Origin of the sequence: Niallia sp. Sow4_A1 (assembly GCF_052116745.1) — a bacterium.
GTDB classification, from domain to species: domain Bacteria; phylum Bacillota; class Bacilli; order Bacillales; family Cytobacillaceae; genus Niallia; species Niallia hominis.
The window spans coordinates 1-52256 of sequence record NZ_JBQKKM010000038.1 but is presented as its reverse complement, the minus strand read 5'-3'; the positions used below and the strand labels follow the sequence as shown (position 1 = coordinate 52256).

Below are 52256 nucleotides of genomic sequence, written 5' to 3'. Positions count from 1 at the left end.
TGGTCCTTTTTTAGTGGATTTGGACGGGTTACCACCTGACTTATCCATTATAAAGGACTTTTTCTATGCATAAAATAATAAAAGTGAACATTTCGAGTATTTTTAATAGTGAAATTAAATTAATGCAACACTAGTGAAATAATATAAATAAATATAAAACAGCTATCCCCTGAAAAAAATTAGGAGGTAAATATGAATAAAAAAATCCTATATTTAATTATTTCATTATTAATTTTATGCACTTTTTCTTTAGTTTTTTTAAAAATTAGCAATTCCAAAGCTAACCAAAGTGAAGAAGAAGACTTTAACTTCTCATCCGTAAAAGGTATACTTATTTATTCTTTTTGGGATAGCTATATCTTTGCAAATAAAAATGAGGAAGTAAAAATCCAGATTCCCGTATATGATTTTGATTCAGAGCTAAAATCCTCTAATATTAAATTAGAAAACTTTCATATTGGAGAAGTAAAAGATTTAGAGCTAACCCCTAAAAATAAATTCAAAGACTTTGACCAATATATTCTTGATATTACTCTAATTCCTGAAAAAGAGGGTCAACATAATTTAGATGATTTAAGATTAACAATTACTACAGAAGAAAATGAATATAACCAAACTTTAGGAAAGTGGAACTTTGAAATACAAGAAGAACAACTAAACAATAGTTTTCTTGAAATTAAGGGTGGGACTTTGTTAGAGAATTGGACAGATAATTATAACAATAATTTTGAATATTCAACTAACCTTCATAATATAAGCGACTCAAGTATCCTAATTAAAGATATAGAAATAAATAATCCTAGAATAAATATAGTAACTGGAATTTCACAGGATGTTTTATACAAAATGAAAGAGAACAGATTTACTATAAATCTAAATATTAACCAAACTAAAGGTAATGCCGTTATTAGACCAAAACTAGTATACAGTATAGATAACAAAGAAATGTTCATGCCACTAAATCAAGCCATCTATGCTTCAACTGTCCCTTATTCCGAGCTAGTGGAAATTTTACAAGAAAACGGAATGTTAAATAAAGAAAAATAGATAAAAAAGCACTTCCTAGATGATACATTTAGTATCTTACCAAGAGGTGCAGATGTTTGATTATGCATTGTTTGAATTTAGACTTACTTTTCTTTTTAAGATATTTACTAAATCATTGAATCATTCTTATACTAATTCGAAAGGTGACCCAAATAAGACATCCCCAATCTTTTCTTTTAATTTTAAAGGAAAGATTACGTTTGGTTTTGTCTATTTAGCGAGTCACCTTTCTACATTAAAGCTCTAATTCTCCCATTCTTAGAAGCTCTACAACAGCCTGTGAACGCCCCTTCACGCCCAGCTTCTGCATAGCATTAGAAATATGATTTCGAACTGTTTTTTCGCTTATGAATAAATCACTGGCGATTTCCTTAGTCGTTTTGTCTTGGACTAGCAGTTCAAATACTTCTCTTTCTCTTTTGGTTAATAATGGCTTGTGAGTAAATTCATTCTCCTTCAAGTAGTGTAACCCTCCTTGCCTTTGCCAGCTATGAACTTTGGGATGGGTATAGTTATAGTCTGAATATATTATGTAAAATGACACCTTGGAGTGACTGGATTTATGGAAATTGGGAAAGGTTTTTGCCTTTTTAATTTTTTCTTTTCCATTCCATCTTTTTATTATGTATTTAGAAAAGAATTCCATTGTATAATTAGTATATATTTCCGTATTTAAACCAAGGAGGCAATGAATGAAAAAAGCATATCAGTTCGTAATTTCCGTTATAGTCATTTTTATTCTAAGTGCTTCCATCTAGGCTACAAACAGTTTTTCCAATAATAAGGAACAAGTGAAAAGAGCTGTTGAAAATCATCTTTACAATATAAGACATTACAAGCAAAAGGCTATAAAAAAAATCGAGGTTCACTACGCCATGTTTGGATTTCATGCGATTGTCATTTTCCATGATGAAAAAGATGTTGCTTATACTTATATGTATAATCTGAAAATAAAAGGGTTTATCAGCATTCTTTCAATAAGCTTAATGGAGATGCAATCTCCAGCATTATGGCCAAACATTCCGAGGAAAAGGAGTCATAATAAACTTCCTAAAAAATTAATGGTATAATGGAAAGAAAATTGCACTTGTAAATCTCTAAGTTTTGGTGATAATAATGGATTTAAACATTGAATTCTTGACTAAATTACATCAGGAGCTACTTCAGGATACATATTTTGATTATGAAGGAGAAGGTACTAGTTGTATTGACTTCGTTACCATAATGGGAGCCTTATTTTATTTTGAACACCAATCAAAAAAAGCAAAGAAGGATAATAAATTAATTATTCCAGTATTCCATGCAATCCTTTGGGAAGAAAACAGACCACTACTAGAAAAACTAATAGCTTGGATATTGGATGAACCTCTTCATCTTCAATTCCAACCAATCGATACTGATCTTCTTTCACCTTCGTTTTTACTGCCTAATCAGCATGATGTAACCTTGTTTTTAGATGATTTAGATTCCATCATTGGTGTTGCGCAAAATGCAAAGTCTTCTACTGCCTCCGATTATATTAGACTAGTAAATAAGGAAAATGAAAAATCAAAGCAAGGGAAACTAGCCTCCTTCCTGAGGAGTAAAGGAACAGATTCTACTGAGATTATTACCTTAAATTCAGCGATTTCCAAGAAAATTAGAAAGCAACAATCATCAGTTAGCCTCTGTCTACTCGTTTCGATTGCTGCTGTAAAAACATTTTTCAACGGTGGGAAGTATGTATATGTTTATCAACTGAGTAAAATGAATCCAGATCCTTCAAATGGTTTTAATATATGGAAAAAATCAATGCATCCGAATACATTTAAACATTTAAATGATATTTATGCTGGTTTGGATCTTCATTTGCAAATTCAAACTCCTATACTTTTGAAATCTGTTCAGTCTCTCATGCTTGATTTGCCTAAAGAGTATAAAATCCAAATTAAGAACACGATAAGCTGTGTACGAATGAGTAGAAATGGAGCTATTCTTCCGTGTGGAATATGTCTTTCTTGCCTGCAAAGAAAAATAGCTTTATCCTCATGCAATAGCGAAGTGTATGATACGTTCTATCACTATGATTATGAGCAAAAAATATCAGATATAGAAAACGACGGAGATCGGACAATTTTTTTGGAAAGTATTCAACAAATGGAAAGTATCTGCTCTTATTTGGAAAACAAATTACCTACGCTATCTTTAGAAGAACAATATATAGCAAAGGAATTTGCCAATGCTTATTATCAATATATGACAAAGTATCAAACGTAAAGAAGAGGCTGGGACAAAACTAAATAACTAATCTTTAAAGACGAACAATCTTTAATTTAACTCTTAAATAAAGCTACTTTATCTATGTTTTTAAATCTAGATAAGTGTAAAAACTAAGTCGTTCCATTGCGCTACAGACGCTCGATGCGCCGGGGAGGAAGCTAAGCCTCCTCGCTGCGCTGCGGGGTCTCAGCCTTTCCTCTATTTCCCGCAGGAGTCGAGCGTCCTCCGCTCCATTCCACTTCGTTTTTAAACCTTTTTCTAAAAAACAAACACGAACTATAATGCAATCTAATTACATTAAAGTTCGTGTTTGTTGTTGGTTGAAATACTTTTGTCCCAGCCTCTTTGATTAATGATCACTACCAAAGAAATCCTTAAACGCTTGAAAAGTTGCTTCACGGTTTAATGCTGCAATCGATGTAGTCAATGGAATTCCTTTTGGACAAGACTGCACACAGTTTTGTGAGTTACCACAATTAGCTAGTCCACCATCTCCCATAATTTCTTGCAATCTCTCTTCTTTATTCATTTCTCCAGTTGGATGAGAATTGAAAAGACGAACTTGAGAAAGTGGCGCTGGTCCAATGAAATCTGATTTGCTATTTACGTTTGGACATGCCTCTAAGCAAACTCCGCAAGTCATACATTTCGATAACTCATATGCCCATTGTCGTTTTTTTTCTGGCATTCTTGGGCCTGGTCCAAGATCATACGTACCATCAATCGGGATCCATGCTTTTACTTTCTTCAAGCTATCAAACATTCGGCTGCGATCCACTTGAAGATCACGGACGACTGGGAATGTTCTCATTGGTTCTAAACGAACCGGCTGTTCCAATTGATCAATTAGCGCCGTACAGGATTGGCGTGGTTTTCCATTAATAACCATTGAACAAGCTCCGCAAACTTCTTCTAAACAGTTCATATCCCAAGCTACTGGAGATGTTTTTTTCCCGTCGCTTGTGACAGGATTTCTGCGAATCTCCATTAATGCAGAAATTATATTCATATTAGGACGATACGGCAAAGTAAATTCTTCTACATAAGATGGTGAATTAGGGTCATCTTGTCTTTCAATTTGTAACGTTACTGTTTTTTGCTCCCCCATTTTATTTCACTCCCTCTTTTTGCTTTGAATAATCTCTTTTTCTCGGTTTGATTAAGGAGGTATCCACTTCTTGATAATGGAAATCTGGCGCCTTGTTTCCACCAACAAATTTAGCCATTGTTGTTTTTAAGAAATCTTCATCATTTCTTTCCGGGAATTCCGGCTTATAATGTGCTCCACGGCTCTCATTTCGGTTGTATGCACCAAGGGTAATCACACGTGCTAGCTGAAGCATATTCTCTAATTGACGAGTAAATACGCCTCCTTGATTCGACCATTTTGCCGTGTCATTAATATTAACATTTTTATAACGCTCTAATAGCTCTTGAATCTTATCATCTGTTGCAAGCAACTTATCGTTGTAACGAACAACTGTCACATTGTCAGTCATCCATTCTCCTAATTCCTTATGAAGAACATAGGCATTTTCTGTTCCATCCATTTTCATGATATCCTGCCATTTGGATTCTTCTTGTTTCATAGCTGAATCATATAGAGCAGATGATAAATCTTCTGCGCTTTTGCTTAATCCACTGATATATTTAACCGCATTTGGACCTACTACCATGCCGCCATAAATTGCCGAAAGTAAGCTATTTGCTCCCAAACGGTTGGCTCCATGCTGAGAATAATCACATTCTCCTGCAGCAAATAGGCCTGGGATATTCGTCATTTGATCATAATCCACCCATAATCCACCCATGGAGTAATGAACTGCAGGGAAAATTTTCATCGGAAGCTTACGTGGATCTTCGCCAGTGAATTTTTCGTAAATCTCGATAATGCCGCCTAGCTTAATATCAAGCTCTTTTGGATTTTTATGAGATAGATCTAAATACACCATGTTTTCCCCATTGATGCCGAGCTTTTGATCGACACAAACATGGAAAATTTCGCGGGTTGCGATATCCCTTGGCACAAGGTTTCCATAAGCTGGATACTTCTCTTCTAAGAAATACCATGGTTTCCCATCTTTATACGTCCAGATACGGCCGCCTTCCCCACGAGCTGATTCACTCATTAAACGGAGTTTATCATCACCTGGAATTGCAGTTGGATGAATTTGGATAAATTCACCATTTGCATAATAAGCTCCTTGCTGATAAACAACAGATGCTGCTGAACCAGTATTGATAATGGAGTTCGTAGATTTTCCGAAAATAATTCCAGGACCTCCTGTTGCCATAATAACAGCATCTGCAGGGAAGGATTTAATCTCCATTGTCTTTAAATCTTGGGCTTTAATTCCTCTGCATACCCCTTCATCATCTGTGATAATTCCAAGGAATTCCCAACCTTCATACTTTACCACAAGCCCATCGACTTCATAACGTCTTACTTGTTCATCTAATGCATAAAGTAACTGTTGTCCAGTTGTTGCTCCGGCAAAGGCTGTTCGATGATATTGAGTTCCTCCAAAACGACGGAAGTCAAGTAATCCTTCTGGTGTCCGGTTAAACATAACACCCATTCTATCCATCAAATGGATAATTCCTGGCGCAGCTTCAGCCATTGCTTTAACTGGCGGTTGGTTTGCTAAGAAGTCCCCACCGTACACTGTATCGTCAAAATGTTCCCAAGGAGAATCTCCTTCCCCCTTCGTATTTACCGCTCCATTTATTCCACCTTGAGCACAAACGGAATGTGATCTTTTTACAGGCACAAGGGAAAACAGTTCTAAAGGAGTCCCTGTTTCTGCTACTTTGATTGCTGCCATTAATCCTGCCAAGCCACCGCCAACGATGATAACTTTCCCTTTCTTCATAACAAACGTTCACTCCCTCATCTATTGCTCTATTAATCTACTATTATTAAACAAATGCAAAAATTGCTCGTACACCTACAATTGTTAATGCAACAAAAATTCCTAGTGTTACATATGTATTAATTCGTTGCGATTTAGGAGAAACCGTAATACCCCAACTAACACAGAAGGACCATAATCCATTAGAGAAGTGGAAAATTGTTGAGATAACTCCTACTAAATAGAATACTAACATCCATGGATTAGCTAAATTTTCACTCATCATCTCATAATTTACTTCTTGCCCTAATTGTGCAGCCACTCTTGTTTCCCATACATGCCAAACGATAAATATTAATGTGATAATCCCTGTCACCCTTTGGATATAGAACATCCAATTTCGAAAGTATCCATAATTTTTTGTATTATTTTTGGCTGTAAACGCAATATAGATTCCATAAATTGCATGATACAATATCGGTAAAAATATTACAAAAATTTCAAGAAAATACCGAAAAGGCAAATGCTCCATAAATCCAGCTGCCTTATTAAAAGATTCTGGACCGTTAGTTGCAAAATGATTGACAACTAAATGTTGGATTAAAAATACCCCTACGGGAATTACCCCTAATAAAGAGTGAAGCCTTCTGAATAAAAACTCTCGATTTGCTGCCATAAAATTCCCCCCTAATTGATGACATACTCCCTTTGCCCATAAAGCGATAACATACCCAAAAATTCTTACAATTTAGTGACAATTTAATTGTACTCTTAAAAAAAATTGCGGTCAAGAAAACGGATACATTAAATAAATTTTCTTTCGCTTTTTTTCTATCTATATGTGAAAAAAAGTAAAAATTTCCTCCTTTCTATTATTCGAATAAATTTAATATGCAAATCAAATAATAGAATCAACAACAAAGCCATTTAGAAAATATTTTTAATACAAATTTTGATTAAGGCAACCTAATATTTTGATATTGGTTTGGGGACTGCAACTTCTTGTTTAGCCTGTTTTTTCTCCCCTTTCCTCCTTTCTTACAGGAATTTGATTCCCTGCTGTTCGCAACTTTTATGAAAAAGTTATAACCTACTAAATGAGCTTTCAAGAGTGTTTGGCATTGCTAAATTAAAAAATCATTCTCTTTTCTTATGATTTTTTTTCGTTTATACAGTATACTATTTAGACAATATATTTTATTCTATTTTATTGGAATCCATACTTTTTTACATCATTAATTATTGTATGGAATAATCCTTCATGACTTAATATGATGACTTTTTAAGGAGATTACTTCTTCTAAGTAAGTGAATATAATAGAATGGTAGAAAGAGGAGAGCATATTGAGTAATTTAACATCCGTAGAAGAAAAAAAACAGGTGGAAGCTGCTGATCCGCTTACTGTTCCCGCATATGGATATGAATTAATTCGAGAAATACTTATCCCAGAATTATTAGGCCGTGAAACCCCTGATCTTTTATATTGGGCAGGTAAACGTATTGCTCGCTTATTTCCTTTACAGGCAATAGAAGAAGCTTATGCTTTTTTTCAAAAAGTCGGATGGGGTAATTTAGAAGTCGTGAAACAAACCAAAAATGAAATTACCTATCATTTATCCAGCGAACTCATTGAAAAAAGATTAAAGGAAAAAGGGAAATGCACATTTCAACTAGAAGCAGGATATTTAGCTCAGCAATATGAGCAGACAAAAAATGTTATTACTGAAGCCTTTGAAGACCCAAAAAGAAAAAATCATAAAGTTACCATTACTGTTCGATGGGATAGTAAAGATTCAGTAGTGGAATAATGAGATGACTCCGTATGACGTAAGGAATTTTCTATCAGCTCCTTACGTCATATGGAGTTTTTTAAATGGTGAATGCATTTATTTTTTCTTGGAGTTCGACTGCTACATCTGATAATGAGCTGGCTGCTGCTTTTATTTCTTGCATTGCAGCTAATTGTTCTTCGGTTGAGCTTGCCATTTCCTCAGAATAAGCTGCATTCTCGCTTGAAATGGTTAATAATTCATTTGCTGATATACTTACCATTTGTACTTGCTCTGCTATTTGATTAGACAGATTAGCAACTTCCGTCATCTGTGGTGAAATGTTTTTTACACGATGAATAATGCCACTAAAGGCTTCAAAAGTTTGCTCGGATGCCAGTATTCCCTTTTGAACACTTTTTGTAACTGTTTCCATCCCGTCAACAGTTGTTTTTGTATTCGTCAAGATGTTAGTAATAATATCGGCAATTTCTTGCGCAGATTGTTCTGACTGCTTGGCAAGTTTTCCAACTTCTGTCGCAACTACGGCAAATCCTTTTCCATGCTCACCTGCTCTTGCAGCTTCTATTGCTGCATTTAAGGCAAGCAAATTTGTTTGGTTAGCTATTCCACTAATAGTCTCTACAATAGATTCTATTCTTTGCGAGTGTTCTTGTAAGGAATGAATTTGCTGATTCGATGCTTCAACGGAATGATATATTTCATTCATCTGGCTCAGCGTATTGTTTACCGTATTCTCTCCTTCTTGTGCCTGAATGACTGTCTCATTTGTCAATGTGGAAACAATTTTTGCATTTTCGGCAACTTTATTAACATGATTCTCTATTTCCTTTAATGCATTAGAATTTTCCATTAAATTATCCTTCTGTATTTCGGCCTTACTTGAAACTTCCTCCAATGCTCCAGCTACATATTCAGATGCAGATGCTGTTTGATCAGAGCTTGCAAGCAATTGCTCAGACGAAGCGGCAATATGTTCCGATTTTTCGTTTACATCTTTAATGATACTATGTAGATTTTTTGCCATATTTTTAAACGCGTGAGCTACTTGGCCTATTTCATCCTCTCTATAAATGTCTACTTTCTCTGTTAAGTTCCCCTCACTCATTTTTATTGCTGTTTCCTTCAAGTTATTTAATGGTCTAATAAAGGAATTAATGAGCAAGAATACAAAGAATCCGCTTACTAATAACGACACTACAATTACTAGAACAGTTTGATACAAAATAGGAAAAGTCATATCATTAATTTCTGACTTATCTACAACACCAGTGATTTTCCAGCCTACTGTTTCATTCGTTATATATTGCAGAATATAGTTATTTTCTCCATCGGCTAGATCGATGCTTCCCTCATTTTTGTCGAACATTTGATTAAACACTGTCTGTTCAGCAGCTGTACCGGCTTCTTCCTTTGGATGTACAATATATTTTTTATCTTGATTTAAAATGATGATATAGCCTTTATCACCTATTTTTACATCTGAAACCAAGCTTTTTATTCGCTCTAAGCTAACTTCCATTCCTACTACACCTTTTTTATCCTCCGTCTGTTTAGAAACAGCCACAACTAAACTGCCTGTAGCAATCGAAGTATAGGGACTAGAAACGTAAACAACCCCCTCTTTCTCCATCCCGTTTGTGTACCATGCATCTTTCCTTGGATCATAGCCTTTTCCTTGAATACTATTCGGAGATTGGATGAGTGTTCCTTCTTTAGAACCAAAGAAAACGCTCTCAATTTCTGGATTCATTTCCATGTATTTATCAAATTCTGTCTTTACCGTCGAATAACTTTCTTCTGATTCATCAAAATTAACTTTTTCCGAATAAATCACCGTTTGATAGATACTGGTGCCTAATGTATTCCTAATAATATTGTCGACTATTTTTACGTTTTCAGACGAAGTATTTAAAAATTGATTTTCCATTTGATTTCTCGCTTTTATATATGAAAACGTGCTAATAATTAAACTTGGAATAATTAATATTAGTGCAAAAGAAATAATCATTTTGGTTTTCAACTTCATTTTAAATCTTGTTTTGCTCTTCTCCTTAGTTCTTTTTACCCTATTCCAACTCATTTTCTTCATAGCAGAACCTCCTTTATAGTAAAATATTCCTCTTTTTATATCTTACCATATATATTAAGCGTTTTCATAACAAAATTTTCTATTTTCCATTTTTGAAAATCAAACTAAAAAGCCGCTCCCTAATCCAAGCTTTTGGAAAGAAGCGGCTTTTTGTTTTTATGCATTCACTGGAATTTTACTTAATTCAAACGCATCATGCAATGTTTCTACTGCTTTAACCATATTCTCTTTTTCGATAACAGTGGAAACTTTAATTTCTGATGTGCTCACCATTTTAATAACAATTTCTTCAGCTGATAATACTTTAAACATATCTGCTGCAACACCTGGATTGGAAATCATTCCAGAACCAACAATAGATACCTTGGCTAAGCCTTGTTCAGAAGTAACTTTATCATATCCTAGTACACTCTTATTTTCTTCTAATACTTTTAAGGTTTCTTCTAAATCACTATCTTTAATGGAAAATGATAGGTTTGTCAGCTGATCATTAGTAAGACTTTGGATAATAATATCTACATTTATATGATGAGATGCAAGTGTTGTGAAAATAGTAGAAAGACTTGTTAACGGATTTTTTAATCCAAATACCGTAACACTCGTAATATTATCTTCAAACGCAACTCCACGTACGACTAAATTTTGTTCCATTGAAACTTCCTCCTCGATGATTGTTCCTTCTTCTTGTTCCATACTGGAGCGGACCACTAATGGAACCTGATAGTTTTTTGCATATTCTACCGCTCTTGGATGCAGAACCCCTGCCCCTAAATTCGCTAATTCTAACATTTCATCGTAGGAAATAGCTAATAGCTTTCTAGCATTTTTAACAAACCGAGGATCTGTTGTGAAAACACCGGTTACGTCTGTATAAATGTCACATTTATCCGCTTTTAGCGCTGCTGCAATAGCAACTGCTGTTGTATCAGAACCACCGCGACCAAGTGTGGTAATATCACCAGCTTCTGTAACTCCTTGAAATCCTGCGACAATAACCACTTTACCATCTTGAATTTGCTTTTGAACTTTTTCTGTTTGCATGTTTAAGATTCTAGCATTGCCATGAACGTCCTCTGTTTCTATTCCTGCTTGCCAACCAGTATAAGAAATAGCGTCAACGCCTTTTGCCTGTAACGCCATGCTAAGAAGGCTAATTGTAATCTGCTCTCCAGTTGATAGTAATACATCCATTTCCCGTTTGGACGGCTTTGGATTTATTTCATTTGCTAGCGTCACAAGGGAATCTGTTGTTTTCCCCATTGCAGAAACAACAACAACTACATCATTGCCTCGATTTTTTTCCTCCATTACTCTTTCTGCTACATGTAGTATTCTTTCAGCACTACCTACTGATGTTCCACCGAACTTTTGTACAACTAAACCCAAAGTCATTCCCTACCTTCTTGTAATCTTAGAGGTTTCTTTTTCTTTCTCATTGCTTTTTATTTATGTATTTCCTTTTCTTTTCCAATAATTTTAAATTCCAGAAAAAACGGATTAAAAAAAGCAATGAGAAATATCTCATTGCTGTGCAGGCCAATAATAGTATTAATTCGCACAAACAGTGAGATAGCTCTCCAAAACAGTTCCTTGTTTTGACAATCTTACATTTATTCAATGCAAAACCAGTAAAAAAAGCCATGAGAGCTTTCTTTACTTCGGCGATCTATCCCTTTCATAATTCTTCTCTGAAGCTCATTCTTCTCCGAATTATTACTATTGAAGTTCGCACCTCTACCTTCACTTATTAAGTTATAAGTTGCCATCATTATAGCATAATGTTTTCATTCCAACAAACATTATTTTCTATTCTTGTAATTTAGCAAGTAGCTGTTCCGCCACATTTGTTGGTATTCCAATTTCTAAGAACTCTTCCATCGAGGCTTCTTTCATTTTCTTGACTGAACCAAAAGTCTTTAACAATAATTTTCTACGTTTCTCCCCAATGCCAGGAATATCGTCTAATATAGATTGAAAAGCATTTTTCCCTCTTAATTGACGATGAAACGTAATCGCAAAACGGTGAACTTCATCTTGGATTCTCTGCAATAAATAGAATTCCTGACTATTTCGCTCCAGTGGAATAATCTCTAAGGGATTTCCATATAGCAGCTGTGAGGTACGGTGCTTGTCGTCTTTCACTAATCCCGCAACTGGAATATCTAAGCTCAATTCGTCTAGCAGAACCTCTCTAACTGCCTCTAAGTGTCCCTTGCCTCCATCAATTAAAAGTAAGTCTGGCAGTGGCAATCCTTCTTTTAAAACTCGTTGATACCTTCTACGAACTACTTCACGCATCGATTCGTAGTCATCTGGACCTGTTACTGTCTTAATTTTATATTTGCGGTATTCTCGTTTCGACGGTTTTCCATCGATAAATACAATCATTGCAGACACAGGATTTGTCCCTTGAATATTACTATTATCAAAAGCTTCAATTCGGAGCGGAGTATATATACCGATTTGCTTCCCTAGGTTTTCAACCGCTTTTATTGTCCGCTCTTCGTCTCTTTCGATTAAGGCAAACTTTTCTTTTAAGGCATTTTTCGCATTTTTATTTGCCAATAAAACAAGTTCCTTTTTTTGTCCCCTTTGTGGCTTTGTTACTTTTACCTTTAATAACTGTTCAACAATATCCCCTTGTATATCGTCTGGAAGATAAATTTCCTTTGGCTTAAAATGATTGGCTTTATCATAAAATTGTCCTAGATAAGTCAACATTTCCTCTTCCGGCTCTTGATAAATAGGGAACATACTAACATCTCGTTCAATTAGTTTCCCTTGCCGAACAAAAAATACTTGAACACACATCCAACCTTTGTCATAGGAATAGCCAAAAATATCTCTGTCCACTAAATCCGTCATCATCATTTTCTGCTTTTCCATTGTTGCTTCAATATGGGCAATTTGATCGCGATATTCCTTCGCGCGTTCAAAATCTAATTCTCCTGATGCTGCCATCATTTTTTCGGACAAGTCTTTTTTTATTTCTTTGTACCCACCATTTAGGAATTTTGTAATATCATCCGTCATTTTCTTATATTCCTGCTCACTAACCTCATTCACACATGGAGCCAGACATTGCCCCAAATGGTAATATAAACATACTCTATCTGGTAATACATTACACTTCCGTAAAGGATAGATTCGATCAAGAAGCTTCTTCGTCTCATTAGCCGCTTGTACATTCGGATATGGACCGAAATACTTTCCTTTATCCTTCTTTACATTTCGCGTTGTAATGAGTCTTGGATGTTTTTCTGCCGTTAATTTGATAAACGGATAGCTTTTATCATCCTTCAACATAATATTGTATTTTGGATCATGCTTTTTAATCAGATTTATTTCTAAAATAAGCGCTTCGATATTGGAAGAGGTTATGATATATTCAAAATCTTCTATTTCATTGACTAGTCTTAATGTCTTTCCATCGTGAGAGCCTGTAAAATAGGAACGAACCCGATTTTTCAGCACTTTTGCTTTTCCAACATAAATAATCGTGCCTTGTCGGTCCTTCATTAAATAACAACCAGGCTGATCAGGTAAGATCATTAATTTATTTTTAATGATATCGTTCAATGTTTTCCCTCCCAGCATGCAAACCTAAACAAACGAACATATATACTATCTTCTCTAATTATAGAGAATTTCATCGAATCATCAAGGAAAAAGTATAGGATGGAAATATTTTATGAGAACGGTTTTATTTTTGGATTCGGATTGGATGGGTTTTGCCTTTTTAATAAATTAATTATTGGTTGAGATATTTCCTCGATGAATGCCACTTATTTGTTTTTCCTATTATTTGTGGTTTTCATTCCTTCTATGAACGCCTCTTTTCTTGCTTTTCCTCTTACTCGTGGTCTTTATCCCTCCCCAGAACCCACCATTTACAGAAACATATCTACATACATCCTTCGTTCCACCAATAAAAAAACTGTAAACACTTCCTCATTTTCTGAGTGTGTCTACAGTTATTTCCTCTTCAAAGAAGATTAAATTCTTTATTAAACATGTTTAGATAATAATTCTGAAAGAGCTTCTTTAGGTTGGAAACCTACTACTTTATCTACAACTTCACCATCTTTAAGAACTAGTAATGTTGGAATACTCATTACGCCAAATTTAGATGCTGACCCTTGGTTTTCATCTACATCTACTTTTACGATTTTTACACTGTCTCCGATTTCTCCATCTAGTTCTTCTAGAACGGGAGCAATCATTTTACAAGGTCCACACCATGGAGCCCAGAAATCTACTAGTACTACACCTGAACCTGTTTCTTCTTGGAAAGTTTGATCTGTTGCATGTGTAATTGCCATTTATTATTTGCCTCCTTATTTGATAATCTAACAATATCGAAAGTATACCATGCTTTCAAGAATGATACTAATAATATGTTTCAAATATCATTTTCCCCTATAACTTGATAATACATTCAAGATATTTCGATTGTTGGATTGTCCCATTCTTTCATTAAGGCAGGGATTATTTCAAAGAGGTCTCCTACAATTGCATAATCGGCTACTTCAAAAATAGGCGCATGAGGATCTTTGTTAATGGCTATGATTGTTTTGGCTGATGTAACACCCACTAAATGTTGGATGGCTCCGGAAATACCGCAAGCAATATAAAGATCAGGAGCTACAGTTTTACCTGTTTGACCAAGTTGCATTGATGCATCACATACACCTAATTCTACAGCTCCTCTTGATACACCAACCGTTCCACCAATAGTTTTTGCTAATTGATTAATCAGAGCAAACCCTTCTTCATTCTGAATTCCCCTACCCGCACCAACAATAATCTTTGCATCCTCCAAATTAAGCGTCTGCTGCTTTTTTTGTTCTAGTCCAATTAAAGTCGGAATAGATTTATCAATTTTTACTTTTAAGGAACGAATCGTACAATTCCTTTCTAACTTCTTCTGTGAAGCTTTCCACTTTTTCGGCTTAATTGTTAGAAAAAAAGTGGGCGTATTTACTTCTATTTTCTCTATTAATTTTCCAGAGTAAACAGGTCGAGTTAAGAATAACCTTTTTTCATTATATTCAACGCTCTCTACATTCGAATACAAAGGAATATCTAATTTTTCACTTAAATAGGGAGAAATGGCTTTGCCTATATCTGTGTGTCCCCACAGAAGGATAGCAGGATTAAGTTGGTCCCATACGGATAAAAGTGCTTTAGCATAAGGTTCATTTGAGAATCTAGAAAGCAAAGGATGCTCCACTAAAACAATTTGATCAACATCATATTGTTGCAATTCGCAAGCATCTTTTTTTCTATCTTCTCCCATTAATAAAAGGATAATCTCCGCCTCCCCTTGTAGTTGCTTTGCAGCTGAAATACACTCAAGGGTGATGGAGGAAATTTTATCTTGTTGATATTCGCCCAAAATAATAATTTTATCTTTCATTATTAATTCCTCCACTTATTCATGTAATGACTTTAACAATTTTGCTAACGCCATTACCTTTTCTTGTGTTTCTCCTTGAAAGATTGTCTGCTTTCGTTTCATTTTAGGGTATGCGTACTGTTTCGATTTTTCTTTTAATGCCATTTCTTCTGACTGCTTATACACTAAGGGTTTCTTTTTTGCCTTCATAATTCCAGCAAGTGAGGGCAGACGTGGAACATGTAATCCTTGTGGAATGGTGACTAAGAAAGGAAAAGCAACACAAAATGTTTCTATGTCCCCATCCGTGTTTCGTTTTAATATGGCGCTTTCTTCCTCTTTTTCGATTTTGACTGTTTTGGTAAAAAAGGGAATATCTAATAAGGCAGCAACTCGAGGTCCTACTTGACTAGTTGCTCCATCTGTAGAAAAATCTCCTGCTAAGATGATGTCAAAGTCAATCTCTCGCAAATATTCAGCGATTTTTTTAGCTATGGATGGCGCTTCATCTTCTGATGGGTGACATTCTATTAAAACAGCCCGATCTGCTCCCATAGCTAAAGCAGCTCTTAGTTGTTTCTCCCCTTCTTTTCCGCTTATCATTAACACTGTAATTTCGGTATTATATTTCTCTTTAAATTGCAATGCTTCTTCTAAACTAATTGCATCTGGCGGGTTGATGATGAAGTTATCGTCTTCCACAAAAACTTGTCCAGAATCAAGCACTAAAGATGCTTCAGGTGAAATGGTCCTCGATAATAAGACAACTAGATGCAATGCTTTATTACTCATTTATTTCTTCACTTTCTTCCTTTAATTGTCTTCTCAATATTTTACCAATTGCCGTTTTTGGAAGTTCTTTCCTAAATTCATAGATGCGAGGAACTTTAAACGACGCCAGCTTGCTGCGCATATATTTATTCAATTCTTCTTCCGTCACGGTCATGCCTTCTTGTAAAACGACAAATGCTTTAACCGTTTCTCCTCTATAAGGATCTTTTACACCAACAACTGATGCTTCCATAATAGCTGGATGTTCATACAAGACTTCTTCAATTTCACGTGGATAAATATTAAATCCACTGGCAATGATAATATCCTTTTTTCGATCGACGATATAAAAATAACCTTTTTCATCCATATATGCGATATCACCTGTTAATAACCAGCCATCTTTTAAAACTTTCTCGGTTTCTTCTTCATTATTCCAATAGCCTTTCATTACTTGTGGTCCCTTAATACCAAGTTCTCCAACTTCACCTACTGGTAACATTTCTCCTGTTTCTATGGAAAAAATTGCAGCATCTGTTCCAGGCCATGGCACACCAATGCTTCCTTTCACTATTTCATTGTCCCAAAGGAAATTCACATGGGTAACGGGAGATGTTTCTGTTAATCCATATCCCTCTACAATCTTTCCACCTGTCTTTTGCTCAAATTTTTCGATAACCTCGACTGGTAATGGAGCAGATCCACTTATCGCTCCTTTAATGGAAGAAAGATCGTATTTCTTAATATCTGGATGATTCATTAATCCAATATAAATAGTAGGTGCGCCTGGAAAGATAGTCGCTTTTTGTTTTTGGATTGTTTTTAATAGATCTGTTGCGTCAAATCTTGGAACAAGAATCATCTTATACACTTCCATCACAGATAAAACAAGGACTGTCATAAGACCATACACATGGAATAATGGCATTACTGCAAGCATGATTTCCTTGCCTTTTTCCATCTTATATAGCCATTGTCTACACATAGAGGTATTTGAAACTAAATTTTGGTGGGTTAGAATAACTCCTTTAGGAAATCCTGTCGTACCTCCTGTATATTGCAGGATTGCTATATCTTTTTCAAAACTAATCGATACTTCTTTAAGCTTATAGTTCTTCTTTATTGTTTGGGTAAAAAGATGAGTGGATTTTGATGATGGAATAATTGGAGGCTTTCCCTGCTTTTTTGCTTGCACGAAAGGATAGACAATATTTTTTGGAAATGGAAGGTAATCTTTAATAGAAGTTACAATGATATGTTCTAAATCTGTTTGCTCCTTCACTTTCTCCACTCTGTTATAAAGCATATCTAATGTAATAACTGCTTTCGCACCTGAATCTTTCAATATAAATTCTATTTCTCTTTCTTGATACAAAGGATTTACCGGAACTACAATAGCTCCCGCCTGCAAAATCGCATAAAAGCTAATAACTGTTTGAGGAATATTTGGAAGCATTACAGCAACCCTATCCCCTTTTTCTATCCCTAAATTTTGTAGATATGCTGCTAATTTTAATGTTTTTTTGTATAGTGTTTTAAAAGTCATTTCTTTTCCCATAAAATGAATGGCTTTATGCTTTGCATACTCTTTTGCGGCATTTTCTAATAATTGTGGGAGAGTATCTGCCCGATAGTAGACATTTTTGGCTATTTGGTCGGGGTAAAGTTTTAACCATCTTTTCTCAGTTTCCAACACAATTCCTCCATTTAATTCTATTATTGTACTAGCTTATTATATGGAAGAATACTTTAATTGGATTATGTATAAGCCTACTTTTAATCGAATAGAAAAAATAGGCTTATATTGCTGGAACCAAGTAAAAGGGACCATCACTAAGTGAAAGCCCCTTTAATTTGGTCATTATTAAGAAATGCCTGCTCCTATAACGAAAGATAAACCGATGGATATAATCATGGAAATAAACCCTACAGCTCGATTATCATTTTTTATTTCTTCATCAATCTTAAATTTTGGTGTTAAAAATTCAAAAATGAAATAGCCGATTAGTAATAGTATAAATCCATACACACCCCATACTATCATTGTCAATAAAGAGTCATTATGCATAATCGAATGTCTAAATACATTTGCAATACCGAATATTTTGCCGCCTGTAGCCATAGCAACAGCAATATTGCCATTTTTGATTTCATCCCAATTATTATATTTTGTGACGAGTTCAAAAATAGCCAAAAATACAACTAGGCTTAAAATAACAACACTATAATCTCCTGCCGTTTTTACATATTCATTTTCCCAAAATTGATCCATAAGGTTTCTCCTCTACCATTTTCTTTAAAAGAAGGGATTATTTAAATTCCACTACAGTTACGCCGCTTCCACCTTCTCCTGCTTCCCCAAAACGAATTCTCTTCACCGCTCTATGATTTTTTAAATACTCTTGAACACCTGAGCGAAGTGCACCTGTTCCTTTTCCATGAATAATCGAGACACGAGGATAGCCAGCAAGGAGACTATCATCAATATATTTTTCTACTCTTGCTAAAGCATTCTCGAATCTTTCGCCACGCAAATCTAATTCCAAGCTCACATGATAATCTCTTCCTTTTATTGTAGCAAGCGGTTTTGTTTCCACTACCTTTGGTGCTTTTATGAATTCAAGATCCTTTTCTTTCACTTTCATTTTCATAATGCCAATTTGAACTTGCCATTCCTTATCTGAAACCTTTTCTAGTAATTGTCCCTTTTGATTAAAGGTAAGGACCTTTACTTCATCTCCTGGCTGATAAACATGGTTTGTATTGGCTGCTGCTTGTTGTTTTTTTATTTCTATTTGTGGCGTTGCATCCTCTAAACGTTTTCTAGCATCAATTAATTCATGCTCCTTAATTTCAGCACGTTTTTCAAGCTGCATTTTTCTTAAATCACCAATTACAGCTTCTGCTTCTTTCTTTGCTTCTTCCATAATTTCCTTTGCTTCTTTTTTCGCTTTTTCCTGCAGTGTTTCTTTCTTTTCGTAATATTCCATTACCTGTTTCTGTAAATCACGATGAAGCATTTCTGCTTGCTTTAATAAATCTTTAGCATCTTCATGCTCCCGTTCAGCCTGTCTACGGCTTTCTTCTAAAGAAGCAATCATATTCTCAATTTTATTACTGTCTTCACTAACATGTGAACGAGCCGTTTCAATAACATCTTCTTTTAAACCTAGTCGTTTACTAATCTCAAAGGCATTACTTCTACCTGGTACGCCGATTAGTAATCGATAGGTTGGGCTTAGTGTTTCAATATCAAATTCTACACTCGCATTCACAACACTTTCTCTGTTATATCCGTATGCCTTTAGCTCTGGATAGTGAGTTGTTGCGATAACCCTTGCACCTCTTTTATTTACTTCATCAAGAATAGAGATAGCAAGTGCTGCCCCTTCTTGCGGATCTGTTCCTGCTCCTAACTCGTCGAATAAAACAAGGCTCTCATGGTCCACCTTTTCAAGTATGCCTACGATATTTACCATATGGGAGGAGAAAGTACTCAATGATTGTTCAATAGATTGTTCATCTCCAATATCTGCATAAACGGATTTAAATACACCCATTTCAGAACCATCTAAAACTGGAATTTGGAGTCCTGCCTGCGCCATTAACGTACATAGTCCTACCGTTTTTAAGGTTACCGTTTTACCACCTGTATTTGGCCCTGTTATCACAATCGATTTATACGTATCTCCAAGGACAATGTCATTTGCTACAACAACTTCTGGTGGTATAAGTGGATGCTTAGCCTTAAGAAGTACAATTTTTCCCTCATCGTTGATTTTTGGTTTCGATGCTTTTAAGCGGTGAGCGTATTTGGCTTTTGCAAACATAAAATCAATGTCAGCTAATACCGTAACAATATGCAATAATTCCTCTTCATTTTGCGCAACAAGTGCCGTCAATTGGGTCAAAATACGGTCTATCTCTTGCTGTTCCTTGACTCGAATTCCTTGCAACTCATTATTTAAGGTAACTACAGACTGTGGTTCAATAAACAAAGTTTGCCCTGAAGCACTTTGATCATGAACAATTCCACCATAATTCCCTCTATATTCTTGTTTAACTGGAATAACATAGCGATCATTTCTTATTGTAATAATACTGTCTGAAAGCATCTTTTGGGCATTTGAGGAACGAATCATACTTTCTAGCTTCTCCCGTACCTTTGCTTCGTTTCTACGCAATTGATTTCTCAACGTTCTGAGTGTATCACTTGCACTGTCTAGAACCGAACCCTGTTCATCAATCGCCATCTTTATTTCTTCTTCTAATTCGGCTAATACCGTGATACTATCTGTTAAGGTAAAAAGAATAGGCACAGCTTCTTCTTCATGAAATTCTTCAATGAAACGTTTCATTTGTCTACTAGTATGAACAGTACTTGCAACATGATTTAATTCGATAGGACTCAGCATTCCACCGATAGAAGACCTTTTCACATGGGCACCGATATCATAAATCCCATCAAGAGGAATTGTTCCCCGCATTCGGTATACTTTAGCCGCTTCATCTGTTTCTTCTTGCCATCTTACTACCTCATTGTAATCCGTTGATGGAATTAGTTCTTCTACTTTATTTCTGCCTAAAGAGGAAGAAACATGCTCCATTAATTGCGCTTTTATTTTATCAAATTCTAACGTTTTTAATACTCTTTCCTGCATGGAGTAATCTCCTTTGCTATCCCGCTTATGGGTTAATGATGTTTGTAAGTATTCTCTATTTGCTTATATATTAGCCTTTATACAAAAATTCCAATAGTTCTTCCTTTGTCATCGCATTTAGGACCGTCGATTTTTTAATCCAGCCTTTTTTTGCTGTGGAAACACCTATTGCCATATTATGAAGCTCATGCTTATAATGGGCATCTGTATTAATAACAATCTTCACGCCAGCATCCTGCGCCATTTTAATATACGTAGCATTTAAATCTAAACGGTTCGGATTACTATTTAGCTCCAAAACAGTGTTCGTTTCTTTTGCTAATTGAATAAGCATGTCCATATCGACAGCATATCCATCCCTTTTCCCAATTTTTCTACCAGTTGGGTGTGCAATGATATCGACATACTTATTTTCCATGGCTGCTTTTAAACGAGTCATAATCTTTTCCTTCGATTGGGAAAACGCAGAATGAATGGAAGCAATAACAATATCTAATTCTTTCAATAAATCTTCCTCATAATCTAAAGTCCCATCAGGAAGAATATCCATTTCCGCCCCAGCTAAAATAGTGATATCATCATACTTTGCATTAAGTCTTTTAATTTCTTGTATTTGCTTGCGTACTCTTTCTGGTGTTAATCCATTTGCTACCTTTAAATATTGGGAATGGTCCGTTATCGCCATATATTGATAGCCTAAATGACGGTTCGCTTCTACCATTTCCTCTAATGTATGTGCACCATCACTTGCTGTTGTGTGCATATGCAAATCACCTTTAATATCTTCCAAGGAAATGAGCTCACTTTGATCTGAATAGTTGTCTACTTCTTTTCCATCTTCTCTTATTTCAGGAGGAATGAATGGTAGTCCGAAATAATGATAGAAAGCTTCTTCTGATTCGAAGGTTTTAATTTCTCCTGTTTCATTATTCTCCACACCATATTCGCTTATCTTTTCTCCACGTTCCTTTGCTAGCTGTCTCATTCGCACATTATGTTCCTTTGAACCGGTGAAATGATGTAGCGTTGTTGCAAATTCATTTGGCTTTACTAAACGAAAGTCTATAGAGACGTCGTAATCGAGTCCAAGAACAATACTTACTTTTGTTGCACCTGCTCCAATTACCTCTTTAATAGAGGAAAGCTGAAGCAACTGTGTTTTCACTTGTTCAGGATTCTCTGTTGCAATAATAAAATCTAAATCTTTAATGGTCTCTCTCACTCTTCTTAAGCTTCCTGCTCTTGAATAGCGGACAACCCCCTCCATTTTCGATAATGCCTCTTCAATCGAAACAGCAATTGGGATCATAAAGGCAATCGGTAATCGATCTGGTCTTGATCCAACATTTTGCAGAGATTCTAGTATTTTTTCCTCTGTCTTTTTTCCAAATCCCTTTAACGCTTGAACTTTTCCTTCTAAACAGGCATTTTTTAAATCATCAGCATTTTCAACAGATAGCTCTTTATATAATCTCGCTATCTTCTTCCCACCAAGACCTGGTAGCTGTAGCAAAGGAATTAACCCTTTCGGAACTTCGTCTTTCAATTCTTGCAATACGGAAGACTTTCCTTCTTTTATATATTCTTCTATAACAGCCGCTGTTCCCTTGCCGATGCCAGGCAACTGTGTTAAATCTGTTATCTCGGTTAAATTGTATTCACTTGTTTCTATTGTATTTGCAGCTTTTCGAAAAGCTGAAATTTTAAAAGGATTTTCTCCTTTAAGCTCCATATATATCGCTATTTGCTCTAATAATCGAATAATATCTTTGTTTGTTATTGTCATTTCATCACCTACATGGATATAATAAATCTTCTATTTTCTAAATTCTGCCTACACTACATATCATACCATGAACTTCAATATTTCAATAATGATGTTCGTAATTGCTAACCACACAAAAAACTCCACTAGCTACATACAAAGCTAGAAGAGTTTCCTAATTTCTATGAAGCGATATAGTCGAACCATAAATCTTTAATTTTCTCTGAAAAATAAGGAGTATTTTCTATCATCCAAGCTGCTACAGAGGATTCGTTTAATTGAGCTTGTATAAAATCAATTGGGATTAAAATAGAAATATATAATAGAAGGAATAATAGCAAATACGTTTCGATAAATCCTAATACAGCACCAGCCCATGTATTTAACTGTTTTAAAATTGGAATACTAGCAACAAAATCTATCATACTACCAAGAATTTGCCAAATAATTTTCACGACAAAAAATATCACAATAAAGGAGAATCCTCTGTAAAAAACATCTTCTATATTCGCAGTCTGAATAAAAGAATGTAGAAAACTGCTTTCTCCTGTATTTGGATAGGGAATCCATAGTGTTAATTTTTGCGATAGTGGTATGTAATATTTATTAGCAACAATAAACGCAACAATAAATCCTGTTAAGTGTATAATTTGCATAATAAATCCTCTTTTTAGTCCTCTTAAAAGACCAAAAAGCAGCAATATAACCAAAATAATATCCAACATGAACATTGTCAGTCCTTTTCTCTTTTTAATTCTTCTTCCAGTTCTTTCACTCGATCTTCTAGCTTTACATAGTCATTTACTATATTAACAGCAGTAAGGACTGCTAGTTTATTTAAATCAAGTGAGGGATTCATGACATGAATTTCACGCATTTTTTTATCTACTATGGAGGCAACCAGTCTAACATGACTAGAAGGTTCTTCCCCTATTATTGTATATGGTGTTCCGTATATATCAACATTTGTACGATTTTTAGGGGTATTTGACACGCCCATGCCTCCATTCTAAAGAATCCTAGTTTCTATCATATCATGAACTATTCTTGCTAGGGAAGTCATTCGAATAGATTCTATCTCAAGACTTGTTATAAGGGGAAAGAATTACTATTTCCATCAAGAAAAAAAGCATCCCAAAATAGAACGATGGGATGCTTTTTACTATTTCGTTAGCCTCTTAAAGTAGCTCCTGCTTGTTCTTCCACAGCTGCAAGTACTTTTTCGTGAACTTTACTGATCATTTCATCTGTTAATGTTTGTTCTGGATCGAAATAAGTTAAGGAGAATGCAATTGACTTTTTGCCTTCTTCCATTTTTTCTCCCTCATATAAATCAAACACTTGGACATCTTTCAATAATTTCCCACCGGCATCTCGGATGATTCCTTGAAGATTTCCTGCTAGAATTTGTTTATCCACAACAAGCGCTATATCTCTTGTTACATAAGGGAAGCGAGGAATAGAAGTATAGTGTAAAGCTTCTATTTCTACTGCAAATAATTTGCTTAAGTCTAGTTCAAAGCAATACGTTTCTTTTAAATCTAATTCCTTTTGCATTTGTGGATGAACTTGACCAACAAACCCAATAACGTCTCCATTAAATTCGATTTCAGCCGTTCTTCCTGGATGCATTCCTTCCATTTCCGCTCTTGTAAAAGTAATTTTCTCCGATACACCTAACTTTTGGAACAGACCTTCTAATACACCTTTTACAACAAAGAAATCAACAGCTTTCTTTTCTCCCTGCCATGGATGAGTGCTCCATATTCCCGTCACAGCTCCAGCTAAATGTTCTTTTTCTTCTGGAAGTTCCTGATTTTCATTCGCTAGGAAAACAACTCCTGTTTCATAAACGGCACTGCTCTCATTTTGTCTTGCTGCATTGTATTTTAGTACTTCTAAAAGCTGTGGTACGATACTTTGACGTAATAATGCACGTTCCTCACTCATTGGCATTGCAAGTTTAATTGGATTTCTTTTTTCTAAAGCAAAGCTATGGACTTTCGCTTCATTTGTTAATGAATACGTAATCGCTTGATATAAACCAGCTGATTCCAAATATCTGCGAGCCATACGACGCTTCTTCTGATAAGAAGTTAAGGTACCCGGTGTAGATGCGCCAATAGGCAATGTTTTCGGTAAATTATCATACCCATACAGACGGGCAACTTCCTCGATTAAATCTGCCTCAATGACAATATCATTTCTTCTCGTTGGAACCGTTACTGTGAACGTATCTCCCATAACTTGTGTTGTAAATTGTAGACTGTCAAAAATAGCAGTAACTGCATTTGACTCTAAAGAAGTTCCAAGGGTTTGATTAATTTTAGTTAGCGTAATGGAAACAACTTTTGGTTCAGCTGTTAATGTATCAACCGCTACTTCTCCTTCAAGCACCTCTCCGCTTGCATATAAATGCAATAATTGACATGCTCTATCTGCAGCTATGCGCACTCGATTTGGATCAATCCCTTTTTCATATCTAGCACTTGCTTCACTTCTTAACCCAATCACTTTTGATGATCTGCGAATGACTTTACTGTCAAAATAAGCAGATTCTAATAACACAGTGGTTGTATTAGATTGCACTTCAGAATTAGCGCCACCCATTACTCCAGCAACAGCAATTCCTTCTTTTCCATTCGTGATTAGTAAATTGTCTGCTGATAACGTTCTTTCTGCTTCATCAAGCGTCGTAATTTTTTCTCCACTTTGGGCTTTTCTTACTAGAATTTCTTTTGATCCTATTTTATCATAATCAAAAGCATGCAACGGCTGACCATATTCTAATAAAATATAGTTTGTAATATCTATTACATTGTTATGTGGACGAATTCCTGCTGCCATTAATTTTCCTTGCATCCATAATGGTGATGGAGCGATTTTAATATTCTTAATTACTCTTGCTGTATATAATGGTGTATCTCCATTTTCTTCGACAGATACTTGAATATAATCAGATGCTTTCTCGTTAATAGTTGGATATGCAGTATCAGGTAATTTAACATCTTTTCCTAAGATTGCTGCAACTTCATACGCTACACCAAGCATGCTTAAGCAATCAGCACGGTTTGGAGTTAACCCTAGTTCTAAGACAGCATCATTTCGTTGTAAGTATTCTAGGGCATTTTTTCCAACTTCCACATCGCTTGGAAAAACAAAAATACCTTGCGCATAATCTTTTGCAACCATTTTCCCTTCAATTCCAAGTTCTTGTAAAGAACAGATCATTCCATTTGATTCTTCACCGCGAAGTTTTGCCTTTTTAATCTTAAAGTTCCCAGGAAGTACTGCTCCTACTTTCGCGACAGCAACTTTTTGTCCCTTATCAACGTTAGGCGCTCCACAAATAATTTGAATTGGATCCCCTTCACCTACATCTACTAAGCATTTATTCAATTTGTCTGCATTTGGGTGTTGTTCACGCTCTACAACATAACCGATAACAACATTTTTAATCCCTTCATCAAGAATTTCAACACCTTCCACTTCAATCCCGCTTTTCGTTATCTTTTCCGCTAATTCATCGGGATTAATACCATTCAAATCTACATATTCATTTAACCAATTATAGGATACTAACATTTTTTCTCCTCCACCCTTAATATTCCGGTACTGAAAATTGTTTTAAGAAACGTACATCGTTTGTGTAGAAATGACGAATATCATCAATTCCATATTTCAACATCGCAATTCGCTCTGGACCCATTCCAAAGGCAAAACCAGAATATTTCTTTGAATCAAACCCCGACATTTCCAATACATTTGGATGAACCATTCCCGCTCCTAAAATTTCGATCCAGCCTGTTTTTTTACATACACTACAGCCTGCACCTTTACAGATAAAGCAAGAGATATCTACTTCAACGGAAGGCTCTGTGAATGGGAAAAAGCTTGGACGCAAGCGGATTTCTCTATCTTCCCCAAACATTTTTTTAGCAAAAACTTCCAATGTTCCAATTAAATCGCTCATTCGAATGTTTTCGTCTACTACAAGTCCTTCAATCTGCATAAATTGATGGGAATGTGTCGCATCATCATTATCACGGCGATACACTTTACCAGGACAAATAATTTTCACTGGCCCTTTCCCTTTATGCTTCTCAAGCGTTCTTGCTTGCATTGGAGAAGTTTGTGTTCTAAGTAATGTTTCTTCTGTTATATAGAAAGAATCTTGCATATCGCGCGCTGGGTGATCTTTAGGAAGATTCAATGCTTCGAAATTATAGTAATCATTTTCCACTTCTGGTCCTTCTTCCACGGTATAACCCATACCAATAAAGAGATCTTCAATTTCTTCCACTACTCTTGTAAGCGGATGATGATTTCCTACAGAAACTGGACGACCTGGTAAGGTAATATCAATTGTTTCAGAAGCAATTTTTTCTTGGACAATTGCTTCTTCTAAAGCCTTTTGTTTAGCTTCAATGTGGCTAGTAATATCGTCACGAATTACGTTTACTAGTGCACCCATTTTTGGTCTTTCTTCAGCAGATAGCTTTCCCATTCCTTTTAACACTTCTGTAATTGGACCTTTTTTACCTAAATATGCGATACGAATTTCATTTAGTTCTTTCATATCATTACTGTTTTCAATGCGTGATAGTGCTTCAGCTTGCAGTTCTTTTAATTTATCTTCCATCACTTTTCCTCCTTATATATTGGTTGATTTTGCATGAAAATTGGCATAAAAAAAACCCATCCCCAAAAAAGGGACGAGGTTATTGTCGCGGTACCACCCTAATTAACTTGTATGTATGATAAAACAAGTTCACTTCATTTGGATAACGGTAGTCTATACCGGTACATCTTTACATCATTTCTAAAAAGAAAAAATGGTCCCGATGCCGACTCAGGAGGTGAACTTCATTCATGTTTTTAATAAAAATGCTTACAGTCTGCGGCATTTTCTCCCTTGATTAAAAATCACCAATTACTTTTCTCCATCAATGTCTTTATTCATGTAATTTGTTTTTAATTATAATATATATCTATTCAGTTTTCAAATGCCTTTTTAGCCTAAGATTCCACCATTTCGAAAACTTTATTTAGGAAAACAGATTATTTAAAATAATACATCAAAATCCCAGCTGCTACAGCAACATTTAAGGATTCACTTTTTCCGTAAATAGGGATATACAAGTTGGTATCTGTCTTACTTAAAACTTCTTTGCTTACACCATTGCCTTCATTCCCGACAATCAAACAAAACTCGTCTGTTTTTACTGTTTCTCGGTAATCTCTGCCATTTTCAAGTGCAGTACCGTAAACGGGAACCTTTCTTTCTTTCAATTCCTCTATAAATGCAGGTATATTTGTTTTTATGATTGGCAAGTGAAAATGGCTGCCTTGACCGGATCTAACTACTTTTGGATTGTATATATCAACAGTTCCTTCTCCTATAATAACAGCATCTATCCCTGCTGCATCTGCAGTTCGGATAATGGTTCCCATATTACCAGGATCTTGAACCTGATCAATCGCAATAAAGGTTTGAGCAGTGGATAGTATTTCTTGATGACTTTGCTGTTTGCAGAGTGCAAGAATGCCTTGTGGTGTTTCTGTATCTGAAAGCTCTTTAATGATTTCTTTCGTAACAATTGTTATCGGTATATCTCTATAATTCCAAGCAGGTACATCTATATCTTCAGAAATAATCAAATCGATGATGGCATCTGCTTTGAATGCTTCTTCCACAAGGTGAAAGCCTTCCACCAAAAACGTTCCCGTTTTATCTCTTTCCTTTTTTGTTAATCTTTTTTTCCATTCTTTAATTTGTGGATTTTTTACTGAAAGTATGTGTTTCACTTACTATTCTCCTTCATAATCACCAGATGATCTCTATGTCCTCTATTATAGCTTAAATAAAATACATAATAAACGGCATTAGTGAAATGATAAAAATAGATGTGTTCTACAAAACGTCTATCTAATATCATTTCCAATTGAAATGGTGTTGATAGATAACAATGGAAAGAAGGGTGCTTATTATGAATTTAAATTTACGAAATGCAATAATCCACAATGTTTCTGGAAATTCTCAAGATGAATTAAAAGACACCATCGTGGATGCTATTCAAAATGGGGAAGAGAAAATGTTACCTGGTTTAGGCGTTCTATTCGAAGTAATTTGGAAAAATTCTTCTGAAGATGATAAAACTGAAATGTTGCAGACATTGGAAAATGGACTAAAGTAACCAAAAAGAAGGAGGTTTCTCCTTCTTTTTGGTTTAGCATTTTAAAATAAACTACTCATTTAACGCATGTAATTTATGTGCAGTTTCTTTTGTTGCTTCATATACACCTTTATAAATTTCATATACCTTTTCATATTTCTTCACATTTTCAGGAATTGGCTGAAACTCTTCCTTATAATGAACAAATTTCTCCACACACTCATTCATCGTTGGGAACCAACCTAATCCAACAGCAGCAATCATCGCTGCTCCTAATCCCGGTCCTTGTTCGACTGTCAAATTAACGACTGGCGCATTAAAGATATCTGCTTGAATTTGTAACCAATTACTGTTTTTTGCTCCGCCACCTACAGAGACAATGCGTGTAAATTGCTTATTTGCATTTTCCTCCATCAATATCTTACTATCATTAAGTGAAAAAGTGATACCCTCCACAACAGCACGTGCAAAGTTATCTAATGTATGCCTTGCATCCATGCCAATAAAACTTCCTCTAATTTGACTATCTGTATATGGTGTTCTTTCTCCCATTATATAAGGCGTAAACAATAAACCATCTGAACCAATTGGCACATTCCCCATATTAGAAAGAAGCTCATCATAGCGTTTATCTGCAGCAAAAGTATTTTTAAACCAATTCAAGCTATATCCGGCAGATAAGGTTACACCCATGGAATAAAAACTGTCTTTTATTGCATGATTGAAATAATGAACTTTTCCTTCATAATCCTGTTGCCCATCTTGCTCATAGGAAAGAAATACGCCAGATGTTCCGATACTTGCTAATCCCATACCTTCTTGCACAATCCCTGCCCCAACTGCTGCACAAGCATTGTCCGCACCTCCAGAAAATACAGCGATTTCATTTGTAAAGCCATACTTATCTGCAAGTTGTTTATTCATTACGCCTATTTTGTCAGAAGACTCGACAAGCTTAGGGAAAATAGATAGTGGCAAATCAAATAATTCAGCAATAGATTCGCTCCAAACCTTTTCTTCCACATTTAGCAATAAGGTGCCAGCAGCATCTGAATACTCCATTTGCTTATTGCCAGTTAAATAGAATCCTAAATAATCTTTTGGCAATAAAAAGTGCTTTGCTTCTTCCCATATGGTCGGCTCGTTTTCCTTCACCCACAGTAGTTTAGGTAAAGTAAATCCTTCTAACGCTTTGTTTTTTGTAATTTGAATAACTTCTTGTCCCGCTTTATCCATTATTTCCAGGCATTGTTTGCTTGTTCTCACATCATTCCATAAAATTGCGTTTCTTAATGGTTTACCATTTCCATCTAATAAAACCAAGCTATGCATCTGTCCAGAGAAACTAATTCCCTCTGTTTCTGATGCTGCTTCTGGAAATGCGGCAATTATTTCTTTTAAGACAATATCCAATGCTTCGATCCAAACATTTGGATTCTGTTCACTATATTTTGGCTGAGGAGTCAGAAGCTCATATTCAGAGCTCTTTGTTATAAGAACCTTGCCTTCTTTATCAACTAACAAGCCTTTTAATGAACTAGTTCCTAAATCAATTCCTATTACATACGACATTTTCACGCTCTCCCTTCCTAAGTCATGTGACAAATGATAAAAGAAAGGGCTGCCTCATTTATAGAGATTTAGACCTCCACAAGTATAAATAGTAGATTATTTTCAATTAGCTCCTACTAATAAACTTGTGATGCCAATTCCTTCTACCTGAGACACCCCTTTATGGTGTTATACCAAATTATTATATTTATATTATACTAAATAATCGTTCAAACGAGATTTTAAGAATTCTAGATGATTTGGCTCATTTTCAATTTGATCATGTTGTAATGCATATTCTGTTAATGTTTTCAAATCTTCTTTACCTTCTACAATGGACTTACCAATTCCAGTTGTATAGCTCATATATCTACGTTCAATTTCTTTGTCGAAGAAACGATCTTCTTTTAGTTTTGCAGCTGATTTTAATCCGCGTGCAAAGGTATCCATACCAGCAATGTGTGCTAGCACTAAATCTTCCATAGAGAAAGAAGAACGGCGTACTTTCGCATCAAAGTTAATACCACCAGGAGCAATTCCTCCGTTTTCTAGCACTTGATACATTGCTAGAGTTGTATCATAGATATTAGTTGGGAATTCATCTGTATCCCATCCAAGCATTACATCCCCTTGGTTCGCATCCAGAGATCCAAGTGCATTGTAGCTTCTAGCTACTGCCATTTCATGTTCAAAAGTATGCCCTGCTAATGTTGCATGGTTTGCTTCTAAGTTTAGTTTAAAGTGTTTATCAAGATTGTATTTTTGTAAGAAAGCCATTGCAGTCGCAGCGTCAAAATCGTATTGGTGTTTTGATGGCTCCATTGGTTTTGGCTCAATTAAAAATTGAACTTCATGATTTAATTCTTTTGCGTAATCAACTGCCATATGGAAAAAACGAGCCATGTTGTCTTGTTCAAGTTGTAAATCTGTGTTTAGTAAAGATTCATATCCTTCACGGCCACCCCAGAATACATAGTTTTTGCCGCCAAGCTTTTTACTGATTTCTAACCCTTTTTTCACCTGAGCTGCAGCATATGCAAAAACTTCTGCATTTGATGATGAAGCAGCCCCATGTACAAAGCGAGGATTTGTAAACATATTAGCCGTATTCCAAAGTAATTTAATACCTGTTTGATCCATCTTCTCTTTAATCAAATCTGTGATTACATCTAAATTGTCGAAGAACTCTTGTAATGTTTCCCCTTCTGGAGCAATATCAACATCATGGAAGCAAAAGAATTCAAAGCCCATTTTTTCCATTAATTCAAAGCCTGCTTCTACTCTATTTTTTGCTGTTTTCATTGGTGTTTCACCAAACCAGTTACGAACATTAGTAGCTGCACCAAATGGATCTGATCCATCTTGTGTTAATGTATGCCACCATGCCAAGCTGAATCGTAAATGTTCTTTCATTGTTTTTCCTAAAACTACTTCTTCTGGATTGTAGTGACGGTAAGCAAAAATATTTTCAGTTTTTGGTCCTTCATATTTGACTTCTTTAATCATTGGAAAAAATTCCATGTTAATTCCCTCCTAATTGTTATAAAAGATATTTTTGTTCTTGCTTTAACTTACTTTTTAAAAGTAGCATCTTCTTTCTATTCTATTAAATCATTTTTAATTTGTTAGTTCAGTATACTAACTGCATTAATCATAAATCTAACTATATTTTTTGTCAAGCGCTTACAATAGTATTTTTATTATTTTATCCATAAATTTAATAGAAGTATTTTAATTAGTATGGTAACCTAACAATATGAGCATCGTTATAAGGGGATTAATTAGTTTGGAGGAAAATAATGGTCACAGATAAATATGTAATTAGAGAGCAAAATGCTTCTCTTGTCATGGAGCAAATTGTTCAACATGCTCCCATTTCTCGAGCAAGTCTTTCATCTAATATTGGTTTAAATAAAGCAACTGTATCTGATATAACAAAGAAATTACTTGAGGATAAACTTATTGAAGAAATTGGAATTGGTGAGAGTAGTCATTCTGGAGGAAGAAAACCAATTCTTTTACAACTAAATAATAAAGCAGGTCTTTCAATCGCTATCGAGCTTGGCTATGACTTCATTTCCACAATGGTCACATACCTAGATGGAGAAGTTGTCTTTTACAATAAAGAAAGAGGTATATTTATTACAAAAGAAAATGTCATTGCACATGTTTCAAATATAATTGAAAAATATCAAAAAATAAGCCATCTGACAACCTATGGTATTATCGGAATTGGAATTGCGATTCATGGTATTGTAAATGAAAATACTATCTCATTTACACCATATTATGATTTAGACAAAATGGAACTTTATGAGGAATTAACGAAGCTATACCAGTATCCTATCCATATTGAAAACGAAGCAAATTTAACAGCAATAGGAGAGTCTACTTTTTCTACTGAATTTAATAACTTAATCAGTTTAAGTATTCACAGTGGGATCGGTGCTGGAATTATAATAGATGGTCAATTATTTACAGGACTAGATGGAAGAGCTGGTGAAGTTGGTCATTCTGTGCTTTATCCAAACGGCAAAGCTTGTCCTTGTGGGAATAAAGGTTGCTTAGAGCAGTACTGCTCCGATAAAGTTCTTCTAGAGCTGTTCAAAGAAAAGAAAGAGTTAACAGATGTCAATCCTGATTTATTAGCTGAGCTATATTTTGCTAAAGACCCCCTTGTTCAAGAAATTATTCAAGAACATTGCTATAATTTATCGAAGGGCATAAACAATATAATGACTTTTTTTGCTCCAAAGGTTATATTCATGAACAGTTCTGTCATTCGAAGAATCCCTGAGATACTTTCATTAATCAGCAATAATCTGCAAAGCTCCTTTAATAAAGACATCGTCATTGAAAATTCCAGTTTAGGTTCGAAGGCATCTTTATTTGGGGCTACCGCTTTGAACATTCGTAATTTCTTAAATATTTCCCATCTGAAAATTATTAATACAGATTAACATAGCATTTTGTGTATGGTTCATGGAGTGATACAATCTTGTTTCTAAAAATAACAGATTGTATCATTTTTTCTTATACTTTAAAGGAAATCTTCTTAGGATAAATGAAACTTTTCTCCTCCTTATCTCGTAATATCATTATGAACGTAAAGTGTGATACAATCGTTTAAAATACATAATACAATATTTACAAGAAATTGAATGAATATGCTATACTTGCTATACAAAATAAGAAAAAGGTGAAAAATTTTGACAAAGAAGAAGTTTCATTATTGGTTACTGCAGATCCTCATCATCACTGCCATTATTTATCTCTGCACAAAAATTACGTTTTTATTCAAACCAGTTGCAGTGCTATTTTCCACACTTTTTGTGCCAATTATAATTACTGGTTTCTTATATTTTTTACTTAATCCAATCGTTAAATTTTTGCAAAAAAATAAAATTCCGAAAACACTCGCAATTATTATTCTCTATCTTGCAGTGATTGGAATTATTATTTTGGCAATTGGCAGTGTTGTACCGATGATTAGTAAACAGGTTAGCGAATTATTTAGCAATATTCCTAAATATGCTGATGATGCAGTTCACTATTTCCAATACTTAAATGATACTAAACAGTATAAATGGATTATGAACCAAGAATATGTAAAAATTGAGGATATTACGGAGAACCTAAAGGCTTATGCTCAAACTATTCCAAGCAATATAACAAATGGAATTGGGACAGTTATCAGTACCATGACGAATATCACCATTACTATTGTAACGGTTCCATTTTTACTTTTCTATTGTTTTAAAGATGGTAGCAAATTTCCTGAAGCATTATCAAAATTCTTCCCTTCTTCTTATCGAAAAGAAGGTTTAAGAATTATTAAAGATACAAGTGAAACAATTGCAGCCTATATTCAAGGACAAGTAATAGTAGCTTTGTTTGTAGGAACCTTATCTTTAATCGGCTATTTGAGTATTGGGCTTGATTATGCACTTGTAATGGCCTTAATTGTTGCTGTTACGAATATTATTCCATATGTTGGTCCTTTAATTGGTGGTGCACCAGCTGTTATAATCGCCCTTTTCACATCGCCAACACAAGCGTTCCTAGTTATTATTGTCATTACCATTGCTCAACAGATTGAAGGAAATATCCTATCTCCATTAATTCTAGGAAAAAGGTTGGATACCCATCCAGCAACAATTATTATTTTGTTATTAGTAGCAGGAAATTTAGCAGGAATTTTAGGAATGATTCTTGCCGTACCGACCTATGCTGCTGTCAAAACGATTGTAGTTAATATTAATCGTCTCCTTAAAGCACGGAAAGCAGCTATATTAAATACCCAAATCCCTCCAATCGAGTAAAAGATTTTGGTATAAGTTATAGTATTTTCTTTGAAATAAGAAAAAGGGAATTTGATTTTTGAAGATCAAATTCCCTTTTTTATTTTAGCTGTTTATGCAAATGTCAAGGAATCAACTGTTTCACGATCTAATCTCTTAATAACTTCCACAATTAATTTGACTGCATTTTCATAATCATCACGATGAAGCATTGCAGCATGTGAATGAATATAGCGAGTTGCGATTGTGATCGATAACGTCGGAACTCCTTTATGTGTTAAGTGAATAGAGCCAGAGTCTGTCCCGCCTCCTGGCACACTATCAAATTGATAAGGAATGTTTAGCTCATCCGCTGTATCTGTAACAAGGTCACGTAACCCTTTATGGGAAACCATTGAAGCATCATATAAGATGATTTGTGGACCCTTACCCATTTTACTTAGTGCTTCTTTTTCTGTAACTCCCGGTGTATCTCCAGCTATTCCAACATCAACTCCGAACCCAATATCCGGCTCAATTAAGTTCGCTGCTGTTTTCGCTCCACGAAGACCTACCTCTTCTTGAACTGTTCCAACACCATATACAATATTAGGATGATTGATTTCTTTTAAATTTTTTAATACATCAATTGCAATTGCACAACCAATTCGATTATCCCATGCTTTTGCAAGCAACATTTTTTCATTATTCATTACTGTAAATTCGAAATATGGAACGATCATATCTCCTGGTTTTACTCCCCATTCCATTGCTTCTTCTTTAGAAGATGCACCAATATCAATAAAGATATCCTTAATATCTATTGGTTTTTTTCTTGCTTCTGGGCTTAATACATGTGGAGGTTTAGACCCTGTAATTCCAGTAATTTCGCCTTTACTCGTTACAATCGTTACTCTTTGAGCTAGCATTACTTGGGACCACCAACCGCCTACTGTTTGAAAATAAAGAAACCCTTTATCATCAATACGAGTTACCATAAATCCAACTTCATCCAGATGACCTGCAACCATAATTTTTGGTCCATTTTCCTGACCAACTTTCTTAGCAATTAAGCTTCCTAAATTATCTGTTGTCACTTCATCCGCATATTCTGTTATGTACTTTTTCATTACTTCTCTTGGTTCTCTTTCATTGCCTGGGATGCCTTTTGCATCTGTGAGATCTTTAAGCATCGTTAATGTTTCATCTAATTTGGACATTATTTCGACTCCCTTAATATAATATATTCTTCATTATTATACTAGAAAATAGATATAGTACAAAGTATTAATTACTTATAAAAAGAATCTTCCCTCAATAGTTGCTTACTACCCGTCTTATATGGGTATAGAAAGAACCCTTGCTTTTATTATGTATCAAACCTTGGTTTCTATTTATTTAATCTTTTTTCTTTTAAAAAAATATTTTTTCTAAAATAATGAAACCTTTTCTATTATCAATCGTATTCTATTAGTTAATCCTGAAAAATTAAGTTACTGGAGGCTCTTTTATGAAATGGCTTTTGTTAATTGTTCTGCTCGTATTTCTTCTTTATGGTTTATTTCGAATCCTTTCTTTCTTAATGAATCCACAACAACGATTGAAGTTAGCGCAAAAGCGGAGAACTTTTTATTTGCTCGATCAAAAGGATAATATAAGAATGAATCTCTTATTAACCTATAAAGGGCATTTACTCGAAGGGGAAAAATACGCAGTAGCAAACGAAGTTGATCACATCTTACTATTCCCTACCAATCCTTATAATACGAAGATGTCAAAACAAGACAAAGCCTATATAGAACAGTCACTATTGTCTATATACCCAAAGGCTAAAATTGATTGGACACGGTTTAAAGAAGCAGAAAAAAATACGTAGAGGTTCGGACAGTATTCCAGCTCATTGAAAAACCCGACCAACCATATCAAGTTCCATATGGTTGGTCGGGTTTTTATAGTTTATAAAAGACCGTTTCAGTGAAGTTGGTGTTGTTCCCTGCAGCACATTTTGTGTCTGTAGCAGAATGGGAACGAATTAGTTTTTCATTTGATTATTTTTCATAACTCATATTGGATAACAGCTATTTGTGAAATCGCTATATTAGAAATTGTTCGTCTTCACAGATTAGCAAATTAGTTTTGTCCTAGACTTTTTTACATGAAGTATTTTACTCATGGGCTTCTTTAAAAAATTCTCTCCATTTAATAATCGTAATTTTTTCCCTTAAAATATAAACAAGTATCGCTAATGCAAACATAATAATGACGACCATTGTTAACGAAAATTGACTAATAAACTGACCGAAAATAGTATAAAAGAACGCTAAAGGTATATTGCTTAAAAAAGCGCTTTTTCCATATTCATTTAAACTTTTTCTTTTCTCTAATAGGCAAAAATTTAGTAAATGATAATGAAATACTGGTATTAAACGCAATACTGTGATTTGTCCAAGTGTCAAATTACGATACTCCCCAAACCATCTTTTTTTTAAATTAGATAGTTTCCGATGTGTCTTTGGCAAGCGATGAATGACAGTATAGAAAATGAGACAATTAATTGTTAAGCCTATAATAGAATAGATGGTTCCAAGCGTCACTCCAAATAAAACTCCTCCTGCAATACAGACTAAGATTGGAGGAATAAACAAAAATTGCCGTAGGGTATGGAATAAAATAAATATAATTGGCGCTAAAATGCCACTAACTTCTACCATTACAAATAGGACTGATAACTGCTCTTCCATCTTATCACCTTCTGCTCTAAAGAATCATGCTGTTATTAAAGTGTATAGAAAAAGACAAGAGAATATGCCTAAACATTCAGCCAATAGAGTACAATCCCTAATTCTAGTAATGTTAGTGCTGGTAAACCATATTTAAATGTAGCATGCTTTGTTTTATGCCGAAAATTTTTCATACCTATGTATAACCCTAAAGCACCGAAAAAAATAGCAATTGTCCAAAGGGTTCGCTCACTTATGCGATACTGATGCTTGATCGCTCTTTTTTTATCAATCATCATGAATAAATAGCCTGTTACATTGATTAACACTAAATAGATGGATAGTAATGGCATCATCCTGCTTCCTCCTTCTTTCAAAGAAAAAAATATAAAAAAAAGAAGGTAGCAAATACCTCCTTTTTTTAATAAACTTATTTTAAGTTTTGTTTTGCAACTGTAGCTAATTCAGCAAATGCTTTTTCATCACTTACAGCAAGTTCAGCAAGCATTTTACGGTTTACTTCAATACCAGCTAACTTCAATCCGTGCATTAAACGGCTATAAGAAAGACCGTTGATACGAGCAGCTGCGTTGATACGAGTAATCCATAATTTACGGAAATCACGTTTCTTTTGACGACGATCTCTGTATGCATACATTAATGATTTCATTACTTGTTGGTTTGCAACTTTGTATAATGTATGTTTTGAACCATAATAACCTTTAGCTAATTTAAGAACTTTTTTACGACGTTTGCGTGTAACTGTACCGCCTTTAACACGTGGCATATAATTTCCCTCCTATATTGAAAAAATTACTTAATGTTGTCTAATAAATGACGAATGCGTTTGAAATCGCCTTTGGATACTAATCCAGCTTTGCGAAGTTTACGTTTTTGCTTAGTAGATTTGTTAGCAAATAAGTGACTAGTATAAGCTTTTGAGCGTTTTAATTTACCAGAGCCTGTCTTTTTGAAACGTTTAGCAGCTCCGCGGTGAGTTTTCATTTTTGGCATTTGGTATTCCTCCTCTTACTTGTCGTTTTTAGGCGCTAAAGTCATGAACATGCTTCGACCGTCCATTTTTGGATGTGATTCCACAGTGGCAACTTCTGCACATGCTTCTGCAAAACGAACAAGTACTCGTTGACCGATTTCCTTATGTGTAATAGCACGTCCTTTAAAACGAATGGATGCTTTTACTTTATCGCCTTTTTCTAGGAACTTAATAGCATTACGAAGCTTTGTATTAAAGTCATGCTCATCTATAGTTGGACTAAGGCGAACCTCTTTAATATTAATGATTTTTTGATTTTTACGTGCTTCTTTTTCTTTCTTTTGCTGTTCAAACTTGTATTTACCATAGTCCATGATACGAGCTACTGGCGGTTTTGCGTTTGGAGCAACAAGAACAACATCAAGATTTACACGTGTTGCAATTTCAAGAGCTTCAAATTTCGTTTTAATCCCAAGCTGTTCTCCATTTTGGTCAATAAGACGAACTTCTCTTGCACGAATGCCTTCATTTAAAATCATATCTTTGCTAATAGTTAAACACCTCCAAGGTTAATGACGAATACAACGTTCGGGTCAAGAATAATCTATTCTAGGTCACCTTCTCTAGCTTAGATACTAATTGACACTTGACTCTCAAGTTGACATCGTAGGCTTTGTAATCTTTATCATCCAAATAAAAAAGTGTGGATGAACAATTCACCCACACTTACGAAACAAAAGTAATACCTAAAATGTTTTACGTAATACCTGTTAACTACTTGGAATCTGTGTCAATCAGGTGAGAAGCGGGTGCTTCTTCTTTTCCTCAAACTCGTATTCAATTTACCTTAGTAACTATATCACAAATGATAACTGTAAGTCAACGAAAGAAATATCACAACGAGAAAAATTTTATCAAAATAATTGATTCAATGCAATACTTTTTATGCATAAATTCAGAAAAGCTAGGAATATGGAACGAAATTCGGACTTTACAACCTTTAAAACGACAGAAGTTCGTTTGTTTTTTGCTTTCTGGCAGACGTCCATTCCCTCTGAACCTTATCCTAAGATCCATGAAAACTAAGTCATAAGAATGCTACTTCATAAAAATCTATGCTAACTTAGTTAGAAAATTTTACTTCTTGCGTTAATTTTTCCAAGAAGTCTACATAAGAAACTGTTTCTGATTTTTGTTCTCCGTATTTGCGGACATTTACGGCTTTGTCTTCTACTTCTTTATCTCCGACTACTAGCATGTAAGGGATTTTTTTCATTTGCGCCTCACGGATTTTGTAGCCGATTTTTTCATCACGTTCGTCAAGCTCTACACGGATACCGTGTCTTTGTAAGTTTTCTTGTACTTCTTTTGCATAGTCAAAGTGTACAGAAGGTGATACAGGAATCACTTGTACTTGCACTGGCGATAACCAAGTTGGGAATGCCCCTTTGTATTCTTCGATAAGGAATGCAATAAAGCGTTCCATTGTAGATACTACTCCTCTATGGATAACAACTGGACGATGTTGTTTTCCATCCTCCCCAACATATGTTAAATCAAAGCGCTCAGGCAATAAGAAGTCCAATTGCACAGTAGATAATGTCTCATCTTTTCCTAAAGCTGTTTTCACTTGCACATCCAATTTAGGACCATAGAATGCAGCTTCTCCTTCTGCTTCAAAATAATCTAGACCTAGGTCGTCCATTGCCCCTTTCAGCATGCTTTGTGCTTTATCCCACATTTCATCGTCATCAAAATATTTTTCAGTATCTGCTGGATCACGATAAGATAGTCGGAATGAGTAATCTGTAATATCGAAATCTTTATATACTTCTAATACTAAGTTTACGACACGTTTGAATTCATCTTTAATTTGGTCTGGTCTTACAAAGATATGCGCATCATTTAATGTCATTCCACGAACACGCTGTAATCCAGATAATGCACCTGACATTTCATAACGATGCATTGTTCCAAGCTCTGCGATACGAATTGGCAATTCGCGATAGCTGTGAATATCATTTTTATAAACAACCATATGATGTGGACAGTTCATTGGACGAAGCACTAACTGTTCATTATCCATTTCCATTACTGGGAACATATCCTCTTGATAATGATCCCAGTGACCAGAGGTCTTGTACAGGTCTACACTACCCATAATCGGTGTATATACATGGTTATAGCCTAATCTTTCTTCCTTGTCTACTATATAGCGCTCTACAATGCGTCTGATTGTTGCACCTTTTGGAAGCCATAGCGGTAGGCCTTGTCCCACTTTTTGAGAAGTCATAAATAAATCTAATTCTTTCCCAATTTTACGATGATCTCTTTCCTTCGCCTCTTCTAAAAATCGTAAGTGCTCCTCTAACTCATTCTTCTTAAAGAATGCAGTTCCATAAATACGCTGAAGCATTTTATTATCGCTATTTCCTCTCCAATAAGCCCCAGCAATATTTAGTAATTTAAACTCTTTTAGTTTTCCAGTTGAAGGAACATGTACACCACGACATAGATCAACGAATTCACCTTGTTGATAAAGTGTTACCGTTTCATCTTCTGGGATTGCATCAATTAATTCTAGCTTATATTCGTCATCCATTTCTTTAAAAAGCTCAATCGCTTCCGCTCTGCTTACTTCTTTACGAACAATCTCCAGATTTTCATTGATTATTTTCTTCATTTCCTTTTCAATAGCCGGTAAATCTTCTGGTGTTAATGATTGCTCTAAATCAATATCATAATAATACCCATTTTCGATAACTGGACCTACACCAAGCTTTACATTTCCATAGATACGTTTAATCGCTTGTGCCATTAAGTGTGCAGTGCTATGACGCAAAATTTCTAGTGCATCCGGGCTATCAGGTGTAACAATTTCAAAAGAAGCATCTTCTAAAATTGGTCTTTTCAAATCATATAATGAACCATTTATTTTTCCTGCAAGTGCTTTTTTTCTTAACCCTGGGCTAATGGAACCGGCAATATCTTCTGTTGTTGTCCCTACTGGAAACTCCTTTACCGCTCCATCTGGAAATGTAATGTTAATTAGATCTGACATAAAACTTCCTCCTTCATTCTCGCCATTAAGCTTTTCATGTACGATAAGAACCGATTGAACGCAAAAAAACCCATCCCTATGCGAAGGGACGAGTTTTATAAATATAAACACGTGGTTCCACCCTAATTCTCAGACAATCCATTGTCTGACTTTAGTTTAAACAGATAACGGCTGCTGAGACCGCCAGTCATTACTTAGGTTCCCTGTTCCTGACTGAAGTTTAAAGGTGGTAAGTAATCTCATCGTGTTAGGAAGTTCCCAGCATCCTTCCCTCTCTTTAAACCGTACAAGAAAACTATTGTCCTTATCAATACATGTATAAGTTATAGTTAATTTATGTACGTTATTATATGCTTTTCTAAACATAAAATCAAGGGGAGATAAAAATCTTATTTTATTTCTTTTTGAGTGTTTATTCTTAGGAAAAAATGACCCTTTTCAAGAAGCTGTACTCTCTCTTCAAAAATGTTTAAAATTGTTCGCACAATAGGCAACTCCCTATCTTCAGTATATAAATAGATTGTTTTCGGAGCAATTGCCAGCAGTGGTCCTAAAGAATATGGGTCAATATAATAGGGAGAAGAAGCTAAACTTCTTTGCTCATACAACATCATTAATTCCTGTTGGGGAATCTCTTGATATTCGGTATCAAAAAACTGGATTTCTAAGTCAACTAAAACATGAATATGATTCACTTTTGCAGTTTTTTTAGAAAGGGAATTTCGTAAGCTATGAATAAACACCTGATATTCTTGTTCCATTTTGTACTCATCAATCGATAATTCTATGTATTTTAGTAGCTTTTCAAAAAAAGCCTTTAATCGAAAGGTCACAAATGAATCAAAAGAAAATGCATGATGTGTTTCCACCATAAAATTATTCATACTTTCTGCAAGACATGCTTTTATATTTATATCTTTTGTTATATTTGCTAGTCCTTCACGCTCTTCTTCTATTAAACTATGAAGAAGTTCTAATATACTGCGTTGTTCTAATTCATCCATATAGAAATAACGATTTTGTAATATTTCTTTTGCCCAATCATCTGTTTTAATATGCAAGATAAAAGCAGTTAAGCATTTTTGCACTACCTGACTGCTTCCATCTATTTTAACGACATTTCCACTATTGTCATCACTTATTCTTTCAATCGACTCAGCAGGTTTTACCTGTTTATTCATTAAACGCAAAAATTTCTTTGCATCTTTTTCAGATTGAAATTGAATTTCGATCAACCGTATCCCCCCTTTATAAAGAAGTCCTCGATTCCATATATATGGGGGATAGAGAGAAAATAGACTATAAAATAAGGAAAATCATCGGAGTATGTCCGTTATCGTAATATATGCTTACAATATATAGGAATTGCCTTTTCTAAAAAAATAGACAGACTTTTAATTAGTCTGTCTTCGTTCGTAATATCCAAATTCACAAAAAGAATACGATTGCTCCTACTATAATGACATACACAATAATGTATCTTATATACATCACTTGTAAAGAAATGGATCGTTTTTCGCAAAGATTTCTTACGTATGCAAGTAACCTTCTATTTTTTGTAACATACGTATAAGTTAATCCAAATACCAATAATGCCAAGATTATTTTATAAATTCCCGGGCTATAAAACGAGAGAAAAAATGGGATTAACAATAGCAAAATAGTGATGGATACAAAGAAAAGAAATTGATTATAACGCTTTACCAGTAATTTTTCTGCATTCGAAATTTCCGTCAACTCAACACTACTCCTTACACTTATAAACATCTAGTATAAATTTTTTATATCCGCTTATTTTTACCTTTTACATGAATCGGTGTAGATAAGTAACGAATTCTTTCCATTACTCTCATTGCTTTCATCTTTTCCTCTTCTCCTCTTTGAGAGTAGGTAAGATGATGCTCTAGTCCACTAAAGTCAAAATTAGATGTAAATAAAGTCGGTAAATTCTCTAACATCCTAAACTGTAAGATTGGTCCTAATACCTCGTCTCGAATCCAACTAGACATTGTTTCTGCACCAATATCATCCAGCATTAAAATCGGCTCCCTTTTGATGCTTTCGATTTTGTCATTTAATGTACTATTAGCAATCGAGCTTTTCATTTCCCTAAATAATTCAGGAACATATACGATCATAGAAGAAATTTGCTTTTGAGAAAGTTCGTTTGCAATGGCTCCTAAAATATAGGATTTACCCACTCCAAATTCACCGTAAAAGTATATTCCCTTTTGTCTTTGACCAGGTTTATACTCCTCTACAAATCGAATAGCTGCATCTACCGCTTCCATTCTTTCTCCTTCTATGTCCAGCCTGTCAAAAGATGCTTCTAAAATGTCCTTGGGCACATATAAACTTTGGATTAATTTTTCTTTTTTCTTTTGGTTATCCTCTTGGAGCTTCCTTGGGCAGCGGTCATATTGAATCTCAATATTCCCCCTGATAACAACTAGACTCGGATGATAACCCTGCATCATATTCACACAACCTTGAAGGCTTGGGCACTTATTACAAGCCTTGCTTTGATTAGCATATTCATATAATTTCATCATTCCCACATCTACCGCATTGGAAGTCAACTCATCTTCATGCTCGCGTAAAAAGGCCCTCACATCAGGGTGTGCAAGTACTTCCTGTTTCATCGCACGGTAACGTTCCTGAAAATTATTACCTGCCCCAAACTTCTTTAACGTATCATTAATCCTTTCCACCGTTTGATTCACCACCTATTTTTTTAATTTTTTTATGCGTTCTTCCAGCTCTCTTTTCTTCTGCTCCAAGTCTTTGTCGCTTGCTGCATTATCTTGATTCTGTTCTGCTGTTTTATTTGCTTCTTCATTCCCCTGATCTTGTTGTCCAAACCATTCTGGAATTTTTTCTGTACGAATTGCTTTGCGACGAGTTGACTTTGATTGTTGATTTTTTTTACCTTGCGCCCATTCCATATATTGCTTATGTTCCTTTTTCGCTAAATCCATTGCATCCTTCACCGTACGAATATTCTTTCTTACCCATTGACCAGCTATCTTTTCTATATAACCTTTCGTTAATTTCATATCTGTTTTTAGCATAACATATTGAATAAGCACATTTATTACTCCAGGTAAGAGCTTTTGTGAAAACATAATTTCTTCGATTATTTGCAAATCCGTTTTAGATGGTTCAGCACCTCCTGAAATATCTTTTAATACTTCACGAGGAGAAGTATGATCTAAATAATAGATTAATTCTTCCTCTTTTGATTTTGGTGCATCCATAGACGAATAATCTTTCTGCGGCTGTTTTCGGTCAACTAACATTGGCAGCAAATCGTTATGCTGAAATTGATACCAATCACGAGCAGCTATTCTTAATTCTTCCATATCAATCTCATCCTGTTGATTAATTGCACTGATAACGATATTCTTCATTTGAATGGGGTCAATTCCATAGATAAAGGCAAGATTTTGTATCGCTTCCTTCACCTTTTTGGTAAAGGCTTTTTTCGAAAGTAAAGAATCGTGTATTCCTGCATAGAGTAGTTCAAAATCAAAATCCACCTTCGTAATTTGAATTCCAGTCTGCTCTTCTCTTCCAATATAGGTTTGGTCAGTCTCTTCTTCATCCTCTAATTCATGTATTGCCCGAACAGCACTTCCATGATCAGACATAAATACCTCTTGAAAACCTTTTGTTACAAGCTGAAAACTTGGATCAACAATTTTTTCATCGGAAAAGAATTTCTTCAATCTGCTATATTGTGCTTTTCCAATTTTTCGATATAAATAAACATTTAACATTCCGTCGAGAAAATATTGTGCTGGCGATAAAGGTGGCTGCAATTCATAAATAAACGAGCGATTGCCATCCTCCTTCTTTAAATACGTTTTTAAAAGACCAATTCCCTCTAGCTTTAGTCTTGCTTCATATATATCATTTAAACCACAGCTCATGAAATTCATTAAGCTATGATGTGTATTTGTCATGGACCACAAGCGATTTTCTTCTACTTCAGCCCATAAAGTCATGTATAAAGCTAAACACTGTGTCCCAATTAATGGTTGATACAAGAATGTGATTGTTTTTCGATCATAATCACTTAAGAGTCCATTCGCAGCTACTCGATATCTGTCGACGGGAAGTAGGTCTTGCCAGTGCTGAGACATATTAAGTCCCCCTTCCTTACATTCTATTTCCATCAAAGGAGTTGAAAGGCAAAAAAGAGCCAAAGAAATCTTCAGCTCCCTTAGTAATCATTTCCATAAAGTGAAACTCATTAATGAGTTTTTCCCCCCATCCATAGTTGAACCAATCGGATCTTTATGGACAACAATCTCCCAACTTTACTCCTCGTATTCTCCTAAGCAAAAGGAGAGAGTCTTATGGTCCGTATAGAGAGGGATAAAATTCGCTAGTCTTTTTTGATTAATTCTTTAAGTTCGTCAATAAACACATTTATATCTTTAAACTGGCGATAAACAGAAGCAAACCGTACATATGCCACTTCGTCAACTTTTGCTAAGCGATCCATTACCATTTCTCCAATTATTTCACTCTTTATCTCTGAGGCAACATTACTTCGAAGCTCTTTCTCTACTTCTGCAGTAATTTCCTCCAGTTGTTTTAATGCAACCGGTCTCTTCTCACATGCTCTAATTAAACCACGCAATATTTTATCCTTACTAAATTCTTCACGTGTTCCTTCTTTCTTCACTACAATCAAAGGAATCTCTTCTACTTTTTCAAAAGTTGTAAATCGATTGCCACAGGCTTCACACTCTCTTCTTCTACGAATCGATTTATATTCATCAACTGGTCGTGAATCAAGAACACGGGTGTTATTATGTTGACAGGTAGGACATCTCATTTCATATCAGCTCCGAATTCTTTGTTCCATGTATATACTTATCTTCATATTATATAAAATTAAAGGCTTGTACAAGTAATTATATTAAATTTCACCTATAACCTAATGTCAGATAGGAAAAACATGCCACTTTTCCAAAATATTCTTCGCTTGCTGTAATGAATTTTCGATTGTCCCATTATTATTAATTACTTCATCAGCAAGAGCTTTTTTCTCCAGCAAAGGCATCTGCGCATTTATTCTATTAACTGCCTGCTCATAGCTTAAATTATTTCTGTTCCTTAACCTTGCTATTTGGATATCTCGATCTACATATACTAAAATAGTTCGATCAACCATTGTGTTTAATTTATTTTCAAATAGTAATGGGATATCTAAAATTACGATTTTTTCGCCCATCTTAACGGCTTGTCTTTGCTTTTCATCCATTCTCCTTCTTACATCAGGATGAACGATACTATTAAGCACATCCCGTTCCCCTTCATTCGAAAAAATAATTTCTCCAAGCTTTTGGCGATTTAAAGTACCATCTTGATGAAGAATATCCTTACCAAAATGAGCAACAATTTCTACATATGCTGGTTCTCCTATTTCAACAGCTAATCTAGACTCGATATCAGCGTCAATAATCGGAATATGCAATGATTGATAATAGGAGGATATTGTCGATTTGCCGCTCGCAATCCCCCCTGTTAAGCCTACTATTAATGTCATGACAATACCTGCCTTATTAAATTTAGTATGTAACAAAATTAAATGAACAAACACTTTTGTAAATATATAAAGCAATAGATAGGTGAAATTCCTAAGGCGATTCGCCAAGGAGGGTCACCACCTTAGAAAATATAACCTATTCGCTAATTTTTTCAAGCGATTTAGAGTTTAAATATCCCAATAATAATTAAAATAATCCCTGGGATAAAAGAAAATTTATCCATATAACTTTTTTCTGACAGAAATTTACCTAGATAAATCCCTAACGAAACAAAGGATGTACTCATAAAGATAACGGAAAGTGTTAAAAAAAGTGGAGGAAGTCCTAGCATGGAAGCTCCAATTCCTGCGCCAAAGGCATCTAAAGACAGAGCAAAGCCTAACATAACTGCTTCTACCCCTGTAATTGTTCCCGATTTATCAAAGTCGGCTGACAAAGGTTTCTTCAATATATTTATAACGATACCTAAAGATTTTATTTCAAAATTAATAATATTCTTTTCTTCTGTTAATACTTCCTTTTCCTTGCTTGGCTTAAAATATTGGTAAAGAATCCATCCACCTAATATTATTAATATAATGCCACCTAAACTCTCTGCAAACGAGGGGGAGAATATCCTTGAAATAACATGACCTACCAACATTGCTGTAAGCAGTGTCAGACCGGAACAACAGGCGATAATAAGGATAGAATTTAAGGGCATTTTCATTTTTCGCAGACCATAAGTAAACCCAACACTAAAGCTATCGATGCTAACAGCGATTGCTATTAATAAAAGAGAAAACACCTGGGCCATAAAGATAAGCTCCTTCCAAATCAATAGTAATATACTATATGGAAAGAGCCCATCCAATGTTAATTTAGATTTATTGTTTTATTTTTTTTGACAATTAGGACAAAAAACAGTTCCTCTTCCTCCGACAATAATTCTTTCTAATGTATGTCCACATACTTTACAGTCTTGCCCTTTTCGGCCATATACATATAGTTCAAGCTGGAACATTCCTATTTGCCCTTGTGTGTTTACATAAGAACGAATCGTACTACCACCCTTTTCAACAGCTTCCGATAAAGTAGCAATAATCTCTTTATATAGTTTCTCCATTTCGGCAGATTTTAACGAATTTGCTAATCGCTCTGGATGAATGCCACTTCGAAACAATGCTTCATCTACGTAAATATTGCCTAAACCAACGACAATTTTTTGATCCAATAATGCCGTTTTTATGCTTCGGCTGGTTTTTAATAATCGCTCTGTAAAATTAGCAATCGTAAAATCAGCATCAAATGGTTCAGGACCTAATTGAGACAGTGGCATGGCATTTAATTCCTCACCCTTTTTAAATAAATGCATTGTTCCAAATTTACGTACATCCTTATATCTTAATTCAGAACCATCTTCAAAAAAGAAAATAACATGGGTATGTTTATCAACGGGTTCACCAGCTTGAAACACACCGTATTTGCCTTCCATTCGCAAATGCGAAACAATCGTAAAATCATTTGTTTCAATTAAAATGAATTTGCCTCGTCTTTTTACATCAAGGATGGTTTGACCAATTAATGCATCGGAAAACTCTTCTACATTTTCTGGTTTTTTAATCATTTTTGCCCATGACACAACAACTTCCTTAATTACTTTATTTTGCGTTAATTGTTTTAACGTTTTACGTACCGTCTCAACTTCTGGTAATTCTGGCACCTCATATACCTCATTTCCTTGAGAAAATTGCTCATGATTCTTTACTTCTCACCAATATTATAAAATAATCATTTATTACTTCGCATCATACCAAGTTGGTCCATAAGAGTAATCCACTTTTAAAGGAACACTTAATTCAACTGCATGTTCCATTACATCTGGAACTATTTCTTTCAACTTCTCGATTTCTTCTTTTGGAGCCTCAAAGATTAATTCATCGTGCACTTGTAATAATAATTTAGCCTGTAATCCTTCTTCTTCTAAACGTTTTGCCATTTCAATCATCGCTTTTTTTATAATGTCAGCGGCACTGCCTTGTATTGGTGTATTCATTGCTGTTCTCTCGGCAAAGCTTCGAAGATTAAAGTTTCTGCTTGTGATATCAGCTAAATACCTTCTTCTATGAAGCAATGTTGAGACATATCCTTTTTGTTTTGCATCTGCCACAATTTCTTCCATATAACTCCTTACTCCTGGATAGCTTTCTAAATAGCGTTCAATAAACTTGGCTGCTTCTTTTCTCGTAATGTGCAAGCTTTGCGATAACCCATAGTCACTAATACCATATACAATTCCAAAGTTAACCGCTTTTGCATGTCTTCGCATATTAGAAGTGACCGCATCTGCTTCTACATGAAAAACGGACATAGCTGTTTCTGTGTGGATATCATGGTCTTCTCTGAATGCTTCTATTAATTTCTCGTCATTGGCAATATGAGCAAGAACACGTAACTCGATTTGGCTATAGTCAGCAGCAAAAATAACCCAATCCTTTTCTGTCGGTACAAATGCTTGTCTAATTTTTCTTCCTTCTTCTAACCGAATTGGAATATTTTGAAGGTTAGGATCAATAGAGCTTAAACGACCTGTTTGTGTCAATACTTGATTAAATCTTGTATGAATTCTTCCATTATGTACCACTTTTTGCAAGCCTTCTATATAGGTTGACTGTAATTTACCAAGCTGTCTATATTCAAGGATTTCTCTAATTACTTCATGTGAACTTGCAAGCTGTTCCAACACATCAGCAGAGGTTGAATATCCTGTCTTCGTTTTTTTCACAACTGGCAAGCCAAGCTTTTCAAATAAAATAACACCGAGCTGCTTCGGAGAGTTAATATTAAAGGTTTCACCTGCAAGCTCATAAATTCGCCCTTCAATTTCTTTCAGTCTTTCGGAAAGCTCTTCTCCCATTGCTTTCAAGCGATCAACATCCACTTTCACTCCCGTTGACTCCATATCAGCTAGCACTAGGCTTAATGGCATTTCTAAATCATAAAATAGTGCTTCTTGGTCATTCTTTCTTAATTCATCTTCCATTTTCTCTTGTATAGCCTGCATAGCGAATGCTTTTCTTACGATGTGATCAGATAAGAATTCTTGATCTGGAACCTTTCTTTTTGCTCCTTTTCCATAGAAAGCTTCATCTGATTGTAAGTTAAGATAGCCATATTTTTTAGCAACAGAAGCAACATCTTCAATCGTTGCAGAAGGATCTGCTAAATATGCAGCAATAAGAACATCAAACGTAATTCCTTTTAAATGAATCCCTTGATGTCGTAAAGACACTTCCGATCTTTTAGCATCATAAACAATCTTTTCTTTGTTTTCATCTTCTGCCCATGCTTTGAAAGCAGACGATACTAAAGCTTGATTGATCGGTAGATAGTATGCTCCTGTGTCATTTAATAAAGAGATACCTAAGATTGGGGCATAATGATAGTTATCCTCCAATACTTCGACATACATTATATTTATATCAGAAAAAATAGCTTCTGTAATATTTTCAACCGTTTCAAAATTTATATCTTCTAACACTAGTTCCTCTTGTTCAGGTGTTTCTCCTAATTTTTCGAGTAAAGAGTTAAATCCAAGCTCCTTGAACATTTCTTTTAGCTTTTCTATTTGCATTCCAGGAAATTCTGTATCTTCCAAAGTTATTGTTAGAGGAGCTTTTCTTGTAATAGTAGCTAGTTCTTTGCTCATTAAAGCTTGATCCTTAAATTCTTCTAGCTTTTCTTTCAGCTTCTTACCACTTACTTGGTCAATAGACTCTACCAATTTTTCTAATGAATCAAATTCCTTCAACAATTTAATTGCTGTTTTTTCTCCTACCCCAGGAACACCAGGAATATTATCTGAACTATCTCCCATTAAGCCTTTCATATCAATAATACGATCTGGAGTTAGACCGTATTTTTCCTGAACATGTTCAGGCGTATAGGATTCCATATCTGTTATCCCTTTTCTTGTGATATAAACAGTTGTCTTATCTGAGCTCAATTGTGTTAAATCTTTGTCACCAGAAATAACAACCACTTCAAACCCATCCTTTTCTCCTTGAAGAGAAAGAGTTCCAATAATATCATCTGCTTCATAGTTTTCTAATTCGTAATGATGGATACCATAGGATTTCAATAGCTCTCTTATATAAGGGAATTGCTCTGACAATTCTGGTGGTGTCTTCTGACGCCCTCCCTTATATTCACTAAATGTTTTATGTCGGAAAGTTGTTTTTCCTGCATCAAAGGCTACTAAAACATGTGTTGGCTTCTCTTCTTCTAAAATTTTCATTAACATCATGGTAAAACCGTAAACAGCATTTGTATGTACACCTTTATCGTTATTTAAAAGCGGTAAAGCGAAAAACGCGCGATAGGCAATACTATTACCGTCTATTAATATTAATTTCTTTTTCAAGAAATCCTCCTCCATCCTATTTATGTGTTATGTTATCTCGTAAAAAAAACGATGATTGTTACATGGCTCAATACTATTTATTTTACATGACATATACATAAATGTAAAAAGGCAGAGATTGCTGAAAAAGAGGTTCCTTCCTACGCTTATATTTATTTCATTCATCGACGAAATAAACGTGGAACAAACACCTTTTACCAACTATCTCTGCTATTTTTACAACTTTAATAAAAACATTTTAGGTATATTGACATGGTCTTGAATTGGAGAAAACTATCTATTCTACTAACGAGCGAGAACCAATTCTTCCCTCTTCCAAGACTAATTTTACACAGGGGAAGCCAAAAGCGGGGTAGCTTTCAGCTTAAGTCCTTAACCAAATGGATAAGGGGGACTTCACAAATTATTGTATCAACAAAGTGTAAACCCACCATAAACCAAATGTAAAAACAATGTAAAGAGAAGAAAAGCGGAAGGCACCGTTTAGCGCCGTGTGAACTGGAGCGATTTTCTTGAGATAAAGGAAACACGAAGAACGATAGTGATTCGATGTTGACTTATCGTAGAGACAATCGTGAAGTTCATCTGGCGCTGGTGACTGGAGCTAGACAATGAAAAGCGGAAGGGCCTGTTTTTTCGGTGTACAAACTGGAGACTCTCGACTGAGATAAAGGAAACACGAGGAACGGCAGTGAGTCGATGTTGACTTATCGTAGGGAGATAGTCGGAAGTTTGCTAACCGATAGGCACTGGAGCTAGACAGTGAAAAGCGGAAGGCACCGTTTAGCGCCGTGTGAACTGGAGCGATTTTCTTGAGATAAAGGAAACACGAAGAACGATAGTGATTCGATGTTGACTTATCGTAGAGACAATCG

Annotated in this window: 45 protein-coding genes, 1 riboswitch and 3 other annotated features; of the genes, 8 read left to right on the top strand and 37 right to left on the bottom strand. The window is 35.0% G+C overall.

What is annotated here, in order from left to right:
* The first annotated feature begins 192 nt into the window (after positions 1-192).
* Positions 193-1047: a hypothetical protein gene (locus tag ACTQ5K_RS18595; protein WP_441994194.1), complete on the top strand. Its 855-nt coding sequence runs from the start codon at positions 193-195 to the stop codon at positions 1045-1047.
* Between the two features lie 235 nt (positions 1048-1282).
* Here the strand turns inward: ACTQ5K_RS18595 and gerE are convergent, their stop codons facing one another.
* The gene (gene gerE / locus ACTQ5K_RS18590; protein WP_016201768.1) at positions 1283-1507 is read right to left on the bottom strand and encodes a spore germination transcription factor GerE; all 225 of its coding nucleotides are present in this window, start codon (positions 1505-1507) and stop codon (positions 1283-1285) included.
* 331 nt (positions 1508-1838) lie between these two features.
* Here gerE and ACTQ5K_RS18585 point away from each other — a divergent pair, with 331 nt between their 5' ends.
* Both ACTQ5K_RS18585 and ACTQ5K_RS18580 read left to right on the top strand, forming a co-directional pair.
* On the top strand, positions 1839-2117 hold the full coding sequence (locus ACTQ5K_RS18585; RefSeq protein ID WP_284561258.1) for a hypothetical protein: 279 nt from the start codon (positions 1839-1841) through the stop codon (positions 2115-2117).
* A 46-nt stretch (positions 2118-2163) separates the two neighbouring features.
* The gene (locus ACTQ5K_RS18580) at positions 2164-3303 is read left to right on the top strand and encodes a 7-cyano-7-deazaguanine synthase (RefSeq protein ID WP_251629475.1); all 1140 of its coding nucleotides are present in this window, start codon (positions 2164-2166) and stop codon (positions 3301-3303) included.
* Positions 3304-3655: 352 nt separating this feature from the next.
* Here the strand turns inward: ACTQ5K_RS18580 and sdhB are convergent, their stop codons facing one another.
* From sdhB to ACTQ5K_RS18565, 3 genes are read right to left on the bottom strand one after another with little or no spacing between them, the layout of a single operon-like run.
* On the bottom strand, positions 3656-4414 hold the full coding sequence (sdhB, locus tag ACTQ5K_RS18575; protein WP_031534770.1) for a succinate dehydrogenase iron-sulfur subunit: 759 nt from the start codon (positions 4412-4414) through the stop codon (positions 3656-3658).
* A 1-nt stretch (position 4415) separates the two neighbouring features.
* Positions 4416-6179 (bottom strand): succinate dehydrogenase flavoprotein subunit, encoded by a 1764-nt coding sequence (sdhA, locus tag ACTQ5K_RS18570; RefSeq protein ID WP_251629474.1) that lies wholly within the window; start codon positions 6177-6179, stop codon positions 4416-4418.
* A gap of 46 nt (positions 6180-6225) precedes the next feature.
* Positions 6226-6834: a succinate dehydrogenase cytochrome b558 subunit gene (locus tag ACTQ5K_RS18565; RefSeq protein WP_031534774.1), complete on the bottom strand. Its 609-nt coding sequence runs from the start codon at positions 6832-6834 to the stop codon at positions 6226-6228.
* Positions 6835-7502: 668 nt separating this feature from the next.
* Between ACTQ5K_RS18565 and ACTQ5K_RS18560 the strand changes: the two genes are divergently transcribed.
* On the top strand, positions 7503-7967 hold the full coding sequence (locus tag ACTQ5K_RS18560; RefSeq protein ID WP_031534776.1) for a YslB family protein: 465 nt from the start codon (positions 7503-7505) through the stop codon (positions 7965-7967).
* Positions 7968-8028: 61 nt separating this feature from the next.
* On the opposite strand, the gene ACTQ5K_RS18555 is transcribed toward ACTQ5K_RS18560, so the two are convergent.
* From ACTQ5K_RS18555 to ACTQ5K_RS18485, 15 genes are all read right to left on the bottom strand, one after another.
* Positions 8029-10041 carry a methyl-accepting chemotaxis protein gene (locus tag ACTQ5K_RS18555; RefSeq protein ID WP_441994193.1) on the bottom strand — a complete coding sequence of 671 codons (2013 nt, stop codon included), beginning with the start codon at positions 10039-10041 and terminating at the stop codon, positions 8029-8031.
* A 156-nt stretch (positions 10042-10197) separates the two neighbouring features.
* The gene (locus ACTQ5K_RS18550; RefSeq protein WP_031534780.1) at positions 10198-11427 is read right to left on the bottom strand and encodes an aspartate kinase; all 1230 of its coding nucleotides are present in this window, start codon (positions 11425-11427) and stop codon (positions 10198-10200) included.
* A 176-nt stretch (positions 11428-11603) separates the two neighbouring features.
* Positions 11604-11786: riboswitch (Lysine riboswitch) on the bottom strand.
* A 61-nt stretch (positions 11787-11847) separates the two neighbouring features.
* The gene (uvrC, locus tag ACTQ5K_RS18545; protein ID WP_031534782.1) at positions 11848-13620 is read right to left on the bottom strand and encodes an excinuclease ABC subunit UvrC; all 1773 of its coding nucleotides are present in this window, start codon (positions 13618-13620) and stop codon (positions 11848-11850) included.
* A gap of 428 nt (positions 13621-14048) precedes the next feature.
* Positions 14049-14363 carry a thioredoxin gene (trxA, locus tag ACTQ5K_RS18540; RefSeq protein ID WP_031534784.1) on the bottom strand — a complete coding sequence of 105 codons (315 nt, stop codon included), beginning with the start codon at positions 14361-14363 and terminating at the stop codon, positions 14049-14051.
* A 116-nt stretch (positions 14364-14479) separates the two neighbouring features.
* Entirely contained in the window at positions 14480-15460 is a 981-nt protein-coding gene (locus tag ACTQ5K_RS18535; RefSeq protein ID WP_031534786.1) for an electron transfer flavoprotein subunit alpha/FixB family protein, read from the bottom strand.
* Between the two features lie 15 nt (positions 15461-15475).
* Positions 15476-16231 carry an electron transfer flavoprotein subunit beta/FixA family protein gene (locus tag ACTQ5K_RS18530; protein ID WP_081836536.1) on the bottom strand — a complete coding sequence of 252 codons (756 nt, stop codon included), beginning with the start codon at positions 16229-16231 and terminating at the stop codon, positions 15476-15478.
* On the bottom strand, positions 16224-17903 hold the full coding sequence (locus tag ACTQ5K_RS18525; RefSeq protein WP_031534790.1) for a long-chain-fatty-acid--CoA ligase: 1680 nt from the start codon (positions 17901-17903) through the stop codon (positions 16224-16226). Before ACTQ5K_RS18525 ends, ACTQ5K_RS18530 begins: the two co-directional genes overlap by 8 nt.
* A 171-nt stretch (positions 17904-18074) precedes the next feature.
* Positions 18075-18482: a DUF350 domain-containing protein gene (locus ACTQ5K_RS18520; protein WP_031534791.1), complete on the bottom strand. Its 408-nt coding sequence runs from the start codon at positions 18480-18482 to the stop codon at positions 18075-18077.
* Between the two features lie 37 nt (positions 18483-18519).
* On the bottom strand, positions 18520-20871 hold the full coding sequence (locus ACTQ5K_RS18515; RefSeq protein ID WP_031534793.1) for an endonuclease MutS2: 2352 nt from the start codon (positions 20869-20871) through the stop codon (positions 18520-18522).
* A gap of 70 nt (positions 20872-20941) precedes the next feature.
* A complete protein-coding gene (gene polX / locus ACTQ5K_RS18510) occupies positions 20942-22657 on the bottom strand; it encodes a DNA polymerase/3'-5' exonuclease PolX (RefSeq protein WP_031534795.1) in 1716 nt (571 codons plus the stop codon).
* A gap of 161 nt (positions 22658-22818) precedes the next feature.
* The gene (locus ACTQ5K_RS18505) at positions 22819-23361 is read right to left on the bottom strand and encodes a CvpA family protein (protein ID WP_031534796.1); all 543 of its coding nucleotides are present in this window, start codon (positions 23359-23361) and stop codon (positions 22819-22821) included.
* 8 nt (positions 23362-23369) lie between these two features.
* Positions 23370-23630 carry a cell division protein ZapA gene (zapA, locus tag ACTQ5K_RS18500; RefSeq protein WP_031534798.1) on the bottom strand — a complete coding sequence of 87 codons (261 nt, stop codon included), beginning with the start codon at positions 23628-23630 and terminating at the stop codon, positions 23370-23372.
* 176 nt (positions 23631-23806) lie between these two features.
* A complete protein-coding gene (gene pheT, locus ACTQ5K_RS18495; protein WP_031534800.1) occupies positions 23807-26221 on the bottom strand; it encodes a phenylalanine--tRNA ligase subunit beta in 2415 nt (804 codons plus the stop codon).
* A 16-nt stretch (positions 26222-26237) separates the two neighbouring features.
* Positions 26238-27278 (bottom strand): phenylalanine--tRNA ligase subunit alpha, encoded by a 1041-nt coding sequence (pheS, locus tag ACTQ5K_RS18490; RefSeq protein ID WP_031534802.1) that lies wholly within the window; start codon positions 27276-27278, stop codon positions 26238-26240.
* A gap of 66 nt (positions 27279-27344) precedes the next feature.
* Positions 27345-27595: a binding site (T-box leader), on the bottom strand.
* Between the two features lie 102 nt (positions 27596-27697).
* Entirely contained in the window at positions 27698-28444 is a 747-nt protein-coding gene (locus ACTQ5K_RS18485) for a TrmH family RNA methyltransferase (RefSeq protein ID WP_031534804.1), read from the bottom strand.
* Between the two features lie 182 nt (positions 28445-28626).
* Here ACTQ5K_RS18485 and sspI point away from each other — a divergent pair, with 182 nt between their 5' ends.
* Complete coding sequence (gene sspI, locus ACTQ5K_RS18480) at positions 28627-28833, top strand: small acid-soluble spore protein SspI (RefSeq protein WP_441994192.1); 207 nt, start codon at positions 28627-28629, stop codon at positions 28831-28833.
* A 51-nt stretch (positions 28834-28884) separates the two neighbouring features.
* Here sspI and xylB read toward each other — a convergent pair whose 3' ends face one another.
* Complete coding sequence (gene xylB / locus ACTQ5K_RS18475) at positions 28885-30384, bottom strand: xylulokinase (protein WP_031534808.1); 1500 nt, start codon at positions 30382-30384, stop codon at positions 28885-28887.
* Positions 30385-30576: 192 nt separating this feature from the next.
* Positions 30577-31884 carry a xylose isomerase gene (gene xylA / locus ACTQ5K_RS18470; protein WP_031534809.1) on the bottom strand — a complete coding sequence of 436 codons (1308 nt, stop codon included), beginning with the start codon at positions 31882-31884 and terminating at the stop codon, positions 30577-30579.
* 278 nt (positions 31885-32162) lie between these two features.
* On the opposite strand from xylA, the gene ACTQ5K_RS18465 reads away from it, so the two are divergent.
* Positions 32163-33323 (top strand): ROK family protein, encoded by a 1161-nt coding sequence (locus ACTQ5K_RS18465; protein WP_441131276.1) that lies wholly within the window; start codon positions 32163-32165, stop codon positions 33321-33323.
* A gap of 249 nt (positions 33324-33572) precedes the next feature.
* Positions 33573-34685, top strand: coding sequence for an AI-2E family transporter (locus ACTQ5K_RS18460; protein WP_441131277.1), 1113 nt, complete (start codon positions 33573-33575; stop codon positions 34683-34685).
* Between the two features lie 92 nt (positions 34686-34777).
* Here the strand turns inward: ACTQ5K_RS18460 and ACTQ5K_RS18455 are convergent, their stop codons facing one another.
* Entirely contained in the window at positions 34778-35863 is a 1086-nt protein-coding gene (locus tag ACTQ5K_RS18455) for a M42 family metallopeptidase (RefSeq protein ID WP_031534815.1), read from the bottom strand.
* Between the two features lie 290 nt (positions 35864-36153).
* Here ACTQ5K_RS18455 and ACTQ5K_RS18450 point away from each other — a divergent pair, with 290 nt between their 5' ends.
* Complete coding sequence (locus tag ACTQ5K_RS18450; RefSeq protein WP_031534818.1) at positions 36154-36519, top strand: hypothetical protein; 366 nt, start codon at positions 36154-36156, stop codon at positions 36517-36519.
* Positions 36520-36808: 289 nt separating this feature from the next.
* Here the strand turns inward: ACTQ5K_RS18450 and ACTQ5K_RS18445 are convergent, their stop codons facing one another.
* The 15 genes from ACTQ5K_RS18445 to polA all read right to left on the bottom strand — a co-directional run bounded on the left by ACTQ5K_RS18445 (position 36809) and on the right by polA (position 51381).
* The gene (locus ACTQ5K_RS18445; RefSeq protein WP_031534820.1) at positions 36809-37384 is read right to left on the bottom strand and encodes a TVP38/TMEM64 family protein; all 576 of its coding nucleotides are present in this window, start codon (positions 37382-37384) and stop codon (positions 36809-36811) included.
* A gap of 68 nt (positions 37385-37452) precedes the next feature.
* Positions 37453-37719, bottom strand: coding sequence for a DUF1294 domain-containing protein (locus ACTQ5K_RS18440; RefSeq protein ID WP_235247887.1), 267 nt, complete (start codon positions 37717-37719; stop codon positions 37453-37455).
* 74 nt (positions 37720-37793) lie between these two features.
* Positions 37794-38150, bottom strand: a complete 357-nt coding sequence (gene rplT / locus ACTQ5K_RS18435; protein WP_031534824.1) for a 50S ribosomal protein L20 — start codon at positions 38148-38150, stop codon at positions 37794-37796.
* A gap of 26 nt (positions 38151-38176) precedes the next feature.
* Positions 38177-38377: a 50S ribosomal protein L35 gene (rpmI, locus tag ACTQ5K_RS18430; protein WP_016201803.1), complete on the bottom strand. Its 201-nt coding sequence runs from the start codon at positions 38375-38377 to the stop codon at positions 38177-38179.
* Positions 38378-38392: 15 nt separating this feature from the next.
* Positions 38393-38896: a translation initiation factor IF-3 gene (infC, locus tag ACTQ5K_RS18425; RefSeq protein ID WP_016201804.1), complete on the bottom strand. Its 504-nt coding sequence runs from the start codon at positions 38894-38896 to the stop codon at positions 38393-38395.
* A gap of 150 nt (positions 38897-39046) precedes the next feature.
* Positions 39047-39184 (bottom strand) — a sequence feature (ribosomal protein L20 leader region).
* A 296-nt stretch (positions 39185-39480) separates the two neighbouring features.
* Positions 39481-41418: a threonine--tRNA ligase gene (thrS, locus tag ACTQ5K_RS18420; protein ID WP_031534826.1), complete on the bottom strand. Its 1938-nt coding sequence runs from the start codon at positions 41416-41418 to the stop codon at positions 39481-39483.
* Positions 41419-41499: 81 nt separating this feature from the next.
* Positions 41500-41738: a binding site (T-box leader), on the bottom strand.
* A gap of 69 nt (positions 41739-41807) precedes the next feature.
* Complete coding sequence (gene ytxC, locus ACTQ5K_RS18415) at positions 41808-42653, bottom strand: sporulation protein YtxC (RefSeq protein WP_251629464.1); 846 nt, start codon at positions 42651-42653, stop codon at positions 41808-41810.
* A gap of 193 nt (positions 42654-42846) precedes the next feature.
* Positions 42847-43155 carry a hypothetical protein gene (locus ACTQ5K_RS18410; protein WP_235247889.1) on the bottom strand — a complete coding sequence of 103 codons (309 nt, stop codon included), beginning with the start codon at positions 43153-43155 and terminating at the stop codon, positions 42847-42849.
* A gap of 44 nt (positions 43156-43199) precedes the next feature.
* Positions 43200-44129 (bottom strand): primosomal protein DnaI, encoded by a 930-nt coding sequence (gene dnaI / locus ACTQ5K_RS18405; protein ID WP_251629462.1) that lies wholly within the window; start codon positions 44127-44129, stop codon positions 43200-43202.
* Between the two features lie 15 nt (positions 44130-44144).
* Positions 44145-45563, bottom strand: a complete 1419-nt coding sequence (locus tag ACTQ5K_RS18400; RefSeq protein ID WP_441131278.1) for a replication initiation and membrane attachment family protein — start codon at positions 45561-45563, stop codon at positions 44145-44147.
* A 245-nt stretch (positions 45564-45808) separates the two neighbouring features.
* Entirely contained in the window at positions 45809-46264 is a 456-nt protein-coding gene (nrdR, locus tag ACTQ5K_RS18395; protein ID WP_031534836.1) for a transcriptional regulator NrdR, read from the bottom strand.
* 108 nt (positions 46265-46372) lie between these two features.
* The gene (gene coaE / locus ACTQ5K_RS18390) at positions 46373-46978 is read right to left on the bottom strand and encodes a dephospho-CoA kinase (protein ID WP_031534838.1); all 606 of its coding nucleotides are present in this window, start codon (positions 46976-46978) and stop codon (positions 46373-46375) included.
* 161 nt (positions 46979-47139) lie between these two features.
* A complete protein-coding gene (ytaF, locus tag ACTQ5K_RS18385) occupies positions 47140-47775 on the bottom strand; it encodes a sporulation membrane protein YtaF (protein WP_031534840.1) in 636 nt (211 codons plus the stop codon).
* A gap of 78 nt (positions 47776-47853) precedes the next feature.
* On the bottom strand, positions 47854-48681 hold the full coding sequence (gene mutM / locus ACTQ5K_RS18380; RefSeq protein WP_031534842.1) for a DNA-formamidopyrimidine glycosylase: 828 nt from the start codon (positions 48679-48681) through the stop codon (positions 47854-47856).
* A 75-nt stretch (positions 48682-48756) separates the two neighbouring features.
* Positions 48757-51381 (bottom strand): DNA polymerase I, encoded by a 2625-nt coding sequence (polA, locus tag ACTQ5K_RS18375; RefSeq protein WP_031534844.1) that lies wholly within the window; start codon positions 51379-51381, stop codon positions 48757-48759.
* Positions 51382-52256 lie beyond the last annotated feature (875 nt).

Coding starts and splice junctions, on each gene's coding strand:
- ACTQ5K_RS18565 (WP_031534774.1), bottom strand. CDS start 6,834: ATGGCAGCAAATCGAGAGTTTTTATTCAGAAGGCTTCACTCTTTATTA.
- xylB (WP_031534808.1), bottom strand. CDS start 30,384: ATGTCGTATGTAATAGGAATTGATTTAGGAACTAGTTCATTAAAAGGC.
- ACTQ5K_RS18505 (WP_031534796.1), bottom strand. CDS start 23,361: ATGTTGGATATTATTTTGGTTATATTGCTGCTTTTTGGTCTTTTAAGA.
- trxA (WP_031534784.1), bottom strand. CDS start 14,363: ATGGCAATTACACATGCAACAGATCAAACTTTCCAAGAAGAAACAGGT.
- ACTQ5K_RS18595 (WP_441994194.1), top strand. CDS start 193: ATGAATAAAAAAATCCTATATTTAATTATTTCATTATTAATTTTATGC.
- ACTQ5K_RS18465 (WP_441131276.1), top strand. CDS start 32,163: ATGGTCACAGATAAATATGTAATTAGAGAGCAAAATGCTTCTCTTGTC.
- ACTQ5K_RS18515 (WP_031534793.1), bottom strand. CDS start 20,871: ATGCAGGAAAGAGTATTAAAAACGTTAGAATTTGATAAAATAAAAGCG.
- ACTQ5K_RS18455 (WP_031534815.1), bottom strand. CDS start 35,863: ATGTCCAAATTAGATGAAACATTAACGATGCTTAAAGATCTCACAGAT.
- ytaF (WP_031534840.1), bottom strand. CDS start 47,775: ATGGCCCAGGTGTTTTCTCTTTTATTAATAGCAATCGCTGTTAGCATC.
- sdhA (WP_251629474.1), bottom strand. CDS start 6,179: ATGAAGAAAGGGAAAGTTATCATCGTTGGCGGTGGCTTGGCAGGATTA.
- pheS (WP_031534802.1), bottom strand. CDS start 27,278: ATGGAAGATAAATTAAAAGAACTGCAAGCTGAAGCACTATCACGCATT.
- ACTQ5K_RS18445 (WP_031534820.1), bottom strand. CDS start 37,384: ATGGAAGAGCAGTTATCAGTCCTATTTGTAATGGTAGAAGTTAGTGGC.
- ACTQ5K_RS18440 (WP_235247887.1), bottom strand. CDS start 37,719: ATGATGCCATTACTATCCATCTATTTAGTGTTAATCAATGTAACAGGC.
- ACTQ5K_RS18535 (WP_031534786.1), bottom strand. CDS start 15,460: ATGAAAGATAAAATTATTATTTTGGGCGAATATCAACAAGATAAAATT.
- ACTQ5K_RS18555 (WP_441994193.1), bottom strand. CDS start 10,041: ATGAAGAAAATGAGTTGGAATAGGGTAAAAAGAACTAAGGAGAAGAGC.
- thrS (WP_031534826.1), bottom strand. CDS start 41,418: ATGTCAGATCTAATTAACATTACATTTCCAGATGGAGCGGTAAAGGAG.
- ACTQ5K_RS18530 (WP_081836536.1), bottom strand. CDS start 16,231: ATGAGTAATAAAGCATTGCATCTAGTTGTCTTATTATCGAGGACCATT.
- polX (WP_031534795.1), bottom strand. CDS start 22,657: ATGACAATAACAAACAAAGATATTATTCGATTATTAGAGCAAATAGCG.
- infC (WP_016201804.1), bottom strand. CDS start 38,896: ATGATTTTAAATGAAGGCATTCGTGCAAGAGAAGTTCGTCTTATTGAC.
- coaE (WP_031534838.1), bottom strand. CDS start 46,978: ATGACATTAATAGTAGGCTTAACAGGGGGGATTGCGAGCGGCAAATCG.
- ACTQ5K_RS18400 (WP_441131278.1), bottom strand. CDS start 45,563: ATGTCTCAGCACTGGCAAGACCTACTTCCCGTCGACAGATATCGAGTA.
- ACTQ5K_RS18450 (WP_031534818.1), top strand. CDS start 36,154: ATGAAATGGCTTTTGTTAATTGTTCTGCTCGTATTTCTTCTTTATGGT.
- rplT (WP_031534824.1), bottom strand. CDS start 38,150: ATGCCACGTGTTAAAGGCGGTACAGTTACACGCAAACGTCGTAAAAAA.
- xylA (WP_031534809.1), bottom strand. CDS start 31,884: ATGGAATTTTTTCCAATGATTAAAGAAGTCAAATATGAAGGACCAAAA.
- ACTQ5K_RS18520 (WP_031534791.1), bottom strand. CDS start 18,482: ATGGATCAATTTTGGGAAAATGAATATGTAAAAACGGCAGGAGATTAT.
- nrdR (WP_031534836.1), bottom strand. CDS start 46,264: ATGAGATGTCCTACCTGTCAACATAATAACACCCGTGTTCTTGATTCA.
- ACTQ5K_RS18580 (WP_251629475.1), top strand. CDS start 2,164: ATGGATTTAAACATTGAATTCTTGACTAAATTACATCAGGAGCTACTT.
- sspI (WP_441994192.1), top strand. CDS start 28,627: ATGAATTTAAATTTACGAAATGCAATAATCCACAATGTTTCTGGAAAT.
- rpmI (WP_016201803.1), bottom strand. CDS start 38,377: ATGCCAAAAATGAAAACTCACCGCGGAGCTGCTAAACGTTTCAAAAAG.
- sdhB (WP_031534770.1), bottom strand. CDS start 4,414: ATGGGGGAGCAAAAAACAGTAACGTTACAAATTGAAAGACAAGATGAC.
- pheT (WP_031534800.1), bottom strand. CDS start 26,221: ATGTTAGTATCCTATAATTGGTTAAATGAATATGTAGATTTGAATGGT.